We start from the raw sequence: 47,102 nt of genomic DNA, 5'->3' as shown, positions 1-47,102 counted from the left end.
ACTCGAACTGGTGTTCGATTCGGGGGTGGTCGTTGGTATCTGTGGATAGGCGTTTGAGGGGCCAGCGGGTGGCTCCGGCTGCTTGTCGGGTCGCCGGGTTTCGAGGCTCGGCGCTGGGGCGCCTCACACCTCAACCAGCGTGTGGGCCGCCGAGTGCCCCTCGCACCTCAACCAGCGTGTGGTCGCCGGGCGCCTCACGCTCAACCAGCGTCAGTGGGGCGCCTCGCGGCAGACCCCCCATGCCACACAGGGGGTGTCGCGTTGCCCGCGCGGCCTACCGACGAAGCGTCGCCTCCACGTCGACCCCGGTGAGTTTCGTCGGGTTGCGGACGGCGTAGATCCGGGTGATGCCGCGGTCACCCACGAGGAACGTGATCGCGGTGTCGTGGCCGTCCTCCAGGCCGACGATCATGGCGCCGGGGGCTCCGTTGAGGGTTGTCGGCACGATCGTGGCGCCGCCTCCGAACTTCGGGAAGGTGCGGAGCAGGTTCGCCACCTTCTTCGCGCCGACGATGGGGTGGATGACCGCCTGGGCGATGCCTCCCCCGTCGGCCACGAGTACGACGTCGGGCGCGAGGGCGTGCAGCAACCCTTGGAGGTCTCCCCCGCTCACCGCGGCGAGGAACCGCTCGACGACCTCCTGCTGCTCCGTGCGGCTCACCTCCTGGCGGGGGCGGCGGGCCGCGACGTGCTCGCGGGCACGGTGGGCGATCTGTCGTACGGCGGCCACGGACTTGTCGACGGCTTCCGCGATCTCGCCGTACGGCAGGTCGAACACCTCGCGCAGGATGAAGACCGCCCGCTCGGTCGGCGTGAGGGTCTCGAGAACCGTGAGCATCGCGAAGGACACGCTCTCCGCCAGCTCGATGTCCTCGGCGACGTCCGGAGCGGTCAGCAGCGGCTCGGGGAGCCACTCGCCGACGTACTCCTCGCGACGGCGCGAGTTCGCCCGCAGTCGGTCGAGCGCCTTGCGGGTGACCATCCGGACCAGGAACGCCCGTGGGTCGACGACCTCGGACCGGGCCGACGGGCCGATGGCGTCCCAGCGGATCCAGGTCTCCTGGACGACGTCCTCGGCGTCGACGGCCGAGCCGAGCATCTCGTAGGCGACGGTGAAGAGCAGCCCACGGTTCGTGACGAACGGGTCCTGGGTCACGGTCACGACCCTACGGCGGCGCGCGGGGCGAGCGGCTTCAGGCCGCACGCGGCGGCGAAGCCGTCGGACTCGATGCCGAGGGCGACGTTCGAGCGGGTGGTGAAGTTCGCGAACGCGACCACCGCGGTCAGCTCGATCACGCCGGCGTCGCCGAGCCGGGTCCGGAGCGAGGCGACCATCTCGTCGGTCACGGCCGGTTCGGTCTCGGTCATCGCCTCGGCGTACGCGAGCACCTCGCGCTCCAGCGGGGTGAACGTGTCGGAGTCGCGCCAGCGCGGGATCTCCCGCGCCTTGGTCATGTCGAGGTTCTTGTTGTGCGCCTCGAAGTAGTTGAAGTCCAGGCACCAGGTGCAGCCGACGCGCGAGGCGACGGCCATGTGTGCGAACGACTTCAGCTGCTCGTCGCAGGCGTCCCACTTCTTGACCTTGCCGCCGACGGCGGCCATGTCCATCAGCACCTTCGGGTGGTGCCAGTAGACGCCGATCGAGGTGGGCACCTGACCCAACGTCTTCCTGGCGAAGCGCTTGATCACCGAGCCCTTCACACCGGTGATCTCGGCGGCGGGGATGCGGGTCGCTCCGGTCATGTCGTCCTCCTGTGGTGGTCGGTACGACATCAAGACGCCGGCGAGAGCCGAAGTGTGACAAGGACGGCCATCCTCACCGAGACATCTCAATTGCAACCGATGGTTGCGTATCCGCACGTGACGACCTACGGTGATAGGCAACCAAACGTTGCACGAAGGGAAGCGGGCATGGAGTACGCAAGCATCGAGCGCGAGGTCCACATCCAGGCCTCCCCCGAGGTGGTGTTCGAGGTGGTCAGCCGACCGGAGCACCTGAAGGAGTGGTGGCCCGACGAGACCACCCTCTCCTCGTCGGCCCCCGGCGCGACCGGCGAGCTGATCTGGGGCGACGAGACCGACCCGCGCGCCCACGTCCAGCTCATGACGGTGGTGGAGTCGGACCCGCCTCGACGATTCGCCTTCCGCTGGACACACGCCGCCGGCGACGAGGCCGCGCCCGGCAACTCCCTGCTCGTGACCTTCGACCTGGCACCCTCCGCCACCGGCACGTCGCTGCGGATGACCGAGACCGGGTTCCGCGAGCGCGGCTGGGAGGCGGCGGTCCTCGAGGAGACCTACCGCGAGCACGTCGACGGCTGGAACTTCTACGTCCCGCGCCTCGGCGCGTATGCCGAACGTCTGGTGGGCACGCCGTGACCGTCGTAGTCGACGACGATCTCTGGTCCGCGGTCGGCGACCCGACCCGACGACGGATGCTCGACCTGCTGCTCAGCGGCGGAGCGGGCACCGCCACCAGCTTGAGCGAGCAGCTGCCGGTCACCCGCCAGGCGGTCTCGAAGCACCTCGGCGTACTCGACCGGGTCGGGCTGGTGCACGCGACACCGTCCGGGCGCGAGAAGAGGTACCACGTGGACGACGAGCAGTTCGCGCGGGCGATCGCCCAGCTCTCCGCGGTCGGGGCGGCCTGGGACGCCCGACTCCACCGGATCAAGCGGATCGCCGAGACGATCCAACGCACCCAGGACGACGAAGCCCAGGACAGAGAGAGGTAGTCAGATGGTCGACATCCTGCACCGCATCGGCGTCGAGAAGGCGTCACCCGAGAAGGTCTACCCAGCACTCACCGCCATCGACGGCCTCGCCGGCTGGTGGACCGAGCAGACGGCCGGCGACCCCGGCGTCGGCGGCACGCTCGAGTTCCGGTTCGCTGCCGGCGGGTTCGACATGGAGGTGATCGATCTGGAGCCCGCCCAGCGGGTCCACTGGCAGGTCACGGACGGCCCACCGGAGTGGCTCGGCACCCAGGTGACCTTCGACCTCTCCCAGGTCGACGGCTACACCATCGTGCTGTTCGCCCACGAGGGCTGGGCCGAGCCCGGGGAGTTCATGCACCACTGCAGCACCAAGTGGGCGTCGTACCTGCTGAGCCTCAAGGCGCTCATGGAGACCGGCACCGGCGCCCCGGCCCCGCACGACGTGCTGATCAGCGACTGGCACTAGGCCCCCGCGGCACCCGCCATCTCCGTCTACCGATGACTATCTGGATGTTCATATGACCGCTATTCTGATCATATGAACTTCGGGGAACCGTTCGGCGGGTTGATGCCGGGAGCGCGCGGGGCGGTTCTCGCGACACTGCTCCGAACCGGCACTCCTCTCACCGGGCGGGGAATTCATGCCTTGGTCGAGGGTCACAGCCTCGGCGCGGTGCAGCAGGCACTCCGGGACCTGGAGCAGATCGGCGTGATCGCGGCCGAGACCATCGGGCGGGCCAGGGCACACCGCATCAACGAGACCCACCAGACCATCGCCCCCCTGCGCTTGCTCGCCAGTCCGCTCGAGATGCTGACCCACGTCGTACGTGATGCAGCATCGGGCGCCGAGACCGTGATCGTCTTCGGATCCGTCGCTCGAGGCGAGGCACGGGCCGACAGTGACGTCGACCTCGCGGCGGTCGCCCCGGACGAGTGGGAAGGGCGCGCACACCTTCAACAGCAAGTACGCGAGCGACTCGGCAACGACTGCGACGTCCTGCACCTGACCCGCGACCACTTCGCTCGCTCCCCCGAGGATCGCGAGCCTGTCGTCGCGGAGATACTCCGCGACGGCATCGCCCTGGTCGGCGCCATGCCTCGTCCGAGCCGCCGGAAAGCATCATGACGGCAGCCGAGAGCCTGAACTACGCCAGGCGCTACCCCCAGAAGGCCGAGGAGTACCTGGCGTCCGCCGAGGACAACCTCGAGATGGAGCGCGCAACCCCCGCCGCCGGCGACGCGATCCATGCGGGCATCAGCGCCAAGGACGCGATCGTCACCATGCTGACCGGCTCGACCAGCAAGGCGAAGGACCACGCCAGGTCTTCCGGCGAGCTGCGGACCGCCCTCGGGTCACGTCCCGAGGCGGCATCTGCCGAGAAGGCCCTTCGCGAGCTGATCACCGCGAAGGGCGACGTCGAGTACGGCACGACACTCGTCACCCTCCGGAGGGCCGAACCCCTCGTCCGCCGCGCACAGGCGCTCGTCGACCTGGCGAGACGCATCGTGCGCCCCGGCCACTGACGGCGCGCTGGCCACTCCCCTTGCGCGCGTCGTGAGTCGCCCACTCGGCCCGCTCGGCCTCGCGCAGCGCGACCTCGATCGGGGGGCGATCTCCTGCTCCCGCCGATCGCGGACAGTGGGCGCGGACGACTCCGCGGGAGGCTGATCGTATTCAACTCACTGGTTGACAACGCACGCCAGCAGGCGTACGTTCTATTCAACCCAGAAGTTGAATAGGAACCCGATGACCGACCAGCTCTCCCGCGTCTTCGCCGCGCTCGCCGATCCGACCCGCCGCGACCTCGTCGCTCGCCTCGCTGTGGGCGACGCGACCGTCGGGGCGCTCGCCGAGCCGTACGACGTGAGCTTCCAGGCCATCTCCAAGCACGTGAAGGTGCTGGAGGATGCCGGCCTGGTCAGCCGCAGCAAGGACGCGCAGCGCCGGCCGGTCCACCTGGAGGCGGAGGTGTTCGACCTGATGACGAAGTGGATCGAGCGCTACCGGCTGCAGGCCGAGGAGCGGTTCAGCCGGCTCGACGCCGTGCTGGCCGACCTGGACGACGAGGGCAACGACCTCCCCACCACCCGAGAAGGGACCGCATCATGACCACCACGAGCGAGCAGAACCCCACCGCCACCGAGCGCTACGACGAGGCGGCGATCGAGGCCGACGCGTCGGTGCCGGCCATCCACATCCGGCGCGACTTCCGGGCTACGCCGAAGCAGCTCTTCCGTGCCCACACCGACCGCGACGTCTTCGCCCGCTGGATGGGGCCGAAGGAGCTCCGGAACGAGATCACCGAGTGGGACGCCCGCGACGGCGGCTCGTGGCGCTACACCGCCCGGCACGACGACTTCGAGGGCTCCTTCCGCGGCTGCTTCCACACCGTCCGCGAGGACCGCATCGTCCAGACCTTCACCTGGGAGGGCATGCCGGACTCGGTCTCCCTGGAGACGATGACGTTCGAGGACCTCGGCGACGGCCGCACCCGGCTGCACGCCGTCTCGCTGTGCGACTCCTTCGAGGCCCGCGACCAGTGGCTGGCCAGCGGCATGGAGGTCGGCGTCAACGAGGGGTACGCCGAGCTCGACCGGCTGCTCGCGGACGACGAGGTCTGACCGACCCGGCTACGACCCGCGCAGGGCGGTCGCGGGCGTCGGTCGGCGCGCCGCGGCGAGCTCGCGCGGGGTCTCCCCCGCGTAGCGCCTGACCTCCCGGATGAGGTGGCTCTGGTCGGCGTACCCGTGGCGCGCCGCGAGCTCGGCCTGGGGCACGACGCCCAGATCCGCCACGGCCCGCTCGAAGCGCACCACGCCGGCGATCTCCTTGGGCGTGAGGCCGACCTCCTCACGGAAGGTCCGCACCACGTGGCCGTGGCTCCAGCCCGTGGCCGCCACCAGGTCCGCGATCCTGGTCCGACCACCGCTCCGCTGGATCCGGTCCCACATCCAGCTCAGCCACGACGGCGGAGCAGCCTCCTCGGCCGCGCGCCGGAGCAGCAGGTCCTCGACGATCCCGAACCGCTCCGTCCAGGAGATCGCCTCGCCGAGCCGGTCGCTCAGCGCATCGCCCAGCTCCCCGACCACGTCGCCGGCGTGGACGACGGACCGGGCCACCTCCCGCCCCGGGACCCCCAGGACCCGCCGGACCCCGAGCGGGGTCAGGTAGACCTGCACGCAGTCCTGTCCGCGGCTGAACCGGGTGTCGGCGCGGCCCGTAGACAGCCCCGCGGCGAAGGAGCGGTACTCGCGACCGGCGCCCACGCCGTCACCGAGCGCGTCGACCGCGAGGGGCTCGCCGAAGGACAGCACCAGCGGCACCACCGTGCCCGCGGGCTGGCGACGGCGGACCGGAGCGGGCGCCCGCTCGGACATCCCGACCATGCCGGCGATCACCCCGTCGAGAGCCGGCGAGGCGCGGTGCCGCACGATCTCGATGCGGTGTGCCTCGTCCACCCCGCCAGTGTCGCGGATCAATTTCCTTCAAGCCATCGGATCGTCGCGTCCCCCACCATCTGAGGCATGCGCAGACTGGTCGTGATCGAGTTCCTCACCGTCGACGGTGTCATGCAGGGCCTGGGCTCGCCCGATGAGGACACCGACGGCGGCTTCGCCCACGGCGGCTGGGGTGCGCCGTACGCCGACGCGATCCACGAGGCGGTCGCCACCCACGGGCAGAACCGCACGACGGCGTACCTCTTCGGGCGTCGGACGTACGAGAAGATGGCCGCCTTCTGGCCGCACCAGCCCGACGACGACCCGATGGCGCGGTGGCTGAACACCACCCCCAAGTACGTCGCCAGCCGCACCCGGCGCGAGCTCGACTGGTCCGGCGCGCAGTTGATCGACGGAGAGCTGAGGTCGGCGGTCGTCGACCTGAAGGCGGGCGGAGACGGCGACATCGCGGTCCTGGGCAGCGGCGTGCTCGTGGAGGAGCTCCTCCGCAGCGACCTGGTCGACGAGCTGCGGCTCTTCGTGCACCCGCTGCTCCTCGGCACGGGCAAGCGGCTCTTCCGCGGGCTGCCGGCTCCGCGCCGGCTCGCCCTCACCGCGTCGGGTACGACGAGCCGCGGGACGGTCGTGCTGAGCTACGACGTGCTCCCGCCGGGCTGAGCGCCGGGCTCTGTTCAGCGCAGGGGCGGGAAGACCGGACCGCCGCCGAACATCACGCGCGGCGAGACCGGGGTGCCGCCGTCGGGCTCGGTGACGCCGTACTCGACGGCGGCCTCGGCCGTGATCAGCACGCTGCCGGTGCGCTCGTGGATCGCCGGATCCGCGGCGATCGCGGCCAGCACGCGCCCCTGCAGCTCCGGCGTCTCGGCGTCGGTGACCGGGACCCCGGCGATGTCCTCGACCCCGCTGGCCAGCAGTTGCTCGGTGCGCACCAGGCCGGGCCACAGCGACAGCACCGTGACGCCGTACCTCCGCAGCTCGAGAGCGGCGTCATGGGTGAGTTTGTCCAGGCCCGCCTTGGAGATCCCGTAGAGCGTGGAGTGCAGGTACGCGCGGGTGCCGACCGAGGAGATGTTGACCATCAGTCCCCCGCCCTGCTCGATCATCAGCGGCGCGGCGGCGTGGGTCGCCACGTAGTGCGCGCGCAGCCCGACCCCGATCAGCGAGTCCCAGTCGGACAGCGGGCGCTCCCAGAACCGCTCCGGGGTCACGTGGTTCATCCGCGGGCCCGCCCAGGCGTTGTTGACGAGCAGGTCGATGCGGCCCGCGTCGGCGTGCACCTCCGACACGAGGCGCCGTACGTCGGCGTCGTCGGTGTGCTCGCAGCGGTGCGCCCGACCGGTCCCGCCGGCGGCATGGATCCGGTCGACGGTGGTCTGCAGCCGGTCGCTGTCGCGGCCGGAGACATGGACCGTCCACCCGGCCTCGGCCAGCCCGACGGCGATGCCCTGGCCGACGCCCTTGCTGCCGCCCGTGACGAGGGCGACGCGGCCCGCGGTCACGAGAACGACTCCGTGATCGCGAACCCCTCGGGGAGCGGCTTCGCGAGCGTCCACAGCACGGTCACCACGCAGTTGGCGATGCGCCACGCACCGTCCTCGACGACGTACCGGTCGGCGTACTCGATGGCGCTGACCCGCTCGGTCCGGTCCACGAGGTTGACCTGGCGGAAGCGCAGCGTCCACGACCCCGTCGCCTCGGTCCCGCTCAGCAGCGAGATCTCGGGATGCACGGCGTGGTGCATGTCCAGGATGACGATGCGGTCGTCCACGCGCAGCAGGGCGATCCTCGCGAAGACCTCGGCGATCCCGTCGGCATCCTCGAACCTGCCCACCTGCGGGCCGTAGTCGATGGTCGCGCCCTCGGCGACGAAGCAGTCGCGGAACTCGTCGGGCCGCTTGGCGTCGCAGGCCCGCAGGTAGCGATGCTTGAGCGCCTTGATCTCCTCGATCGCCTCGAGACGCGCGATCCGTTCCTCCAGGGTCGGCACGGGCAGTCCTCTCGGTCGCGGGCGGTGCTGCCCGTAGACAAGCACCGGGTGGCCGGCGTCTCCGGTTATCTCCCGGTCAGCGGTACCGGTTCCAGCCTCACCCGATCCGGGGGGTCCCGCGGGGTAGGTCGTTCTCGACCATGAGCGAGGTGGTGACCGACGACCTGGGCAGGAGCGAGCGGCGCGAGGTCTACGAGACGCTCGACCTGGCGCTGCGGATCGGCGAGATCCTGCTGTCGTCCGGGGCCGGGGCGGCCGACGTCACCGCCACCATGCTGGCCGTGACCCGCGCCTGCGGGGTGACCCACGTGGTCGCGGACGTCACCTTCGTCGACCTGGCCGTACGCCACCAGCCCACCCTGGACGAGCCCGCCGCCATCCAGATCCGCCGCGTGACCCACCGGGCGGTCGACTACGCCGACCTGGTCGAGGTGGACGACACCGTGAACCGCCTCGTCGCCGGCGAGCTCAGCCGCACCGAGGCGCGGAACCAGGTCGCCCGCATCGTGTCGACCGGCCACCAGCGGCGCCGCTGGGCGGTCACCCTCGGCTGGGGCCTGATGGGCACCGGGGTGGCCCTGACCCTCGGTGGCACCCCGGTCGTGTGCGTGCTCGCGTTCGTGGCGGCCTGCGCGATCGACGCGACCCAGCTGCTCCTGCCGCGGTCCCGGATCCCGGCGTTCTACCAGCAGGCGGCGGGCGGCTTCGTCGCCACGATCATCGCGGTGACGGCCGCGGCGGCGCCGCTCGACGTGAACCCCTCGCGCGTCGTCACGACCGGCATCGTGATGCTCCTCGCGGGCGTGGGCATCATGGGCGCCACCCAGGACGCGCTGAACGGCTTCCCGGTCACGGCCAGCGCCCGGCTCATCGACGCGACCCTGGACACCACGGGGATCATCGTCGGGGTCGGGGCGGGACTCACCGTCGGCGACCTCGCGGGGATCGGGCTGACCACGTTCAAGCCCGGAGCGGCCGGCCTGTCCGAGGCAGGAGTCACCGTGGCCGGCGCCTCGCTCGCCGCGGCGTCGTTCGCGTTCGCGTCGTACGCCCCGCTGCGCTCGCTCGTCGCGGTCGGGCTGGTGGCGGCGCTCGGGCAGGGGGTGCTGCTCGCGGTGGACGCCTCGGACGCCGGACGCACCTGGGGCTCGGCCGCGGCCGCGGTCACGATCGGCGCGGTCTGCTACCTGGTGGCGGGCCGGTTCCGGGTGCCACCGCTCGTGGTCGTCGTCCCCGCGATCGTGCCGCTGCTGCCCGGGATCGAGATCTACCGCGGCCTGGCTCTGCTCGCGGAGGGGAAGGACGGCGTCCTGCAGCTCGCCTCGGCGCTGGCCACGGCGCTCGCGCTCGCGGCCGGCGTGATCCTGGGCCAGTACCTGGCCCGGCCGCTCAAGCGCGAGACGCACCGGCTGGAGTTCCGGCTCTCCGGGCCGCGCATGATCGGTCCCTTCCGGCGGCACGGCGCCGAGGACGCGTAGCGACCTCAGCCGCGCAGGTCGGCGTACCGCTCCAGGAAGAGGGCCTCGGTCAGCGCCATCGCCTCGATCTCGCCGGGATCGACGCTCTCATTGGGCGCGTGGATCAGGGCCTGCGGCTCCTCGACGCCCATCAGGATGATCTCCGCGCCGGGGTAGGTCTCCTCGAACACGTTGCAGAGCGGGATCGAGCCGCCCTGCCCGAGGGACGCCATGGGCCGTCCGTACGACTCCTCCATCGCCGCCGCCATCGCCTGGTACGCCGGCCCGTCGGTCGACGCCTCGAACGGAGACCCGGTCGCCTCGATCTCGATGTCGACGTGCACGCCCCACGGTGCCGCGGCGCGCAGGTGCGCGACCAGGGCGGCCTCCGCGTCCTGCGGCGACAGCCCGGGCGGGATGCGCAGGTTCAGCCGCGCCGCCGCCTTCGGGACGATGGCCGCGGCCGACCCGACCACGGGCGGGCAGTCGATGCCGAGGATGGTCAGGGCCGGCCGCGCCCAGAGCATGTCCGACACGCTGCCGTCCCCCAGCAGGGACACACCGTCGAGGACGCCGGCGTCCTGCGCGAACTGCTCGGGCGGGTACGGCGCCCCGGACCACTCGGCGGTGTTGTCGAGCCCCGTGATCGTGGTGTTCCCGGCCGCGTCGCGCAGCGAGGCGAGCATGGCCACCAGCGCGGCCAGGGCGTCGGGAGCGGCGCCGCCGAACATCCCCGAGTGGACCTCCGTGGCGCTCGATGCCACGGTCACCACGACGTTGACCATGCCGCGCAGGCTGACCGTGGCGGCCGGGTGGCCGACGGCCGCGTTCCCGGTGTCGCAGACGAGGATCGCGTCGGCGCGGAGCAGGTCGGCGTTCTCGGGGACGAAGGCCTCGAGGCCGCCGGTTCCCTGCTCCTCGGAGCCCTCGACCACCAGCTTCAGGTCCACGCCGATCCGGTCCCCGAGCGCCCGCAGCGCGGCGAGGTGCATGACGATGTTGCCCTTGCAGTCGGCGGTGCCCCGGCCGTACCAGCGTCCGCCGACCTCGGTCAGTTCGAACGGCGGGGTGCGCCAGGCCTGGTCGTCGAGGGGCGGCTGGACGTCGTAGTGGGCGTAGAGCAGCACGGTGGGCGCCCCGGCCCGGCCGCAGGGCCGCGACCCGACGACGGCCATGCTGCCGTCGGCCGTCTCCTCCAGCCGGGCGTCGGCGAAGCCGAGGTCGGCGAACTTCTCCAGCACCCACTGCGCGGCGCGCTCGCACTCCTCGGCGGGGTACTGGCGCGCGTCGGCCACCGAGCGCAGGGCGACGAGCTCGGTGAGCTCGTCCTTGACCACGGGCATCAGGTCGGCGACGCGGCGCCTCAGCTCGTCCATGGATCAGTCGCCCGCCACGTCGTCGGTCTTCAGGTCGTCGGCGAACTCCTGGAAGTCCTCGAGCTCGTCGGGGCAGTAGATCTGGATGATCAGCAGCTGCCCCCGGACGACCCGGCTGTCCACGATGACCGGCCGGGACCCGGGGCCGGTGGCCCCGTTCGCCAGCTGCGCCAGCAGCGTGGCCCGGCTCAGGGCGTCGTTCGGGTTCTCGCAGGTCGCACCGCCGTCGTCGCCGAGGACACGGATGATCTGGTCCCGGTCCGGGGTGCGGGCGGCGCCCGCGTCCTGCAGCGCGGCGATCAGCTCGTCGGCCTTCTCCCCCGCCCTCGCGGACTCCCGGGCGGAGCTGAACGCGATGACGGCGATCAGGGCCAGCACGCCGAGGATCACGCAGGACGTCACGTAGATCCACGTCCGCTCCCGCGAGGACTGGCTCTCGGCCGGCGTACTCATGACGCGGTCACCCCCTCCGTGTCGGACCCGGCGTCGGGCTGGCGCCAGGACGGCTTGCGGAACCGGTAGAAGAGGAAGGGCACCAGCAGGCCGAGGCCGAGGGCGCCGCCGCCGACGATCAGGAAGTAGACGCCCGAGCTGCCGGAGGCGAACTGCGACGGCGGGATGAACCCGACGAGCAGGGCCGCCAGCGACGCCGCGAAGCCGACGCCGCACATGCCCACCAGCATCGGTGCCCGGTAGCCCCGCTCGTGGTTCGGATGCTTGCGGCGCAGCTGGACCGCGGCCACGAACATGAGCAGGTACATGATCAGGTACACCTGCGTGGTGATCACCGAGAAGATCCAGTAGGCGCTGGACACGTCCGGGATCAGCGCGTACGCCAAGCCGATCACGGTGGTGAGGACGCCCTGCACGACCAGGATGTTCTGCTGGACGCCGTTCTTGTTGAGGCGCTGCAGGAACGGCGGCAGGTAGCCCTCCTGCCGGGAGATCAGCAGCAGGCCCTTGGAGGGGCCGGCGAGCCAGGTCAGCATCCCGCCGAGGGAGGCGGTGACCAGCATGATCCCGACGATCGGGGTCAGCCACTGCCAGCCGAAGTTGGCGAACACGGCGTCGAAGGCCTGCATCACGCCGGCGGTGAGGGAGAGCTTCTCGGCCGGCACGATCCAGCTGATCGCGAGCGCCGGCAGGATGAAGATCGCGAGCACCATCCCCATGGCCAGGAACATCGACTTCGGGAACTCCTTGCCGGGGTTCTTCAGCGACGACACGTGGACCGCGTTCATCTCCATGCCCGAGTAGGACAGGAAGTTGTTCACGATCAGCACCAGGCTGGAGAGCCCGGCCCAGGCGGGCAGCAGGTTGTCGGCGCTCATCGGGGCCGCGGACTCGTTGCCCTGCCCGAGGAAGACGATGCCGAGCAGGACGAGGACGACGCCGGGGACCAGGGTCCCGATGATCAGCCCGCCGCTGGCCAGTCCGGCCACGCCCTTGGTGCCGCGCGAGGACACCCAGACACCCGACCAGTAGACGACGATGATGACCGCGGCGGTCCACACCCCGCTGGTCGCGAGCTCGGGGTTGAACACGTAGGCCAGGGTGCTCGCCACGAATCCGAGGAGGCTCGGATAGTAGAAGATCGTCATGGCGAACTGGCACCACACGGCCAGGAAGCCCATCGGCTTCGAGATGCCCTCCGAGACCCACTTGTAGATGCCGCCCTCCCAGCCCGACGCCAGCTCGGCGGAGACCAGCGACGTCGGCAGCAGGAAGACCAGCGCCGGGAGCAGGTAGAGGAAGACGCAGGCCAGGCCGTAGACGGCCATCGTCGGCGCGGCCCGGAGGCTGGCGACCGAGCTCGTCGTCATCATCGCCAGGGCGATCCAGGAGATCCACTGGGTCGTCGAGGCGCGGGCCCGCGCCGAGGACACGGCGGAGGAACCCGACCCGGCGGCCGGCAGGTCCGCCGTACTCATGGCATTGCTCGCAAGGTCACGTCCCCGGGCATGTGCGCCTCCTGGCTGTCGCTGGTGCGGCGAGCGTAGGAATCTGCGCGACCCCGCGGGGTCACCCGTGTCGGGTGATTGGGGTACGGCGACCTACTCGACGACGCGTAGCTCGCGGCCGGTGTTGTTGAGCCGCCGGCCGCCGTCCTCGGTGACGGTCACGATGTCCTCGATCCGGACCCCGAACCGCCCGGCGAGGTAGATGCCCGGCTCGACGGAGAAGCACATCCCCGGCACGAGCGGCTGCTCCTCGCCCTCGATCATGTACGGCGGCTCGTGGGTGGTCGTCCCGATCCCGTGGCCGGTGCGGTGGATGAACTGCTCGCCGTACCCGGCCTCGGTGATCAGCCGTCGGGCCGCGCGGTCGACCTCCTGGCAGGCGATGCCCGGCCGGACAGCGTCGACACCGGCCTGCTGGGCCAGACGCACGATCTCGTGCACCTCGCGGATCTCGGCCGTGGGCTCGCCCACGCACACCGTCCGGCTGGTGTCCGAGCCGTAGCCGTGCATCAGGCCGCCGAAGTCGAGGACCACGGCGTCACCGACCTCGATGGTGCGTTCGCCCGCCTCGTGGTGCGGGTTCGCGCCGTTGGGGCCGGAGCCGACCACCGTGAAGTCGACCTGCTCGTGCCCGAACTCGCGCAGCAGTCGCGCCAGGTCGGCGGCGACCTCGGTCTCCCGCCGCCCGGCGAACCGCACGCCGAGAATCTGCTCGTACGTCGCGTCCGCGGCGGCGCCGGCGGCCGCGAGTCGGGCGAGCTCCTGGGCGTCCTTGACCGCGCGGAGCATCGGCAGGCTCGTGGTCAGGGAGCGGTAGGAGGTCTGGGGCAGCGCGTCCTGGAGGCCGAGCAGGTGCAGCGCCCAGGCGGAGTCGGCGATGCCCAGCGTCGCCGTACCGGGGATGAGGGTGGCGGCCCGCGCGAACGGGTCGGCCCCGTCCGGCCAGTCGACGATCGACAGGGCCGGCGCCCCCACGGCGCCCTCGGCGTCGGGCCGCTCCAGCGTCGGCACCAGCAGCGTGGGCTCCTGGTCGGGGACGAGCACCAGCATCGTCATCCGCTCGGTGATGGCCGTGGGCTGGTAGCCCGTGAGCCACACGAGGTCGGGTCCGGGCGTGATCAGCAGCCCGCCGAGACCCGCGGCGCTCGCGTCGGCCACGACCCGGCGCATCCGCGCCGCGTAGTCGTCGGTCGTGATGGGTGCGACGGGCTCGGTACTGGTCATCGGGCCACGTTAGGAAGACCAGGTCCGGCCGCCCTCACCCTGAACGGGCGAGTCACCCGCTTGGGGTGAGGCCGGGAGTACGGCGTACCCAGGATCCTCGTCGCCGTCGGTCGTGCCGGACGAGAGGTGAGCCCATGGGTCAGGTCGGTGTCGTCAGGGTCGCGGGTCGCGCCGTGGGCGTCCTGGGTCTCCTCCTCGTCGTGTCGTGCGGCGGCGAGGACGGCGAGGGCGTCCTGCCCACGCCCACGCGGACCCCCACCGCGACGCTGCCCACGCCGACACGATCGCTGGACCTGCCCACGCCGACGCTGCCGAGTCCCGACCTGCCGACGCCGACACGTTCTCCCGACCTGCCGACCCCGACGCTGCCGAGTCCCGACCTCCCGACCCCCACGCGCTCCCCGGACCCGACCTCGAGCCCGGCGGAACCGACGACCGAGCCGGCCGGGCCGACCTCGGAGCCGACGACCGCCGAGCCGACGACCCGGGAGCCGGAGCCCGCGACCACCGCACCGACACCCGAGGCCACCGAGGAGTCCGACGACCCGTCGGTCGATGCGGCCGACGGGGAGCTCGAGGACGACGGCGTACCGGTCTGGGTGTGGTGGCTCCTCGGCGTCCTGGTCGTCGGCGCCGTCGTGGCCGTCCTGTTGGTGCTGCGAGCAGGACGTCGGCGCGCGTGGCGGCAGGAGGTGGACGAGGCGGAGGGCGAGCTCGCGTGGCTCGCCCGGGAGCTGCTGCCCGGCCTGCGGCAGAGCGGTTCCCGCGAGCAGCTGGCCGGCGGCTGGTCGGTGAGCCGGGAGCGGGTCGCGGCCGCGGAGGACCGGCTGACGGTGCTCGAGTCGTCGGCCCCGACCGAGGCCGACGGTCAGCGGGCGCGGTCGCTGCGGGACGCCGTACGCGCGGCGAGTGCGCGGATGGAGCAGCTCACCGGACCGGAACCCGTCGACACCTGGACCCGGGACGTGGACGCCGTCATCGCCGACCTCGAGGCGGTCCTCCGCCCGCCCCCACCGCCGAGTAGGCAGTAGTTCACGTCAGAGCTGACGGCAAGTTCTGCCGACTCGGCGCGCAAGTTCTGCCGACTCGGCGGGGAACTACTGCCGACTCGGCGCGAGGGTGGGTGGGCGGGAGTCGATCTGGGGGGCGGCGGAGCGGAGGTGGCCGCTCTGCCAGGCGCGGTGCACGACCAGGCCGGCGACCACCGAGCCCAGGGCACCGAGGGTCAGGTCGCCGAGGGTGTCGGCGTACCGGTCGACGGCGCCGGAGGTGCTCAGGAAGGCGACGTACTCGGCGAGCTCCCAGGCGAGGGCGGCGGTGACGCCGAAGGCCAGGGAGCGCTCGACGACGGCGCCCAGGGTCGCGCCGTGGTGGAGGGTGAGCAGGAGGAAGGCGGCGGTCAGCAGTCCGGTGTTGATGAAGTGCATCCAGTCGTCGAACGAGCGGATGGTGTCGTACAGATCGAGCCGGTTGCCGAGCGTGTCCGAGAAGCAGGTGATGGTCACGAGCAGGTCGGCCAGCCACGGGAACGACGCCCGGTCCCGCCACCGGAAGAACCACACCGTCGGGACCGTGAACGCCAGCAGCGGGTAGCCGATGGCGCGGGCCGTCGCTCCCTTGTCCTCCAGGTTGGCGGCCTCGGGCGAGATCACGACCGTCAGCAGGAGCAGCAGCAGGATGGCCTTCGCGGCGACGTCGAGGGCGCACACGAGGCCGGGGACGGCGTACCGGACGGCGGGTGGTGCGGGGACGCTCACCGCCGCAGGCTACCGAGACCCGAGCACCAGGCCGCTCGTGGGTACGCCGGTGCCGGCGGTCACCACCACGTTGCCGACCTCGTGCGGCTGGTTGACCGAGGTGCCGCGCACCAGCCGGACCGCCTCGGCGATGCCGTTCATGCCGTGCAGGTACGCCTCGCCGAGCTGGCCGCCATGGGTGTTGAGCGGCATCGGACCGCCCGGGTCGAGGTGGCCGTCGGCGATGAAGTGACGCGCCTCGCCGCGGGCGCAGAAGCCGAGCTCCTCCAGCTGCGGCAGCACGAACGGCGTGAAGTGGTCGTAGAGCACCAGCGCCTGCACGTCCTGCGGCGACAGCCCGCTCTGCCCCCACAGCTGGCGGCCGACGACGCCCATCTCCGGGAGGCCCGAGATGGAGGGGCGGTAGTACGACGTCATCATGTGCTGGTCCCGGCCCGAGCCCTGCGCCGCGCCCACGACGTACGCCGGCTTCTGTGGCAGGTCGCGCGCCCGCTCGGCGGAGACCACCACGAGCGCCTGCCCGCCGTCGGTCTCCTGGCAGCAGTCCAGCAGGTGCAGCGGCTCCGCGATCCAGCGCGACTCCTGGTGCTCGGCCAGCGTGATCGGTCGGCCGTGGAACCAGGCCTGCGGGTTGGTCGCCGCGTGCGCCCGGTCGATCACCGCGACGCGGCCGAAGTCCTCGGAGGTGGCGCCGTACTCGTGCATGTAGCGGCGGGCGAACATCGCGACCCACTGCGCCGGCGTGGAGAGGCCGTACGGCGTCATCCAGGAGTACGCCGCCCGGTCGGCGCTGATGTCCATCGGCCGGTCGGCCTGCCCCAGGCCGTACCGCTCGCCGGAGCGCTCGTTGAACGCCCGCCAGCACACGACGACCTCGGCGAGGCCGGAGGCGATCGCCGCCGCCGCGTGCGCGACGGTGCCGCACGCGGCGCCGCCGCCGTGCGGGACCCGGGAGAAGAAGGAGAGGTCGCCGATGCCGACGTTGCGCGCGACGTGGTTCTCGCTGCTCGACTCGGCGGTGAAGGTGACCATCCCGTCGACGTCCGAGGGACGCAGACCGGCGTCGGCGATCGCGGCCGAGACCGCCTCGCAGGCGAGCTGCAGCTCGCTGCGGCCCGAGGCCTTGGAGAACTCGGTGGCGCCGATCCCGACGATCGCGCTCGCTCCGGAGAGGCTCATCGCGCCCCCACCTCGACCTCGACGCTGCCGCTGACGTGGGTGCCGAGGGCGTTGTCGCCGCGTACGTCGACCGACACCCGGTCGCCCTCGACCGCCGCGACCGTGCCGGTCAGCGTCATCGTGTCGCCCGGGTAGTTCGGCGCGCCGAGCCGGATCCGCACCCGCTTGACGACGGCGGCGGGACCGGCCCACGAGGTGACGTAGCGGTCGACGAGCCCGTTGGTGGTGAGGATGTTCATGAAGATGTCCTTCGAGCCCCGGTCGACGGCGAGGTCCGGGTCGTGGTGCACGTCCTGGTAGTCGCGCGAGGCGATCGCCGAGGCGACGATCATCGTGCGGGTCAGCGGGATCTCCAGCGGCGGCAGCTGGTCGCCCACCTTCACGAGACGACCTCCTCGACGGCGAGCCGGGCGCCGAGGTCGGCGAGCACGGACGCCGGGGAGCCCAGGGTGCCCGCGAGCTGGCGGCCCCAGAGGAAGTGCCGGTGCACGGGATAGTCGACGTCGACGCCGATGCCGCCGTGCACGTGCTGGACGCGGTGCACGACGTCGAGCCCGGCCTGGACCCGCCACCATGACGCGACCTGGACGGCGCGGTCGAGGCCGATGCCGCTCCCGTCGCCGTCGACCGCCTGGACGGCCTGCCACAGGGTCACCCGCATGGCGTCGATGTCGATCCAGCAGTCGGCGAGCTGGTGCTGCAGCGACTGGAAGGTCGCCAGCGGCCGCCCGAACTGCTCGCGCCCGGAGGTGTACGACGCCGCGAGGCGCAGCGCCCCCTCGGCGACGCCGACCTGCAGCGCGGCCAGCGCCACCGCCGCGGCGCGCAGGGTGTCGGCCAGCGCGTCCGTGCCGCCGACGAAGCGCGCGGCGGCGCCGTCCAGGACGAGCTCCCCCGCGATGTCGTGGCTGCTGGTGACGCTGGCCCGCCACGTCGTGCCGGCGCCCTCGCGGGGCAGCACGAACAGGGCGGGACCGTCGGGTCCGGTCGCGGAGACGAGCACGTGGTCGGCGCCGGCGTACGACGGCACGGCCGCCTTGACGCCGCTCAGCCGCCAGCCGTCCCCGTCGCGGTCGGCCCGGCACGTGGGCCGCGCGGGCGGGCGGGCGTCGTACTCCTCGAGGGCGAGGGTGAGCCGGGTGCTGCCGTCGGCGGCGCCCGGGAGGAGCTCGGCGCGCAGGGCGTCGTCGCCGTGGCCGGCGACGGCGCGCGCGGCGACGGCGTGCGACCACAGCGGGACCGGGGCGACGTGGCGGCCCTGCTCCTCGAGGACGACGGCGAGCGCGGCCAGGCCGAGCCCGGCACCGCCGTCGGCCTCCGGGAGCGCGAGGCCGAGCAGGCCGGCCTTGCCGAGCTCGTGCCAGAGGTCGTCGTCCACGCGGGAGGGGGTCGCCTCGACGGCGCGCACGCGGTCGGTGGTGGCCCGGTCGTCGAGGATGGTGCGGGCGAGCTCGGCGACGGCGAGCTGGTCCTCGTCCAGGTTGAAGTCCACGGGAGGCTCCTCAGGCGGGGTCGGTGACGGGGCGGAAGAGCGGCAGGGTCAGCTCGGCGTCGGCGTCGTGCCAGCTCACTTCGAGCGGCATGCCGATGACGACATCCTCGGGAGCGATCCCGGTCAGGTTGGTGATCAGCCGGGTGCCCTCCTCCAGCTCGACCAGGGCGATCAGCAGTGGGAAGTCGAAGGCGGGGTGCCGGGGGTGGTGCGCGACGACGTACGAGTAGAGGGTGCCGCGGCCGGAGGCCTCGACGGTGTCCCACTCGAAGGACTGGCACTCCGGGCAGCACGGGCCGGGCGGGTGGCGCAGCGTGCCGCACCCGGCGCAGCGCTGGACGACCAGCCGGTGCTCGCGGGCGGCCTCGAACCAGAAGGCGTTGTCGAGGTTGACCGCGGGGCGCGGCCGGAGCGCCTTCGGCTCCTCGGGAGCGGGCTTCGGCCGGAAGCGCAGCGTGCGCCAGCGCTGAGTGGCGACCACCTCGCCGTCGGCGTCGCGGTAGGTCTTCAGCGTGGTCACGAACCGGCCGACGCCGAGCCCGGTGGTCTTGTCGGGAGAGATCGACTCGACGACCTCCTCGACGCTGACCAGGTCGCCCGGCACCAGCTCGCGCACGAACTCCAGGTCGGAGTCGGTCGCGACGACCGAGCTGTAGCCGCCCTCGGCCAGCAGCGCGACCAGCTCGTCGAAGGCGCTCGGCTCCGCGGCCGGCGCGACGGAGGCGGCGTACCCGCGCATGGTCCAGGCCTGGACCATGGTCGCGGGCGCCACGACGCCGGGACGGCCGGTGGCGCGGGCGGCGTCGTCGGAGACGTAGACGGCGCGGTCGTCGCCCATCGCCTCGGCCCAGTGCCGGATCATCGGCTGGTTGACCGGGTCCGCCGCCGGTCGCCGCTCGACCAGCACCCGGCCGACGAAAGCGGCCAGCCGCTCCTCGAAGTCCGCGCTCATCGCTTGGCCCGCGGCAGGCCGAGGCCCTGGGTCGCGACCATGTCGCGCAGGACGTCGTTCACGCCGCCGCCGAAGGTGTTGACGATGCCCTGGCGCGAGAGCTGCTCCACCTGGCCGGCGAGGACGGCGCCGGCGGAGCCCGCGCGGATCCGGCCGGCGGCGCCGAGCACCTGGCTCAGGCTGCGCTGGACGTCGATGTGCGTCTCGGTGCCGTACGTCTTGGCCGCGCCGGCGGTGGCGCCGGTGAGGGTGCCGTCGGCGACCGCGGCGGTCATCTTCCAGTTCATCAGCCGCATCGCCTCGAGCTTCGCGTAGCTGCGGGCCAGCTCCTGCTGCACCCACGGCTGCTCGATGACGCCGGTCTCCTTGGCCCAGGCCAGGGTGTGCTCCCACAACTGGGTCATCCGGCCGCCGAGCGCCGCCAGGCCGACCCGCTCGTGGTTGAGCTGGGCGGTCAGCAGCCGCCAGCCGCCGTCGACCTCGCCGACGACGTTGCCGGCGGGCACCCGGATGTCCGAGTAGTACGTCGCCGTGACGGTCATGCCGCCGACGGCGTGGATCGGGCTCCAGGTGAAGCCCGGGTCGTCGCACGGCACGATCAGGATGGAGATGCCCTGGTGCTTCGGGGCGTCGGGGTCGGTGCGCGCGGCCAGCCAGACGTAGTCGGCCGTGTTGCCGCCGGTGGTGAAGATCTTGGCGCCGTCGACCACGAAGTCGTCGCCGTCGCGGACGGCCCGGGTGCGCAGCGAGGCCAGGTCGGTACCGGCCTCGGGCTCGGTGTAGCCGATGGCGAAGATGATGTCGCCGGCCAGGATCCCCGGCAGGTAGGCCTGCTTCTGCTCCTCGGTGCCGTACTCCATCAGCGTCGGGCCGACGGTGTTGACGGTGACGAACGGGAACGGCAGGCCGGCGCGCTGGACCTCGTCGAAGAAGACGTACTGCTCCTCGATGGAGCGGCCCTGGCCGCCGTACTCCGTGGGCCAGCCGACGCCGAGCCAGCCGTCGCGGCCGAGCATCTTGACGACCTCGCGGAAGCGGTCGCCGCCGGCGCCCGCCTCACCGACCTCGCGACGCTCGTCCTCGGGGAGCAGCCCGGCGAAGTAGGTCCGCAGCTCCTTGCGCAGCTGCTGCTGGGCCGGTGTCTCCCGCAGGTCCATGGGGCTCCTCTGGATGCTCGGTGGTCGGCGCCCGGTGCTCGCGGACCGGGCGTGCTGCGACCGTAGGAGCCGGGCTCCGAGCGGGGGCCTGCTGATCCCGCTGATTGGGAGCCCGGTCCCCCTCAGAACCCCGGGGCGACGAGCTCCCACGGGGCGGCCCGCTCGACCTGGGTCGCCAGGGACAGCAGCAGCCCCTCGCCACCGAGGTCGGCGGCGACCTGGACCCCGATCGGCAGGCCCCGCGCGTCGCTCCCGAGCGGCAGCGACATCGCCGGCTGGCCGGTCAGGTTGAAGACGCTCGTGAACGCCGAGTAGCGGCCGGCGTGCTCCCAGATCGTCTCCGGGCGCGTGGTGTCCAGGGTCCCGAGCGGCGGCACCGGGTCGGCCAGCGTCGGCGTCAGGAGTACGTCGAAGCCGCCGGACCGAGGATCGAGCTGCCGCCCGAGCCGCCAGCCCACCCGCTGCGCCGTCTCCTGCGCACGGCACACCTCGAGGCCGGTCAGCGAGTGCCGGTAGTGCTCGTAGAGCACCCGGCTGAACGGCTCCAGGTCGTCGTCGCGCAGGTCGCGCCCGAGCTCGGTGAGCCGGGCGTCCACGGCGGACGCGAACCCGGCGCCCATCAGCACCGCTCCCCCGCCCTGCGACTCCTCCAGGACATAGTCGAGGGTCGTCTCGACGATCTCGTGGCCCAGGTCGGCGAGCAGGTCGGCGGCCCGTCTGAGGACCGCGAGCACCTCCCCGGAAGCCTCCGCACCGTCGCCCGGGCGGGTGGCGAGGCCGATCCGCAGCCGGCCGGGCGCCCGAGCCGCCAGCTCGACGAACGGTGCCTCCGGCGTCGGTGCCGCGAACGCGTCGCCGGGCAGCGCGCCGTGGGCGACGTCGAGCAGCAGCGCGCTGTCACGCACGGTCGTGGTGAGCGCGTGGTGCACGCTCACCGGGCCCGACAGCAGGGAGGGGTACGGCGCGGGGCTGACCCGGCCCCGCCCGGGCTTGAGGCCGAACAGGCCGTTCATCGACGCCGGGATCCGGATCGACCCGCCACCGTCGCTGGCCGTGGCCACCGGCACCATTCGGGTCGCCACGGCGACCGCGCTGCCGCCGCTGGACCCGCCGGTCGACCGCTCCAGGTCACGCGGGTTGCGGCACGGGCCGAAGAGCTGCCCCTCGGTGCTGGCGTTCAGGCCGAACTCGGGCACGTTGGTGGTCCCGAGCACGACCGCGCCCGCGGCCCGGTAGCGCCGGACCAGCTCGCTGTCCTCGCTCGGCACCAGGTCGGCGAAGAGGCGGCTGCCCCGGGTCGAGGGCAGGCCGGCCACGTCGGCGTACAGGTCCTTGACGAGCACCGGTACGCCGCGCAGCGGCCCCTCGGGCAGACCGGCCTCCACCTCGGCACGCGCCTCGTCGAAGCGGGTGTGCGCGATCGCGTTCAGCGCCGGGTCGTGGCGTTCGATCCGCGCGATCGACTCCTCGACGACCTCGCGGGCCTCGATCTCCCCGTCCCGGACGGCGGCGGCGAGGCCGGTGGCGTCGAGGCGGTCGAGCGGGTGCTCGCCGGCCACCGCTACGCGCGCTCGCGCAGGGCGGCGTCGATCTGGTCGGTCTGGGCCTGGCCCTCGACCAGCTGGCGCAGCAGCCACAGCCGCAGCACCCGCGAGATCGCGGTCGCGACGTACATCGCCGCGCCGATGCCGATCAGGCCCAGGAACGCGACCGCCAGGATCAGGCTGGAGAGGATGTCGCGGGTGTCCGACTGCGAGCCGGAGGCGTTGTAGGCGACGAAGGCGCCGATCGCGCCGCCGATCATCAGCAGGATGCCGACGACCCGCACGGGGCCGTCGGACTTCGAGCCGTCGGCCTTCAGCTTGTGGTCGGCCACCTCGCGGTGGAACTCGGCGCGTCGTTCTTCGGTGAGCATGTCAGCCTCCCAGGTAGGTGGTGGAGAGTTCGTCTTCGATCTCGGCAGGGCGTCCGACCCTGACGACGCGGCCGCCGAGCATCAGGGCCGCGGTGTCGGCGATGGGCAGTACGACGCGGGCGAACTGCTCGGCGACGAGGATGGAGATCCCCTCGGCGGCGAGCTGGCCGACGATGTCGTACATCTGCGAGACGATCATCGGCGCGAGCCCCATCGAGAGCTCGTCGAGCAGCAGCACCACGGGGTCGGTGCCGAGCGCCCGGGACAGCGAGAGCATCTGCTGCTCGCCGCCGGACATCGACCCGGCCAGCTGGTTGCGCCGCTCGGCGAGCTTCGGGAAGCGGGCGTACGCCGCCTCCTCGATCTCGGCGCGTTTGCGACCGGTGCCGGTGGCGACCCAGAGGTTCTCGCGGACGGTGAGGTTGGCGAAGACGCCCCGGCCCTCCGGGATCGAGCAGATGCCGAGCCGGCTGGCCTCGGTGGCGGTGATGCCGGTGACGTTGCGTCCCGAGATCCGCAGCTCCCCCGAGGTGCTCGGCATCAGGCCGCTGACGACCTTCATCGTCGTCGTCTTGCCGCCGCCGTTCGGGCCGAGCAGCGCGACGACCGAGCCCGCGGGCACGGTGAGGTCGACGCCCTTGAGCACCTCGATGGCGCCGTACGCCGCCCGGACGCCGAGCAGCTCGACGACGGGCTCGTCGGGTTCGGTGAGGCTCACGCGACGACCTCCGTTCCGATGTAGGCCTCGATGACGGCCGGGGACGCCTGGACCTCGGCCGGGGTGCCCGAGGCGATCAGCACCCCGTGGTCGAGGACGTGGATGCGCGAGCACAGCCCCATCACCAGGGGCAGGTCGTGCTCGACGAGGCAGACGGCGAGCCCGTCGTCGGCCAGGCCGCGCAGCATCGCCGCGAACTCCTCGGTCTCCCGCTCGGTCTGGCCGGAGGCCGGCTCGTCGAGCAGCAGCAGCCGGGGCTGGGTCATCAGCGCCCGGGCCACCTCGACGACGCGCGCCCGGCCGGTGGGGATGTCGGAGACGTCCTGGTCGGCGATGTCGCCCAGCCCGGTCAGCTCGAGCACCCGCTGGGTCTCGGCCTCCAGGTCGAAGCGGCGCCGGGTGTTGGCCCGGACGATGTCGCCCGCGACCCGGATGTTGTCGCGCACGCTGAGGGACAGGAACAGCTCGAGGCGCTGGAAGGTCCGGGCCATCCCCATCCGGGCACGGGTCCCCGGCGCGACCTTGGTGATGTCCTTGCCGCCGAAGACGATCCGGCCGGCGTCGGGGCGCTGCATGCCGGTGATGCAGTTGTAGAGCGTCGTCTTCCCGGCGCCGTTCGGGCCGATCAGTCCGGTGACGGCGCCGGCACGGATGTCGATGCCGACGTCGGAGACGGCCGTGTTGCCGCCGAAGCGGACGACGACGCCGCTGGTCTCCAGCAGGTTCTCAGACGGGGACATGCTGGGCGTCCTCCTCGGTCGTGGGGTGGGTGCCGACGTGCGCCGCCCGCGTCGCCGGACGGGACGAGCGGTGCCGGGCCGGCAGGCCGAGCCGGCGGTCGAGGTGCTCGCCGAACGACTCGGGGTACGCCGCGTCGATGCCGACGAGCTCGAGCGGGGTCGTCCGCCGGGCGGCGAGCTCCTCCGGGTCGAGCATCTTCTCGGGCCGCAGCGCCGTGCCGATGGCGGGCAGGGCCGCCCAGAACACCAGCAGCACGATGCCGAAGGTCCAGGTGCCGATCACCTCGACGTAGGTCAGGACGTAGAGGACGACGGTGACCGCCACGGCGGCGTACCGGACCTCGGGGGCGCGGTCCAGGCGGCGCTGCGCGCGGAAGATCAGGAACAGGTTGCCGCTGGGGTTGTCCCCCACGCCGATCCCGATCAGGGCCGTCATGACGAGGAACAGGTGGGACAGGATGCTGAACGTCTCCGCGTGCACCGGGTGCTCGATCGAGAGGTCGTTGAAGGAGCCGACGATCAGCGCGAACCCGCCGCCGGCGAGCAGTCCGCCGAAGAGCGCGCCGCTCACGTAGCCGATGCCGCCGACGACGGTCAGCATCACCAGCGACAGGCCCAGCGTGTAGACGAAGTGGTCGGAGGTGACCGAGGTCAGCGCCATCGACATGAAGATGCCGCCGAGTCCGGCGATCGCGGTCGAGACCATGAACACCGACAGCTTCAGGCGCACCAGCCGCTGGCCGAGCATCACCGCGGCCGCCGGGCTGTCCTTCATCGCGGCCAGCCGTCGGCCGTAGCCGCTGTTGCGCAGCGCGACCACCCCGACGCCGAGCACCGCGAAGACCGCGGCCACGGTGTAGAGGAAGGTGTCCTGGTCGCCCAGGTCGAGTGGGCCGACCTGCAGCGGCGACATGATCAGGTTGCCGTTCGGGAAGAGCGCCAGCTCGTGGCCGAACCAGGAGCGCGGCTGGGTCTCGCGCAGCACCATCGAGGAGACGATGCCGCCGAAGGCCAGGGTCGCCAGCGCCAGGTAGAGCCCGCGCAGCCGCAGCGCCGGCAGCGCCACCAGGGCGCCGGTGACGGCGGCGGCGAGGACGCCGAGCAGCAGGCCGACGATGCTCATCCGGGCGTCGAGGCCCTCGCCGCTGATCCCGCTGTGGAAGGCCACGATGGTGGCGATCGCGCCGAAGGCGATGGGCGCCAGGTTGAGCTCGCCGGCGTACCCGGTCAGCAGGGTGAGCGAGAGCGCGATGATCGCGAAGGACAGGCCGAGGATCAGCGTGCCGACGCTCGAGTCGTCGATGAGCTGGCGGAACGCGACGGTGGCGACGACCATGACGACCGCCCAGATCGCGGCCCGTCGTACGGGCGGGACCTCGTAGCGCTCCCGGGTGCGGACGGCGGCGCCGCGCAGCCGGTCCTGCGGGAGCACGAGCAGGACGATGAACAGGATGATCATCGGCAGTGCGTCGCGCAGGTTGGTCACCCAGGTCCACTCGGTCGGGGCGTACGCGACCAGGTAGGTGCTGGCCAGGCCGAGCACGATGGCGCCGACGAACGTGCGCGGGATGCTGCGCAGCCGGCCGAACAGGGCGGCGGCGAAGGCGTCGATCACCAGCAGGGTGAGCGCGTTGGCCTCCAGCGCGCCCCCGGCGACCGGGGTGATCAGGATGCCCGCGAGCACCGCGAGGGTGGAGCCGAGCGCCCAGGCGAGGGCGGCGATCCGCTCGGGGTCGTGGCCGTTGAGGCGGAGCAGGTCGGGGTCGTCCACGGTGGCGCGCATCAGCACGCCCATCCGGGAGCGGGTGAAGAGCAGGCGCAGGCCGATCGCGATGGCGGCGGCGGCGAGCAGGCAGATGATCTCGTGGTAGCGGATCACGACGCCGGCCACCGTGATGTGGCTCTCGACGCCGAAGAACATCTTCGACATCCGGGCCTCCTGCGGGTCCCACACCCAGTGGGACAGCGACACGAAGCCGAGCAGGATCGCGACGGTGACCACGATCTTGGTCACCTCGGCGGTGTCGCGCAGGCCGCCCATGATGAAGCGGTGCAGCAGGAAGCCCATCAGCGGGCCGACGACCAGCAGCAGGATCAGCACGGAGAGCAGCGTGGGGACGCCCCACACCACCTGCAGCTGGTAGTAGAGGAAGGCGCCGATCATCGCCTGGGCGCCGTGGGCGAAGTTGAAGATGCCCGAGGTGTTGTAGGTCAGCACCAGGCCGGAGGCGGCGATCGCGTAGACCGAGCCGAGCACCAGGCCCAGGACGGTGAAGGTCAGGAAGAGGGTCATGCGGGGCTCACCTCGGAGGTCACCTCGGATGGATCGCGGAGGTCCCGCTCCGGCTGGCCGCGCGGTGCGGCCGGCCGGAGCGGGGGGACGGACTGGCTACTTCTTGGCGAACGCCGTGGAGATCCGGTCGGCGTCGAGCTTCACGCCGGCCGTGGCCGGGTCGACCTCGAGGATCTTCGACTCGTCGCACTGGAACTCGCCCTGCTCCTCGGGGAAGACCTGCGAGAACTTCTCACCCTCGAGCTGGACGACCAGCGCGCAGGACGGCGGCATGTTGCCGCCCGGGTCGGACGGCGCGTGCAGGCCGCCACCGGTCCACTCGTGGACGTTCGACAGGCCCTCGACCATGCAGTCGCGGGTCAGGTCGGAGCCGCAGTCCTTCGCGACGTCCGCCCACAGCAGGAAGGCGGAGACCGCCTGCATGCCGATCAGGCTCTTCTTCACTCCGGCGCCGTCGACGATGTCGACGTAGTCCTGGACGGCCGGCACGACGTCGGCGTTCTCCAGCGGCTGGAAGACCAGGCTGGCGATCAGGCCGTCGGCGGCACCGGACTGCGCGTTCCACTGCGAGGTGATGTCGCCGTACCAGGTCGACTCGAAGGCGTACTTCATGCCGGCGTCGACGCGCTGGAGCGCCTCGAGGAGGCCGAAGGCGATCGGGCTGGGGCTGTTGGACATCCACAGCGCCGAGGCGCCGCACTCCTTGAACTTCTCGGCGAACGGGACGTAGTTGGCCTCACCGTCCTGGCTCAGCGTCACCCCGCAGTCCTCGACGGTGGCCCCGAGCTCCCCGGCGATGTCCATCACCTTGGTCGCGCTCTGCTGGATCGGCGACGAGGTCGAGCCGAGGGCGGTGACGCCGTCCTTGATCTCCGGGTGGACCTGCATGTTCGCGTCCATGAGCGTGCCGTTGAAGAAGTCCACCGGACGCGGGACCGACTCGAACTTGTCCGGACCCATCGAGGCGTTCGGGCCGATCGTGAACGCGGCGACGGTCGGCAGGTCGCAGCCGACGCGGAACTGCTCGGCGGCCTCGTCGTACGCGAAGCCCTGGCCGACCAGCATGAAGTCGGCCTTGCAGGACTTCTGCACGACGGCGGCGGCGTTGGTCATCGCGGCGTCGTACTGGTTGCCGACGATCTGGCGGCCGTTGATCCCGCCCTGCTCGTTGCACCAGGCGATCATCGCCTTCACGCCGTCGCCGAGCTCCTGGTTGAGGCCGGGAGCGGCCGCGAAGCCGCGGTCGTCGCCGTACCCGATGGTGATGCTGTCGTCGGTGACGCCCTGGTCGGTGGCGCCGGAGGCGTCCCCCTCGCCGCACGGCGACTCGAGGTCGCCGAACGTCGTGGCCGACGACTGCGTCGAGCCGTTGTCGCCGGTACCGCCGGTGCTGCCGGCGTCCTCGCTGTCCCGGTCCGATCCGCAGGCACCGGCGGTGAGCGCCAGGGTCAGGGCAGCGATGCCCAGCCCGGCAGCGCGCGCGCTCCTGAGATTTCTCATTGGGTGGTTCTCCTTCTGGCTGACCGCCGACGGCGGCAGGTGGGGCATGACAGTCGGAGCCGTCGACACCTGACGGCGCGTGGACGGCTCCGGGGCGTGGTCGCACTCCCCGAGAGCGACGGCCGGTCGCCCCCTGGCTCACGCCGATCGGGCGATGCGGGGACTCGGACCTTGGTGGCCGAGCATGAGTGTGACCGGGAGCACCCCCTCGGCCGATGTCTCGGTGAGCGGGACGTGACGGACGGCCGGTGCGGCGGCGGACCGGACCAGTGCCGCCGGGAGGTCATCGGGCGTCCGCGAAGTCCCGCTCTCCGGTACCTGGCGTGTGGTCGCCATCACCCGCGGTCGCATGCTGATGTCGCCCCACCCCACGAGCCCCGCCCCACGAGCCCCGCAGGAGAGCGCATGACCGTCCAGACCGACCCCCGCCTCGCCGCACGCCAGGTCGTCGCCGGACTCGTCGCCCCCGGGGCTCCGTTCGAGCTGGTCACCGAGGAGGTGCTGGGCGCGCCGGTGAGCGTGTTCGCGAACCGCCGCCGGGCGCTGCACGAGCTGCTCGCCGAGTCGGTCGGGCACGGCGAGCGCACCTACATCGCCACGCTCCAGGAGCGGATCAGCTTCGCCGAGCACGCCGCGATGGTCTCGTCGCTGGCCCAGGCCCTCCGCGAGGAGTACGGCGTCCGCCCCGGCGACCGGGTCGCGATCGCCGCCGCCAACACCCCCGAGTGGATCGTCGCGTTCTGGGCGGCGGCCTCGATCGGCGCGGTCACCGTCGGGTTCAACGCCTGGTGGTCTCCGCGCGAGCTGGCCTACGGCCTCGAGCACGCCGAGCCCGTCCTGGTCATCGCCGACGAGAAGCGCCGTGAGCGACTCGCGGACGCCGAGGTCCCGGTCCTCGGGCTCGACGACGTCCGCCGGCTGGCCGCGGCGTACCCCGACGCTCCGCTGCCGTCCGCGGCGGTCGGCGAGGACGACCCCGCGGTGATCCTCTACACCTCCGGCACCTCGGGCCGGCCGAAGGGCGCCACCCACTCGCACCGCAACCTGCTCTCGGTGGTCGAGTACCACCGGATGAGCGACGCCCTCATCTCCGCCTTCGGCGACCCGACCGACCCGCGGGACCGCGCGTACCTGCTCGGCATGCCGCTGTTCCACATCGCGAGCCTGCACAACCTCGCGGTGCCGCGTCTGGCGACCGGGAGCAAGGTCGCGATGCACCTCGGCGCCTTCGACGTCGACCCGGTGATGCGGCTCGTCGAGCGCGAGCGGGTCACGAACTGGGGCGCCGTACCGACGATGGCGAGCCGGCTGCTCGAGGCCGACCTGTCCGGGTACGACACCTCCTCGCTGACCGCCTTCGCGCTGGCCTCGGCCCCGTCCTCACCGCAGCTGAAGGAGCGGCTGCGCACCCGGCTGCCGTTCGCGTCGTCGCTGGTCGACAGCTACGGGCTGACCGAGTCCTGCACCGGCGTCGCCGTCGCCACCCCGATGGACCTCGCCGACGCTCCCGGGACCCTGGGCAACCCGATCATCGGCGTGGAGCTCGAGGTCCGGGACGCGGACGGCAAGGCGCTCCCCGCGGGCGTCGAGGGCGAGATCTGCGTGCGCAGCGCCTACAACATGCTGGGCTACTGGAACGACGAGCAGGCGACGCAGAACAGCATCCGCGAGGGCCGCTGGCTGCACACCGGCGACCTCGGCATGCTCGACGAGCAGGGCCGGGTCAGCCTCAGCAGCCGGCGCTCGGACCTGATCATCCGCGGCGGCGAGAACGTCTACCCCGCCGAGATCGAGGGCGTCCTGGTCGACCACCCCGACGTCGCCGAGTGCATCGTCCTCGGCGTCAGCCACCCCGACCTCGGCCAGGAGGTCGGCGTGGTCGTCGTACCCGCGGCCGGTGCGGAGCTGGACGGCCTGGAGGAGCGGCTGCGCGAGTACGCCGCCGGCGAGCTCGCCTACTTCAAGGTCCCCACCCGCTGGCGGTTCGCGCCCACCCCGCTCCCCCGCAACGCCACCGGCAAGGTCATCCGCCGCGAGGTGGGGATCTGAACCGCGACGCGGGCGTGCGCCTGGGCGAGCGGTGGGTGCCGTTCCCGTCCTCGATCAGCGCGGAGGCCCGGCGCAACCTGGCGGCGATGGTCGGCCCCGAGGGCCGGCCGGCGCCGCAGCCGGTGATCGCGCCGGACGACCACGAGGGTTGGATGCGGTCGAAGGCCCTGGTCGGCGAGGCGTTGGTCCGGCGCTACGGGTCCCAGGTGACGGGCTCGGCGAGCGCGACCACGGTGGAGCTCGGAGGGGCGGTCGTGCACGTGGCGACTCCCGACGGTCCGCACCGCGACGACCGGGCCTACCTCGAGCTGCACGGCGGCGGCCTGGTGTACGGCGAGGGCGAGGCCTGCCGCCTCCGCGCGATCCTCGCCGCCGAGCAGCACGGGGTGACGGCGTACGCCGTGGACTACCGGATGCCGCCGGAGCACCCCTACCCCGCGGCACTCGACGACTGCCTGGCCGTCTATGCGGCCCTGCTGGAGACCTATGCCCCCGAGCAGATCGTGGTGGGCGGCGCGTCCGCGGGCGGGAACCTGGCCGCCGCGTTGGCCCTCCGGGCGCGCGACGAGGACCTGCCGCTCCCGGCGGCCGTCGTCCTGCTGACCCCCGAGCTCGACCTCACCGAGTCGGGCGACTCCTTCGAGACCAACCAGCTGCTCGACGTCGTCCTGCCGTACCGGCTGACCGACACCATCGCGCTCTACGCCGGGGACCACGACCTCGCCCATCCCTACCTGTCGCCGCTGTTCGGCGACTTCGAGGCGGGCTTCCCGCCGACCTTCGTCCAGGCCGGCACCCGCGACCTCTTCCTCTCGAACGCCGTCCGCATGCACCGCCACCTGCGCCGGGCCGGCGTACCGGTCGAGCTGCACGTCTCCGAGGGCATGCCGCACGGTGGCTTCATGGGCGCGCCCGAGGACGCCGAGCTCCACGACGAGGTACGGCGCTTCGTCCAGCAGTCCTGGGCCTAGCACCCCGCCGAGTCGGCAGAAGTTGCGCGTCGAGTCGGCAGAAGTTGCAGTCAGACCTGACGTGAACTTCTGCCGACTCGGCGTTTCAGGCGCCGGCGGACTCGCGGCCGCTCAGGAGCAGGCGGCAGACCAGCTCGGTGTCCGAGGCCAGCGCAGCCTCGTCCTGGCCCCGGTTGATCGCCGTCATCACGATGCCGTACCAGGCCTCCTCGAGGAGGCGCAGCACCCGCAGGTCGTACGACGTGGGCTCCTCGATGCCGCCCGCGGAGAGCAGCAGCTCCGAGAACGCGTCGGTCACGGCCGAGGTCGGAGACTGGGCGACGGTGGCGTTGTTGGACTGCATCATCGCGTGGGTGAGCAGCGGGCTCTCCAGGAGCTCACGGCCGGCGCGCACGAGGAGCCGGGCGATGGCCTCCTCCGGCGTCTCGCCGTCCTCGCGCCGGATCTCCAGCGTGGCCAGCCGGTCGACCTGCGAGCGCATCAGCGCGGTGAACAGGTGGGTCTTCGAGGGGAAGTAGCGGTAGAGCGTCGCGATCGCGACGCCCGCGTCCCGCGCGACGTCGTGCATCTGGACCCGCTCGAGGCCCTTCTCGGCGCCGTGGCGCGCGGCCGCGCGCAGGATCCGCCGGTAGCGCTCCCGCTGCTCGGCCGAGGTGGGCTCGGCCGGCGAGCGGACCTCGGATACACGCGGCACGTTGCTCCCCCTGGACTGGACTGACCCCAATCCTCCGACGTCCGGAAGGAGACGAGGCTCACGCGACCGGTGAGTGGGATGTCGCGCCGGGCCGCGCGCGGGGATCGGCTGAGGTGGATCCCGTACCCGCGACCGAGGAGATCCACCATGACGCAGCCGTCCGCCACCGACCACCGACCCGAGACGACCGAGTACGACGTGGTCGTCGTGGGCTCCGGCGCGGGAGCGCTGACGGCGGCCGTGCTCGCGGCCCGGGCGGGCCTGCGGGCGCTGGTGCTCGAGAAGACCGCCCTGCTCGGCGGGACCTCCGCCTACTCGGGCGCGGCGTGCTGGCTGCCGGGCACGGAGGTCCAGCGCCGGGCCGGCGTCCCCGACTCGACCGAGTCGGCGCGGACCTACCTGGGCGCGCTGCTCGGCGACAACGAGAAGGACCGCCGCGAGGCCTTCCTCGACACCGCACCCCGGGTGGTGGCGGCCCTGGAGGAGGACCCGGCGATCCGCTTCGAGTGGCGTCCCTTCCCCGACTACTTCGACCGTCCCGGCCGGGTGCCGGGCGGCCGGTCCTTCGTGCCGGTCGACCTGCCCCGCGAGGAGATCGGCGCGCTCGCCGACCTCGTCCGACCCGCCGTCGACCGGGACCGGGCCGGCCTCGGCCACCCGGACGGCCCGCTCACCGCCGGCCGCGCCCTGATCGGCCGGCTGCTGCTCGCGCTGCACCGCACCGGGCTCGGCACGGTGGTGACCGGTGCCGACGTGGACGAGCTGGTCCGCGAGGGCGACCGGGTCATCGGCGTGGAGGCGACCGTCGACGGCGTACGGCGCCGGTACGCCGCCCGCCGCGGCGTGGTCCTGGGCTCGGGCGGGTTCGAGCGCAGCGCGACGGCCCGCGCGAGCAACGGCGTACCCGGCGACGCCGCCTGGACGATGGCCCCCGAGGGCAGCAACACCGGCGACCCGGTCGCCGCGGCCGAGCGCCTGGGAGCGGCGACCGCCCTGCTCGACGAGGCGTGGTGGTGCCCCGGCATCGCGATGCCGGACGGCGGTGCGTCCTTCACGCTGGGCTTCCGCGGCGGCGTGGTCGTCGACGCCAACGGCCGGCGCTACGCCAACGAGTCGCTGCCGTACGACCAGTTCGGCCGTGCCATGGCGGCCGACCCCGCGCGGGTGCCGTCGTACGTCGTCTTCGACGCGCGCACCCAGGGCCGGTTGCCCGCGATCTCCCTACCCGGTGGTCGCCCCGCGGAGCACCTGGAGGCCGGCACCTGGGTGCAGAGCGACACGCTGGCCGGTCTCGCAGCCGCGATCGGCGTGCCGGAGGCCGAGCTCACCGCGACCATCGAGCGCTTCAACACCCTGGCGCTCGCCGGCGAGGACACCGACTTCGGCCGGGGCCGGGACGAGTACGACCGCTACTTCGCCGACCCCGTGCTGGTGCCGATCGCCGAGGCGCCGTACACCGCGGCGCGCCTGGTCCTCTCCGACCTGGGCACCAAGGGCGGACTCGTGACCGACACCGAGGCGCGCGTGCTGGACGCGGCGGGCCGCCCGCTGGCCGGGCTGTACGCCGTCGGCAACGCGAGCGCCTCGCTGACCGGTCGGGTCTACCCCGGTCCCGGAGCACCCATCGGCACCGCGATGGCCTTCGCGCTCCGGGCCGTGGCGGACCTGCAGGCCTGACCTGGACCGGCAGGCCCCGCGGCCCCGCTCAGCGGGGCCGCGGGAGGTGCTTGTTGATGAACAGGCCCTCCGTCGACACGCAGACTTCGCCCCCGGCGAGGATCTCGCCGGTGGTGCGGATCTTGCGGCCGTCGACGGAGACCTGCCGGGCCCGCACGGTGAGCTCCTCGAAGAGCGGCGTGGGCCGGTGGTAGCGCAGGGTGAGGGTGCCGGTCATGCCGGAGTCCCCCGCCCAGTGGTTCGCGACCCCGAGGGTGTGGTCGAGCAGGAGCGCCGAGACGCCGCCGTGGACGCAGCCGGGCGGCCCCTGGTACGGCAGGCCGAGGGTGACCCGGCCCTCGATGGAGCCGTCGTCGCGCCCGTGCAGGTGCAGCGGCGGGGCGACCGCGTTCTCCGGGCCGGTGACCGGGTCGTGCCGGGTGAAGCCCTCGCCGGCCCACATGTCGACCAGCCGCTCGTCGCGGCTGGGCGCGTGCTCCTCGAGGTACTCGGCGACCTCGTTCAGCCGGTCGGCGACGCCGTTCATCTCGGCCGCCGAGTTGCCGCCGGCGTGCAGCAGGGCGGCCACGACCCGGCGGGCGGCGGCCACCGCGGCGTCGACCCCCTCGTTCGAGGGCGTCGCGCTGAGGGTCGGCCGGTCGGCCGCGATCACCCGCGCACCTCCGCGCTCGCGTGCGAGAGCACCGGCGCGTCGTCGCGCTCCGGGCAGGTCGTGACGAAGGAGAGCCGGTCGCCCTCGCGCCAGACCGAGGTGCGCAGCGTCTCGCCCGGGACGAGTACGCCGGCGAACCGGACCGCGATGGACGCCAGCCGGGTCGCGTCGCCGTCGAGGACGCCGTCGACCAGCGCCCGCGCGACGATGCCGTACGACGCGAGTCCGTGCAGGATCGGCCGGTCGAAGCCGGCCGAGGCGGCGAACCCCGGGTCCGCGTGCAGCGGGTTGAGGTCGCCGTTGAGCCGGTAGAGCAGCGCCTGGCCGGGAGTCGTGGGGGTCTCGAGCACGTGGTCGGGGTCGCGCTCGGGCACCGACCACCGCTCCTCGGGACCGGGCTCGCCGCCGAAGCCGCCCTCGCCGCGCGCCCAGATCTGCATCCGGCTGGTCCACAGCGGCTCGTCGTCGGGCGTCATGGCGCTCGCCTCGAGCACGAGGACCGCCGCCTTGCCCTTGTCCCAGACCTCCGCGACCCGGGAGGCGATCGTGGCGGTGCCGGCCGCGGGCAGCGGACGGTGCACGGTGTGCGCCTGGCCAGCGTGCAGGATCCGGCGCAGGTCGATGTCGATGCCCGGCAGGTTCAGCCCGGGGCCGCCGCCGTCGCCGGCGGAGATCCCCTGGCCGGCGACGGCCGCGAAGGTCGGCAGCACCTGCAGGTCGCGCTCGAAGGTCCAGCGCAGCTCGGGATCGGCGTCGGCGTGCCGACCCGCCCCCAGGGAGAGGTGGTAGAGCAGCACGTCGCGGCTGGTCCAGGAGACCTCGCGCAGGGTCGGCTCGGCGGCGAGCGCCTCGTCGCGGTTGATCGGCATCGTGCTCCTTCAGTCCTTCGGGGCGGGCTCGGCGTCGCGGGGCAGTCCCAGGATCCGCTCGCCGATGATGTTGAGCTGGACGTCCGTCGTACCACCCGCGATGGACAGGTTGCGGCTGGAGAGGAACGACCAGGTCGGCGTACCGCGCTGCGCGGCGCCGTGGATCGCGGCGGCGCCCTGCCACTCCATCGCGGTCTCCCAGATCTCCTGGGTGTGCGCGACGCCGAGCAGCTTGGCGACGCTGGCCTCGGCTCCCGGCTGGGCGCCGGTGACCTGGCGCAGCGCGGTACGCAGCGCGAACAGGCCGCCCGACTGGGCGTCGGCGAGGATCTTGCCGAGCTGCGCGAGCCGCTGGGCGTCGGGCTCGGGACCCTCGGCGACCAGCTGGAGCAGCGACTCGCCCCCGCTGCCGAGCGAGGAGCCCCGCGAGAGCGAGACGCGCTCGTTGGCCAGCGTGGTCCGGGCGAGCTTCCAGCCGTCGCCCGGCTGAGCGACGAGCATGTCGTCGGGCACGAAGACGTCGTCGAGGAAGACCTCGTTGAACAGCGCCTCCCCGGTCAGCTCACGCAGCGGGCGGATGTCGAGGCCGGCGGCGGACATGTCGAGCAGGAAGTACGACAGCCCGCGGTGCTTGGCCGCGGTCGGGTCGGTGCGGGCGAGCAGGATGCCGTAGTCGGCGTCGCGTGCCATCGAGGTCCACACCTTCTGGCCGTTGACCCGCCAGCCGCCCTCGACCTTCTCGGCGCGGGTCGAGAGCCCGGCCAGGTCCGAGCCCGCGCCGGGCTCGCTGAACAGCTGGCACCAGACCAGGTCGCCGCGCAGGCTGGGCGGGACGAACCGCTCCTGCTGCCGTTCGTCGCCGTGCTCGATCAGGGTCGGCACCACCCAGTTGCCGATGACCATGTCGTGCGGGTGGAGGTCGGCGTCGCGGAGCTCCTCGGCGATGACGAGCTGGGCCACCGCGTCGGCGCCGCGGCCCCAGGGCCGCGGCAGGTGCGGCGAGGTGTAGCCGCGCTCGGCGAGGTAGCGCTGCTGCTCCGCGGCCTCCAGGTCGTGGGCCGCGGCCAGCTCCGCGCGCACCTCGGACCGGACCTGCTCCGCCTCCGGGGGCAGCTCCAGGCCCAGCTCACGCCGGGCGCCGGAGATCGTCAGCTCGGCGATCCGGCGCTGCCAGCGGCTCGTCGGGCCGAGCAGCAGCCGCAGGGTCTGGGCGCGGCGCAGGTAGAGGCTCGCGTCGTGCTCCCAGGTGAAGCCGATGCCGCCGAGGGTGTTGATGCAGTCCTTGGCCGCGCGGAACGCCGCCTCGACGCTGACCGCTCCGGCCGTGGCCGCCGCCAGCGACGCCTCGGCCGCGTCCGCCCCGGGGTGCTGCGCACGGGCCGCGTCCCAGGCGCAGACGCGGGCCTGCTCGGAGAGCGCGAGGCTCCAGGCCGTGCGGTGCTTCACGCCCTGGAACTGGCCGATCGGCCGGCCGAACTGCTGCCGGACCCGCGCGTACTCGGCAGCGGTCCACGTGGCCCAGTCGGCGAGCCCCGAGGCCTCCGCCGCGAACAGCGTCGCGGCCAGGTCGAGCGGCAGCTGCGGGTCGAGGTCGAGTACGTCGCCCGTGGGGACGCGCGCGCCCACGCGCACCGGCGAGAGCCGGCGGGTGAGGTCGTGGCTGGGCTCGTGGTCGGTCTCGACGACGTCGCGGCGGAGCAGGACCCACTGCACCCCGGCGTCGACGGCCACCGGCAGGACGAACAGGTCGGCGACCTGTGCACCCAGCGCCGGGACCGACTCCCCGGAGAGGTCGAGTCCCCCGTCGGAGGTCGGCGTACCCCGGAGGGTGCCGGGCTCGAGGGCGACGGCGGCGGTCGTCGTACCGTCCGCGAGGCCGGGGAGCTCAGCGGCATGGCCCGCGCGGTGGAGGATCGCGGAGCCCAGCACGGTCGGGAGGTACGGCCCGGGCGCCATCCCGCGCCCGAGCTCCTCCAGCACGACGGCGGTGTCGAGGAGCGTGCCGCCGATGCCGCCCGCCTCCTCGGGCAGGTGCAGGGCGAGCAGGCCCTGCTCGGCGAGCTCGCCCCAGAACGGCGGCAGCTCCTCCTGCTTGGCCTCGACCGCGTCGCGGACGACCGTCTCGGTGACGTGGCGGGCGAGGAGGGTGCGCACCGAGTCGCGCAGGTCGAGCTGGTCCTGGTCGAGGCCGAGGCTGCCGGTGCTGGTGGGTCGGGACATGCGTCAGATCCGTTCGATGATCGTGGCCGTGGCGTGCGCGCCGCCCGCGCACATGGTGACGAGCGCGGTGGAGGCGTCGCGGCGCTCCAGCTCGTGGACCGCCTGGGTGATCAGCCGGGCGCCGGTCGAGCCGACCGCGTGGCCGAGGGCGATGGCGCCGCCGTTGACGTTGACCCGGTCCAGGTCGGCGTCGTGGACCTGTGCCCAGGACAGCACGACGGAGGCGAAGGCCTCGTTGATCTCGACCAGGTCGATGTCGCCGAGCTTCATGCCCGCCTCGCGGAGCACGTGCGCGGTCGCGTCGACCGGCCCGTCGAGGTGGTAGTACGGCTCCGACCCGACCATGCCCGAGGCGACGATCCGCGCCCGCGGGCGCAGCCCCTCGGCCTCGGCGCGCTCCCGGCTCATCAGGAGTACGGCGGCCGCGCCGTCGCTGATCTGCGAGGAGTTGCCGGCGGTGTGCAGGCCGCCCGGGACGACCGCCTTCAGCCCGGCCAGCGCCTCGGCGCTGGTCTCACGCAGGCCCTGGTCCCGGGTGACGACGTGGGTCTCTCCGGTCGGGCCGTCGGCGCCGACGACCTGCGCGGTGACCGGCACGACCTGGGAGTCGAAGCGGCCGTCGGCCCAGGCCGCGGCCGCCCGGCGCTGGGAGGCCAGGCCGAAGGCGTCGAGCTGCTCGCGGGTCAGCCCGCGGCGCTCGGCGATCCGCTCGGCGGCCGTGAACTGGTCGGGCATGTCGAGGGTCCACGAGTCGGGCGTGGGCAGCCCGGTGTCCGGCGCGAGCGCGGCACCGAGGAAGACCCGGCTCATCGCCTCGACGCCGCAGCCGATCCCGGCGTCGATCGCGCCGGAGGCGATCAGCCCCGCGACCAGGTGGACGGCCTGCTGGGAGGAGCCGCAGGCGCAGTCGATGGTGGTGCAGGCGGTCGTGTACGGCAGGCCCGCGTGCAGCCAGGCGTTGCGGGTGACGTTGTTGGACTGCTCCCCCGCCTGGGTCACGCAGCCGCCGATCACCTGGCCGACGCTCGCCGGGTCGACGCCGGCCCGCTCGACCAGGGCGGTCTGGGCGGCGCCGAGCAGCTCGGCGGGGTGCAGGCCGGCGAGCGCGCCGTACCTGCGCCCCACCGGTGTGCGGACGGCCTCGACGATCACGGCCTCGGGCATGGTGGTTCTCCTGTCTGGATGGCGGCTCTCGCAGGCTAAGGACCCGCGAGGGTGCGCCCCGTCGGCCAGTCCCACCCAGTCGGATCTGCTCCGGGCGGCGTACTCGGGCCGACCTAGCGTGCGAGGCTCCATCCGCTGAGTTCGCAAGGAGCACAGATGAGCAGCACCCACCTGGCGGGACGCACCGCCGTGGTGACCGGCGCCGGCGCCGGCCTCGGCCGCGCGGAGGCGCTCGCCCTGGCCGCAGCAGGGGCCAACGTCGTCGTCAACGACATGGGTCCGGCCGCCGAGGACGTCGTCTCGGAGATCAAGGAGCTGGGCGTCGGGGCGGTCGCGGTGCTCGGCGACGTGTCCGACTGGTCGCTCGGCGAGCGCCTGGTCTCGACCGCGGTGGACAGTTTCGGCAGCCTCGACGTGGTGGTCAACAACGCGGGCATCACCCGCGACTCGATGCTGTTCAACCTCGACGAGAGCCAGTGGGACAGCGTCATCGCCGTCCACCTCAAGGGCCACGCTGCTCTCTCCCGGGCCGCTTCCGCGCACTGGCGCAACACCTCCAAGGCCGCCGGCGCCCCCGTCTTCGGCCGGATCGTGAACACCTCCTCCGAGGCCTTCCTCTTCGGCTCGGCCGGCCAGCCCAACTACGCCGCGGCCAAGGCGGGCATCACCGCTCTCACCCTCGCCACCGCCCAGGGCATGGCTCGGTACGGCGTCACCGCCAACGCGATCTGCCCCCGCGCCCGGACCGAGATGACGGCGAACGTCTTCGACGCCGACCCGAACGCCAACCAGCTCGACATCCTCGCCCCCGAGCGGGTCGCGACCTTCGTCTCGTGGCTGGCCTCCCCCGCGGCGGCCACCGTCAACGGCCAGGTCTTCGTCGTGTACGGCGACATGGTCGCGCTGATGGCGGCGCCGACGGTCGAGCGGAAGTTCACGTCCAGCACGGGCACGTTCACCGTCGAGGAGCTCGACGAGCAGCTGGTCCCCCACTTCGCCGAGCGCTCCCCGCAGCAGAACTACGCGGCGTACTCCGTCGCCGAGCTCGACACCACCGGGGTGCAGCAGCTCAATCGCTGATCGACCTACCCCGGGTCGGCCTGTCCCGGGTCGGCCTGTCCCGGGTCGGCCTGTCCGGAGGCTGCAATTGCGGCCGTTGGACAGGCCCGGACCCCGGAAACCCGTCCAACGGCCGCAATTGCGGCCGTTGGGCGGGTCGGGGGCGGGTCCGGGCCACGGGCCGAAATCAGCTCGGGTTGGGCAACACCCTCAGCCGAAGAACGCCTGGCCGCCGTCGAGCGGGAGCGTGGCGCCGGTGAGGTAGCGCAGGTCCGGGCCGACGAGGGCGACGACGGCGCGGCCGATGTCGTCCTCGCAGTCGCCGATCCGGCGCATGGGGATGCTGGCCACGAACTCCGCGGCCTCCTCCGGGTTGGTCTCGGTCCAGCGCTGCAGGCCCGGCGAGAGCGCGTGCGGGGCGATGGCGTTCACGCGGATGCCGTCGGGCGCCCACTCGACCGCCGCCGTACGCGTCAACGAGCGCACGGCCTGCTTCGCGGCCGCATAGGCGCCGTACGTCGTGGGGTCCCAGCGGACCATCGCGGAGGTGACGAGGTTGACGATCGACCCGTCGCCGCTGGCCTTCAGGTGCGGGTGGGCCGCCTTCATGAAGGCGAACGACGCGAACGGGCCGGTGCGGAAGCCCTTCTGGAAGGCGCGGTCGCTGAGGTCGAGCAGCGGGCCGTACGCCCCCGCCCAGGCGTTGTTGACCAGGATGTCGAGGCGGCCGAAGCGGGCGGCGACGGCCTCGACGACGCCTGGGACGGCGTCGGTCTCGGCGACGTCGCAGGCGAAGGGCTCGGCCTCGACCCCGCGCTCGCGGAGCAGGCGGCAGGTCTCCTCCAGCTTGGCCTCGGTCCGGCCGAGGACGGCGATCGAGACCCCCTCGCCGGCGAGGGCGAGGGCGATCCCCTGCCCCACGCCCTGACCGGCGCCGGTCACCAGGGCGACGCGTCCGGCCAGGTGTCGGTTCTCTGCGTTCATCGTTCCTCCTCAGAAGTGGGCCGGCGACCGGAGCGTGGCCTCGGCCCCGCCGTCGACGTAGAGCACCTGGCCGGTGACGTGCGTGATCTCGGGCGACGCCAGGACGCCGATGACGCGGGCGATGTCCTCGGGGGCGGCGTAGCCGTGCAGCGGCATCGGCACCGCGGTGTCCATGACCTTCTTCATCCGCGGGTCGGCGAACAGGTCCGTCGTCATCTGCGTAAGGACGACTCCCGGCGCGACGACGTTCACCGCGATCCCGGCGTCGGCCCAGCCGGGCGACACGGCGGTACGCCGCGCCCACTGGGTCACCGCCGACTTCGACGACGGGTAGAGCTGCTGGGGACGGCCGTCCGCGAGCGCGGCCTCGGTGAGCCGGGCCGACTCGTCGAGGTCGCCGGCCAGCAGCGCCTCGACGAGCGCCTGGTCGACGGGCTGGGTGCCGGAGATGGAGCCGACCAGGACGACCCGCGGCGCGGCGGAGGCGGCGAGCGCCGGACGCAGGCCCGCGACCACGTCGGTGGTCCCGAAGAAGTTCACCGCGGGCAGCGCCGGCGACGAGCCGGAGAGCCCGGCGCAGGTGACCACGCCGTCGACCACGCCGCCGGCCACCTCGAGGACGCCGGCCACCGCCGCCGCCCTGCCTTCCGCGGTGCTGAGGTCGGCGCAGACCTCGGTGTCCTTCAGGTCCACCCCCAGCACGCGGTCGCCGCGCTCCTCGAGAAGACGGCGGACGGCCGCGCCGATGCCGGAGGCGGCACCGGTGACGACGACGAGACGGGACATGGTTCCTCCAGGGAAGGTCGGGGTGAGTGGGCTCAGATGTGCGAGCCGCCGTCGACGCGCAGCTCGGCACCGGTGAGGTACGACGCGTCGTCGGAGGCGGCGAAGGCGATCGCGCCGGCGATCTGCTCGGGGGTGGCCTCCCCCATCAGGGAGCGGATCCGGCCGAAGTAGCCGAAGTCCAGGTCGCCGGGGACGACCGCGGCGGTGAGCGGCGTGGCCACCGTGCCCGGCGAGACCGGCACCACCCGGATGCCGCGGCCGACCAGCTCGGCGGCGAGGCTCAGGCTGAAGGCCAGCACCGCGCCCTTCGAGGCGGAGTACGCCGACATGTACGGGTTGCCGTGCGCGGCGGCGCTGGAGGCGACGTTGACGATGACGCTCCCCCGGCCGAGGTGCGGGACGGCCTCGCGGCAGGTGAGCGCGGTGCCGACCAGGTTCACCTCGAAGAGCAGGTGCAGGTCGTCGACCGTGAGCGACTCGATCGGGGTCGTGCGGTGGATGCCCGCGACGTTGGCGAGCACGTCGAGCCCGCCCAGGTCGCTGCCGGCGCGCGCCACGGTGGCGACCACCTCCGGCTCGGAGGTGACGTCGCAGACCGCGGTGGTGATCCGGCCCGGCCCCGCACACTCCGAGACGGTGCGGGCCAGGCCCTCCTCGTCCAGGTCGACGGCGAACACGGTCGCGCCCTCGGCGACGAACCGGACCGCGGCGGCCCGGCCGATCCCGGAGGCACCGCCCGTCATCAGCACGCGGCGGCCCTCGAAGCGCGCGGTCACCGCACCGCTCCCGCGGCAGACCGGCCCGCAGCCCGGCCGAAGAACGTCCCGTCACCCAGCGACGTACCGCTGATGTAGCCGTCGCCGTGGATGCCCGAGGTCGCGCGCCCGGCGGCGTACAGGCCGGGGATCGGCTCCCCCGCCCAGGTCAGCACGGCGCCGTCGGGCGTCGTGTGCAGCCCGCCGAGGGTGAAGCCCGCGACGCCGTTCCCGCTGGCCGCGCTGTCGCGGTCGCCGGGGTGGAAGCCGACCGCCACGTCGATCGCGGCGTACGGCGGCCTCAGCGGACGCAGCCAGTCCGGGTCCTTGCGGAACCAGGTGTCCTCGCCCCGCTCCGCGTCCCGGTTGTACGCCGCCACGGTGGCCGCGAGCGCGCCCGCGGGCATGCCCAGCTCGGCCCCGAGCTCGTCCAGGTCCTCGGCGGCGTACGCCGGCCGCACGCCCCAGCGCTCGCGCTCGGGGACGTCCTCGAAGCCGATCTCGTCGACGATCACCCAGTACGGCGCCGGGCGGTGCGTGACGGCCGCGTGGCTGACGATCCCGGGGTAGCTGTCCTCGTTGACGAAGCGCTGCCCGAGCCCGTCGACGACCAGCCCGCGCACGGCGAGCGCCGGCAGGTAGGTCAGCGCGATCTCGTGGGCGTGCATGCGCCGGGTCGCGGCGCCGACGTGCAGCGCCATGGCGATGCCGCTGCCGTCGTCGAGACCGTCGCTGACCTTGCCGTGCCCGAGCAGCGCCGGGGCGTGGTCGGCGAGCATCGGCTCGTTGTCGACGAAGCCGCCGGTGGTGAGCACGACCCCGCGGGCGGCGCGGTACTCGACGTCCTCGCCGAAGCGCCTGGCGCGGACGCCGACGACCCGCCCGTCCTCGACCACGAGCGAGACCGCCCGGGTGTCGGTGTGCGTCTCGACGCCGGCGGCCGCGGCCGCCTCGACGAGGGCGTCCATCAGCACCTTGCCGGCGTAGTACGGCGCGGGGCCGCGGTGTCCGCGGGGCGCCGGCTGCGCGAGCGAGTTGAACGGCGCGGCGTTCTCGCCGAGCCACATCAGTCCGTCGTCGGTGTCCGGCATCCAGGTCGGCCGGTCGTGCAGCGAGGGCTTGAAGACGACGCCGTGTCCGACCAGCCAGTCGTGGTGCTCGACCGAGCCCTCGCAGTAGCGACGCAGCTTCTCCTCGTCCGCGTGCGGACCGAGGGCGGCGACGAGGAAGTCGTACATCGCCTCGGCCGAGTCGGCGAAGCCGCATGCCTGCTGCGTGGCGGTGCCGCCGCCGAGGTAGAGCTCGCCGCCCGACAGCGCCGAGGAGCCCCCGGGAGCGCTCGCCCGCTCGAGGGCGACGACCGACGCGCCGGCCTCGGCCGCCTCGATCGCCGCCGTGGCGCCGGCGCAGCCGAGCCCCACGACGAGCACGTCGCAGGACACGGCTGCGGCCGCCTGGCCGCTCACGGGGTCAGCTCGGCGGGGGCGTGAACGCCGCGAGCGGCTCCGACCCGGACCAGTCGTGACCCCAGTAGGAGTCCGCGGTGATCTCCTCGGCGGTGTAGAACGACTCGTCGACGAGCATGCCCTCGGTGCCGTACTCCAGGTCCCAGCCGCCGGGCGCCCGGACGTAGAACGACACCATCTTGTCGTTGGTGTGCCGGCCCAGGGTCGAGGAGACCGAGAAGCCGAGCCGGTTGACGGCGTCCAGTGCCCGGCCGACGGCGTCGAGCGAGTCGACCTCCATCATCAGGTGCACCAGGCCGGGCGCCTCGCCGTGCGGGGCGGGGGCCAGCGCGAGGCTGTGGTGGCGCTGGTTGACGCCGAGGAAGCGCACCCGCCGGGCCGGCTGGCCGGCGACAGGCTTCTTGGGGCCGACCCGGATCGCGCCGCGGGGCAGGAAGCCGAGGACCTCGGTGTAGAAGGAGTAGGTCTCGTCGAAGGCGATGGTCGGCAGGACCACGTGGCCCATGCCCTGGTCGCCGGTGATGAAGTCCTGCGCCCAGGTGGTGCGCACCGGGCCGTGGTCGAGCACCGGGCCGAAGAAGACCTCGAGCGGCGTACCGGCCGGGTCGTCGAAGCGCAGGGCGGCCTCGACGCCGCGCTCGTCGCACTCCTCCTGGGTCAGCTGCTTGACGCCGAAGCCGGCGGCCTCGACGGCGCGGCCGACGCGGGCGAGCGCGAACTGGTCGCGCACCTCCCAGCCGACGGCGAGCACGTGGTCGGTGTCGCCCGGCAGCACGATCATGCGGTGGGCGCGCTCGTCCATGCGCAGGTACAGGCCGCCGTCGACCGGACCGGTCGTCTCGGCCATGCCGAGCGCGTCCACGGTGAGCTCGCGCCAGCGGGGCACGTCGGTGGTCTGGACCCGGAGGTAGCCGAGTCCACGGATGTCGGTCATGGGGATCTCCTCAGATCATCGAGAGCAGCGGTCCGGGCGGCGGGGTCACGCCGATGTCGGTCAGCGCCGACACGTGGAAGACCGCGCCCGGGACGTGGATCGCGTGCGCGAGGCCCATGTGGCCGTCGCGCCAGAACCGCTGGATGGGGTTGTCCATGCGCAGGCCGTTGCCGCCGGAGCGTGCGACGACCTCGTCCATGGCGCGGACCGCGCGCCACGCGGCCGCGACCTGGGTACGACGCGACTCGGCCCGGTCGGCGAAGCTGACCTCGCGCCCGGCCTCGGCGGCGTCGTAGAAGCGGCTCACGTTGTCGAGCATCGCCAGCCGGGAGATGCGGATCTCCTCGGCGGCGGCGCCGATCGTCGAGAGCACGTAGGGGTCGTCGGTGACCTTGGTGCCGGTCACCTGCACCCGGGTGCGCTGGTAGGCCAGGTGGGCGGCGAGCGCACCCTCGGCGATGCCGACGACGGCGCTGCTGATGCCCAGCGGGAAGGCCGTGGTGAACGGGATGTGGTACAGCGGGTTGGTCAGCCCGGCCTCACGCGGCTGGGTGCCGTCGAGGAAGTTCGAGAACGCCACCACGCGGTTCTCGGGGATGAAGGCGTCCTTGACGACGATGTCCTTCGACCCGGTGCCGCGCAGGCCGACGACGTCCCAGCTGTCCTCGACGATCTCGTAGTCCGAGCGCGGCAGGATCACGTGGTGGTTGCGCGGCGGCATCACCCGGTTGCCCTCGGCGTCGCCCATGAAGGCGCCCAGGAAGATCCAGTCGCAGTGGTCGGTGCCGGACGAGAACTGCCACCGGCCGTTGAAGATGTAGCCGCCGTCGACCGGCCGCAGCACGCCCATCGGGGCGTACGGCGAGGCGATCCAGGTGTCCTGGTCCTGGCCCCAGATCTCCTCCTGGACCTGCGGGTCGCACATCGCCATCTCCCACGGGTGCACGCCGACGATGCCGGCGACCCATCCGGTGGAGCCGTCGAGCGAGGCGATCCGCATGACGGTCTCGGCGAACTCGCGGGGGTGGGCCTCCGCGCCGCCGTGCTTGGCCGGCTGCAGCATCCGGATGACGCCGGTGTCGCGCAGCAGCTTGGCGGCCGCGTCGTCGAGCCGGCCGAGCTTCTCGTTCGACTCGGCCAGGGCGGCGATCTCGTCGGCGCGTTCCTCGACGGCCGCAAGAGCGAGGTTGGTCATGATGCCTCCTGATCAGATGGCCTCACGGTGCCACCGGCGCCGCCCCGGTCGGGGCGGGGTTCCCGGTCACCGGGAGGGGTGAGGAACGCGTTCTCTCAGGCGTCGAACGACACCTTGACCACCGGCGAGGTGGCCCGGGCCTGGCAGGACAGGATCAGGCCCTCGGCGAGGTCGGTCGCGTCGAGGACCTCGTTGTGGTCGAGCTCGACGGTGCCCTCCAGCAGCCGGCAGGCGCACGCGCTGCACGCCCCCTCCCGGCAGGAGTACGGCGCCTCGACGCCGGCCGCCAGGAGCACGTCGAGCAGCCTCGACCCGGCCGGCCAGCCCAGCGAGGTGACGTCCCCGTCCAGCTCGACGACCACCTCGGTGCGCTCCCCCTCGTCGTCGAGGGGCACGACCACCTCGGCGAAGGGGTCGCCCTCCAGGGAGGTGAAGACCTCCTGGTGCAGCCGCTCGCGCGGGACGCCGAGGTCCTGGAGCACCTTCGCGGCAAGATCCATGAACGCACCCGGTCCGCACACGAACGCCTCGCGGGCGGCGTACGGCGCGGCGAGCGCACGCAGGCCCACCTCCGTGGGCAGCCCCTGCACCGACTCCAGCCAGTGCACGACGGTGAGCCGGTCTGGGTGCTCGGCGGCCAGCGCGACCAGCTCGTCGCGGAAGATCACCGACGCCTCGTCCCGGTTCGCGTACACCAGGGTGACGTGACCCGAGCCGGCGTGCAGCGCGGTCTTGAGGATCGAGAGCACCGGGGTGACGCCGCTCCCGCCGGCGAGCAGCAGGAAGTCGGCGTCCAGGTCGGCGGGGACGAAGGTGCCCGCCGGTGGCAGCACCTCCAGCTCGTCGCCCGCCCGGACGTGGTCGCACAGCCAGTTGGAGGCGTAGCCCTCGCGGGTCCGCTTCACCGTGACCTTGAGCCGCGGATCGCGCACCGGGGAGGAGCACAGCGAGTAGCAGCGCGCCGCTCCCCCGGGTCGCTCCGACGGCACCCGCAGGGTCAGGAACTGGCCCGGGCGGTAGTCCCAGCGCTCGCCCCCGGCCGGCTCCAGCACCAGGGTGTGGGCGTCGGCGGTCTCGCGGACCACCTCGACCACACGCACCGTGGCCATGCTCAGCCGTTCCGACCCGCCGCGGCGTGGCGCGCGGCGATGTAGCCGAAGACCATCGAGGGCCCGATGGTGGCGCCCGGGCCGGCGTACTCGTTGGCCATCACGGACGCGCTGGCGTTGCCGGTGGCGTACAACCCGTCGATGACCGAGCCGTCCTCGCGCAGCACCCGGCCGTGCTCGTCGCAGACCAGGCCGCCCTTGGTGCCGAGGTCGCCGATCTGGATCCGGATGGCGTAGTAGGGCGCCTTGTCGATGACGTCGAGGTTGGGGTTCGTCAGGTTCGGGTCGCCGTAGTACTGGTCGTACGCCGACTCGCCGCGGCCGAAGTCCTCGTCGACGCCGCTGCGGGCGAAGCCGTTGAACCGCTCGACGGTCGCGACCAGGTTCTCCTCGTGCACGCCGATCGAGCGGGCCAGCTCGGCCAGGGTGTCGGCGCGGTGCACCATCCCTGCCTCGTAGAACGACTTCGGGAACGGGGCGCCGGGCAGGATCTGCGCGAACGGGTAGCGCGAGCGCGCCCGGGCGTCCATCACGCACCAGGCCTCGAGGTGCTTGCCCTCGAGCTGGTCGTGGACGAAGTTGACGTACGGCGAGGACTCGTTGGTGAAGCGCCGCCCGTCGGTCGAGACGATGA

48 protein-coding genes (1 of these 48 running past the window's edge) are annotated in these 47,102 nt (G+C 72.9%); 14 read left to right on the top strand and 34 right to left on the bottom strand.

Annotated elements, in window-relative coordinates; all coding sequences use genetic code 11:
- Positions 1 to 274: 274 nt before the first annotated feature.
- Both VMF51_RS25290 and VMF51_RS25285 read right to left on the bottom strand, forming a co-directional pair.
- The gene (locus VMF51_RS25290) at positions 275 to 1,156 is read right to left on the bottom strand and encodes an RNA polymerase sigma-70 factor (protein WP_325477264.1); all 882 of its coding nucleotides are present in this window, start codon (positions 1,154 to 1,156) and stop codon (positions 275 to 277) included.
- A 2-nt stretch (positions 1,157 to 1,158) separates the two neighbouring features.
- On the bottom strand, positions 1,159 to 1,743 hold the full coding sequence (locus VMF51_RS25285) for a carboxymuconolactone decarboxylase family protein (RefSeq protein WP_325477263.1): 585 nt from the start codon (positions 1,741 to 1,743) through the stop codon (positions 1,159 to 1,161).
- A gap of 168 nt (positions 1,744 to 1,911) precedes the next feature.
- Here VMF51_RS25285 and VMF51_RS25280 point away from each other — a divergent pair, with 168 nt between their 5' ends.
- The 7 genes from VMF51_RS25280 (at position 1,912) to VMF51_RS25250 (ending at position 5,339) form a co-directional block, all read left to right on the top strand.
- Entirely contained in the window at positions 1,912 to 2,379 is a 468-nt protein-coding gene (locus tag VMF51_RS25280; RefSeq protein ID WP_325477262.1) for an SRPBCC domain-containing protein, read from the top strand.
- The gene (locus VMF51_RS25275; protein WP_325477261.1) at positions 2,376 to 2,735 is read left to right on the top strand and encodes a metalloregulator ArsR/SmtB family transcription factor; all 360 of its coding nucleotides are present in this window, start codon (positions 2,376 to 2,378) and stop codon (positions 2,733 to 2,735) included. The genes VMF51_RS25280 and VMF51_RS25275 overlap by 4 nt, the downstream gene beginning before the upstream one ends.
- A 4-nt stretch (positions 2,736 to 2,739) precedes the next feature.
- Positions 2,740 to 3,183 carry an SRPBCC domain-containing protein gene (locus VMF51_RS25270; protein ID WP_325477260.1) on the top strand — a complete coding sequence of 148 codons (444 nt, stop codon included), beginning with the start codon at positions 2,740 to 2,742 and terminating at the stop codon, positions 3,181 to 3,183.
- A 72-nt stretch (positions 3,184 to 3,255) separates the two neighbouring features.
- A complete protein-coding gene (locus VMF51_RS25265) occupies positions 3,256 to 3,843 on the top strand; it encodes a nucleotidyltransferase domain-containing protein (protein ID WP_325477259.1) in 588 nt (195 codons plus the stop codon).
- Positions 3,840 to 4,241 carry a hypothetical protein gene (locus VMF51_RS25260; RefSeq protein WP_325477258.1) on the top strand — a complete coding sequence of 134 codons (402 nt, stop codon included), beginning with the start codon at positions 3,840 to 3,842 and terminating at the stop codon, positions 4,239 to 4,241. Before VMF51_RS25265 ends, VMF51_RS25260 begins: the two co-directional genes overlap by 4 nt.
- Before the next feature lie 223 nt (positions 4,242 to 4,464).
- On the top strand, positions 4,465 to 4,827 hold the full coding sequence (locus VMF51_RS25255; RefSeq protein WP_325477257.1) for a metalloregulator ArsR/SmtB family transcription factor: 363 nt from the start codon (positions 4,465 to 4,467) through the stop codon (positions 4,825 to 4,827).
- A complete protein-coding gene (locus VMF51_RS25250) occupies positions 4,824 to 5,339 on the top strand; it encodes an SRPBCC domain-containing protein (protein WP_325477256.1) in 516 nt (171 codons plus the stop codon). Before VMF51_RS25255 ends, VMF51_RS25250 begins: the two co-directional genes overlap by 4 nt.
- Positions 5,340 to 5,348: 9 nt before the next feature.
- On the opposite strand, the gene VMF51_RS25245 is transcribed toward VMF51_RS25250, so the two are convergent.
- Positions 5,349 to 6,176 (bottom strand): helix-turn-helix transcriptional regulator, encoded by an 828-nt coding sequence (locus VMF51_RS25245; RefSeq protein ID WP_325477255.1) that lies wholly within the window; start codon positions 6,174 to 6,176, stop codon positions 5,349 to 5,351.
- A gap of 66 nt (positions 6,177 to 6,242) precedes the next feature.
- On the opposite strand from VMF51_RS25245, the gene VMF51_RS25240 reads away from it, so the two are divergent.
- Positions 6,243 to 6,833, top strand: a complete 591-nt coding sequence (locus tag VMF51_RS25240) for a dihydrofolate reductase family protein (protein WP_325477254.1) — start codon at positions 6,243 to 6,245, stop codon at positions 6,831 to 6,833.
- A gap of 14 nt (positions 6,834 to 6,847) precedes the next feature.
- Here VMF51_RS25240 and VMF51_RS25235 read toward each other — a convergent pair whose 3' ends face one another.
- Together VMF51_RS25235 and VMF51_RS25230 are read right to left on the bottom strand one after the other, a co-directional pair.
- Entirely contained in the window at positions 6,848 to 7,675 is an 828-nt protein-coding gene (locus VMF51_RS25235; protein ID WP_325477253.1) for an SDR family NAD(P)-dependent oxidoreductase, read from the bottom strand.
- On the bottom strand, positions 7,672 to 8,163 hold the full coding sequence (locus VMF51_RS25230) for a nuclear transport factor 2 family protein (protein WP_325477252.1): 492 nt from the start codon (positions 8,161 to 8,163) through the stop codon (positions 7,672 to 7,674). Before VMF51_RS25230 ends, VMF51_RS25235 begins: the two co-directional genes overlap by 4 nt.
- A gap of 140 nt (positions 8,164 to 8,303) precedes the next feature.
- On the opposite strand from VMF51_RS25230, the gene VMF51_RS25225 reads away from it, so the two are divergent.
- The gene (locus tag VMF51_RS25225) at positions 8,304 to 9,641 is read left to right on the top strand and encodes a threonine/serine ThrE exporter family protein (protein WP_325477251.1); all 1,338 of its coding nucleotides are present in this window, start codon (positions 8,304 to 8,306) and stop codon (positions 9,639 to 9,641) included.
- Between the two features lie 5 nt (positions 9,642 to 9,646).
- On the opposite strand, the gene VMF51_RS25220 is transcribed toward VMF51_RS25225, so the two are convergent.
- The 4 genes from VMF51_RS25220 to VMF51_RS25205 all read right to left on the bottom strand — a co-directional run bounded on the left by VMF51_RS25220 (position 9,647) and on the right by VMF51_RS25205 (position 14,181).
- Complete coding sequence (locus VMF51_RS25220) at positions 9,647 to 10,996, bottom strand: dipeptidase (protein ID WP_325477250.1); 1,350 nt, start codon at positions 10,994 to 10,996, stop codon at positions 9,647 to 9,649.
- Between the two features lie 3 nt (positions 10,997 to 10,999).
- Positions 11,000 to 11,449, bottom strand: coding sequence for a hypothetical protein (locus VMF51_RS25215; RefSeq protein WP_325477249.1), 450 nt, complete (start codon positions 11,447 to 11,449; stop codon positions 11,000 to 11,002).
- Positions 11,446 to 12,927: an APC family permease gene (locus VMF51_RS25210; protein ID WP_325477248.1), complete on the bottom strand. Its 1,482-nt coding sequence runs from the start codon at positions 12,925 to 12,927 to the stop codon at positions 11,446 to 11,448. The genes VMF51_RS25215 and VMF51_RS25210 overlap by 4 nt, the downstream gene beginning before the upstream one ends.
- Before the next feature lie 123 nt (positions 12,928 to 13,050).
- Positions 13,051 to 14,181, bottom strand: a complete 1,131-nt coding sequence (locus VMF51_RS25205) for an aminopeptidase P family protein (RefSeq protein WP_325477247.1) — start codon at positions 14,179 to 14,181, stop codon at positions 13,051 to 13,053.
- Positions 14,182 to 14,315: 134 nt separating this feature from the next.
- Between VMF51_RS25205 and VMF51_RS25200 the strand changes: the two genes are divergently transcribed.
- Positions 14,316 to 15,212, top strand: a complete 897-nt coding sequence (locus VMF51_RS25200) for a hypothetical protein (RefSeq protein ID WP_325477246.1) — start codon at positions 14,316 to 14,318, stop codon at positions 15,210 to 15,212.
- A gap of 66 nt (positions 15,213 to 15,278) precedes the next feature.
- Here VMF51_RS25200 and VMF51_RS25195 read toward each other — a convergent pair whose 3' ends face one another.
- The 12 genes from VMF51_RS25195 to VMF51_RS25140 all read right to left on the bottom strand — a co-directional run bounded on the left by VMF51_RS25195 (position 15,279) and on the right by VMF51_RS25140 (position 27,884).
- Positions 15,279 to 15,938, bottom strand: coding sequence for a hypothetical protein (locus VMF51_RS25195; protein WP_325477245.1), 660 nt, complete (start codon positions 15,936 to 15,938; stop codon positions 15,279 to 15,281).
- Between the two features lie 9 nt (positions 15,939 to 15,947).
- Entirely contained in the window at positions 15,948 to 17,117 is a 1,170-nt protein-coding gene (locus VMF51_RS25190) for a lipid-transfer protein (protein ID WP_325477244.1), read from the bottom strand.
- Positions 17,114 to 17,500 carry a MaoC family dehydratase gene (locus tag VMF51_RS25185; RefSeq protein ID WP_325477243.1) on the bottom strand — a complete coding sequence of 129 codons (387 nt, stop codon included), beginning with the start codon at positions 17,498 to 17,500 and terminating at the stop codon, positions 17,114 to 17,116. The genes VMF51_RS25190 and VMF51_RS25185 overlap by 4 nt, the downstream gene beginning before the upstream one ends.
- Positions 17,497 to 18,609 carry an acyl-CoA dehydrogenase family protein gene (locus tag VMF51_RS25180; protein WP_325477242.1) on the bottom strand — a complete coding sequence of 371 codons (1,113 nt, stop codon included), beginning with the start codon at positions 18,607 to 18,609 and terminating at the stop codon, positions 17,497 to 17,499. The genes VMF51_RS25185 and VMF51_RS25180 overlap by 4 nt, the downstream gene beginning before the upstream one ends.
- Positions 18,610 to 18,619: 10 nt before the next feature.
- The gene (locus VMF51_RS25175; RefSeq protein WP_325477241.1) at positions 18,620 to 19,561 is read right to left on the bottom strand and encodes a bifunctional MaoC family dehydratase N-terminal/OB-fold nucleic acid binding domain-containing protein; all 942 of its coding nucleotides are present in this window, start codon (positions 19,559 to 19,561) and stop codon (positions 18,620 to 18,622) included.
- Positions 19,558 to 20,718 carry an acyl-CoA dehydrogenase family protein gene (locus tag VMF51_RS25170; protein ID WP_325477240.1) on the bottom strand — a complete coding sequence of 387 codons (1,161 nt, stop codon included), beginning with the start codon at positions 20,716 to 20,718 and terminating at the stop codon, positions 19,558 to 19,560. The genes VMF51_RS25175 and VMF51_RS25170 overlap by 4 nt, the downstream gene beginning before the upstream one ends.
- 122 nt (positions 20,719 to 20,840) lie before the next feature.
- A complete protein-coding gene (locus VMF51_RS25165) occupies positions 20,841 to 22,277 on the bottom strand; it encodes an amidase (RefSeq protein ID WP_325477239.1) in 1,437 nt (478 codons plus the stop codon).
- Positions 22,278 to 22,279: 2 nt separating this feature from the next.
- Positions 22,280 to 22,633 carry a hypothetical protein gene (locus VMF51_RS25160; RefSeq protein ID WP_325477238.1) on the bottom strand — a complete coding sequence of 118 codons (354 nt, stop codon included), beginning with the start codon at positions 22,631 to 22,633 and terminating at the stop codon, positions 22,280 to 22,282.
- Between the two features lies 1 nt (position 22,634).
- Complete coding sequence (locus tag VMF51_RS25155) at positions 22,635 to 23,351, bottom strand: ABC transporter ATP-binding protein (protein WP_325477237.1); 717 nt, start codon at positions 23,349 to 23,351, stop codon at positions 22,635 to 22,637.
- Positions 23,348 to 24,091 carry an ABC transporter ATP-binding protein gene (locus VMF51_RS25150; RefSeq protein WP_325477236.1) on the bottom strand — a complete coding sequence of 248 codons (744 nt, stop codon included), beginning with the start codon at positions 24,089 to 24,091 and terminating at the stop codon, positions 23,348 to 23,350. Before VMF51_RS25150 ends, VMF51_RS25155 begins: the two co-directional genes overlap by 4 nt.
- Positions 24,078 to 26,384 (bottom strand): ABC transporter permease, encoded by a 2,307-nt coding sequence (locus VMF51_RS25145; protein ID WP_325477235.1) that lies wholly within the window; start codon positions 26,382 to 26,384, stop codon positions 24,078 to 24,080. Before VMF51_RS25145 ends, VMF51_RS25150 begins: the two co-directional genes overlap by 14 nt.
- Positions 26,385 to 26,480: 96 nt before the next feature.
- Entirely contained in the window at positions 26,481 to 27,884 is a 1,404-nt protein-coding gene (locus VMF51_RS25140; RefSeq protein ID WP_325477234.1) for an ABC transporter substrate-binding protein, read from the bottom strand.
- A gap of 405 nt (positions 27,885 to 28,289) precedes the next feature.
- On the opposite strand from VMF51_RS25140, the gene VMF51_RS25135 reads away from it, so the two are divergent.
- The gene (locus VMF51_RS25135) at positions 28,290 to 29,933 is read left to right on the top strand and encodes a class I adenylate-forming enzyme family protein (RefSeq protein ID WP_325477233.1); all 1,644 of its coding nucleotides are present in this window, start codon (positions 28,290 to 28,292) and stop codon (positions 29,931 to 29,933) included.
- A gap of 35 nt (positions 29,934 to 29,968) precedes the next feature.
- The gene (locus tag VMF51_RS25130; RefSeq protein ID WP_325477232.1) at positions 29,969 to 30,904 is read left to right on the top strand and encodes an alpha/beta hydrolase; all 936 of its coding nucleotides are present in this window, start codon (positions 29,969 to 29,971) and stop codon (positions 30,902 to 30,904) included.
- Positions 30,905 to 30,989: 85 nt separating this feature from the next.
- Here VMF51_RS25130 and VMF51_RS25125 read toward each other — a convergent pair whose 3' ends face one another.
- Positions 30,990 to 31,598, bottom strand: coding sequence for a TetR family transcriptional regulator (locus VMF51_RS25125; protein WP_325477231.1), 609 nt, complete (start codon positions 31,596 to 31,598; stop codon positions 30,990 to 30,992).
- 147 nt (positions 31,599 to 31,745) lie between these two features.
- Between VMF51_RS25125 and VMF51_RS25120 the strand changes: the two genes are divergently transcribed.
- Entirely contained in the window at positions 31,746 to 33,275 is a 1,530-nt protein-coding gene (locus VMF51_RS25120; protein WP_325477230.1) for an FAD-dependent oxidoreductase, read from the top strand.
- A 28-nt stretch (positions 33,276 to 33,303) separates the two neighbouring features.
- On the opposite strand, the gene VMF51_RS25115 is transcribed toward VMF51_RS25120, so the two are convergent.
- Genes VMF51_RS25115 through VMF51_RS25100 form a run of 4 tightly spaced genes read right to left on the bottom strand, consistent with a single transcriptional unit; the run spans position 33,304 to position 38,180 of the window.
- Positions 33,304 to 33,927, bottom strand: coding sequence for a PaaI family thioesterase (locus VMF51_RS25115; RefSeq protein WP_325477229.1), 624 nt, complete (start codon positions 33,925 to 33,927; stop codon positions 33,304 to 33,306).
- On the bottom strand, positions 33,924 to 34,796 hold the full coding sequence (locus VMF51_RS25110; RefSeq protein WP_325477228.1) for a MaoC/PaaZ C-terminal domain-containing protein: 873 nt from the start codon (positions 34,794 to 34,796) through the stop codon (positions 33,924 to 33,926). The genes VMF51_RS25115 and VMF51_RS25110 overlap by 4 nt, the downstream gene beginning before the upstream one ends.
- A gap of 9 nt (positions 34,797 to 34,805) precedes the next feature.
- A complete protein-coding gene (locus tag VMF51_RS25105; protein ID WP_325477227.1) occupies positions 34,806 to 37,016 on the bottom strand; it encodes an acyl-CoA dehydrogenase in 2,211 nt (736 codons plus the stop codon).
- Between the two features lie 3 nt (positions 37,017 to 37,019).
- Positions 37,020 to 38,180 (bottom strand): steroid 3-ketoacyl-CoA thiolase, encoded by a 1,161-nt coding sequence (locus VMF51_RS25100; protein ID WP_325477226.1) that lies wholly within the window; start codon positions 38,178 to 38,180, stop codon positions 37,020 to 37,022.
- Positions 38,181 to 38,336: 156 nt separating this feature from the next.
- Between VMF51_RS25100 and VMF51_RS25095 the strand changes: the two genes are divergently transcribed.
- Positions 38,337 to 39,260, top strand: coding sequence for a 3-oxoacyl-ACP reductase (locus VMF51_RS25095; RefSeq protein ID WP_325477225.1), 924 nt, complete (start codon positions 38,337 to 38,339; stop codon positions 39,258 to 39,260).
- Positions 39,261 to 39,449: 189 nt separating this feature from the next.
- Here VMF51_RS25095 and VMF51_RS25090 read toward each other — a convergent pair whose 3' ends face one another.
- The 8 genes from VMF51_RS25090 to VMF51_RS25055 all read right to left on the bottom strand — a co-directional run.
- Positions 39,450 to 40,223, bottom strand: a complete 774-nt coding sequence (locus VMF51_RS25090) for an SDR family oxidoreductase (protein WP_325477224.1) — start codon at positions 40,221 to 40,223, stop codon at positions 39,450 to 39,452.
- A gap of 9 nt (positions 40,224 to 40,232) precedes the next feature.
- Positions 40,233 to 41,009, bottom strand: coding sequence for an SDR family oxidoreductase (locus VMF51_RS25085; RefSeq protein WP_325477223.1), 777 nt, complete (start codon positions 41,007 to 41,009; stop codon positions 40,233 to 40,235).
- Positions 41,010 to 41,041: 32 nt separating this feature from the next.
- Positions 41,042 to 41,785 carry an SDR family oxidoreductase gene (locus VMF51_RS25080; RefSeq protein ID WP_325477222.1) on the bottom strand — a complete coding sequence of 248 codons (744 nt, stop codon included), beginning with the start codon at positions 41,783 to 41,785 and terminating at the stop codon, positions 41,042 to 41,044.
- A complete protein-coding gene (locus tag VMF51_RS25075) occupies positions 41,782 to 43,230 on the bottom strand; it encodes an FAD-dependent oxidoreductase (RefSeq protein WP_325477221.1) in 1,449 nt (482 codons plus the stop codon). Before VMF51_RS25075 ends, VMF51_RS25080 begins: the two co-directional genes overlap by 4 nt.
- Before the next feature lie 4 nt (positions 43,231 to 43,234).
- Positions 43,235 to 44,164, bottom strand: coding sequence for a VOC family protein (locus tag VMF51_RS25070; RefSeq protein WP_325477220.1), 930 nt, complete (start codon positions 44,162 to 44,164; stop codon positions 43,235 to 43,237).
- Positions 44,165 to 44,174: 10 nt separating this feature from the next.
- Positions 44,175 to 45,359: an acyl-CoA dehydrogenase family protein gene (locus tag VMF51_RS25065; RefSeq protein ID WP_325477219.1), complete on the bottom strand. Its 1,185-nt coding sequence runs from the start codon at positions 45,357 to 45,359 to the stop codon at positions 44,175 to 44,177.
- A gap of 95 nt (positions 45,360 to 45,454) precedes the next feature.
- Complete coding sequence (locus tag VMF51_RS25060) at positions 45,455 to 46,468, bottom strand: 2Fe-2S iron-sulfur cluster-binding protein (protein ID WP_325477218.1); 1,014 nt, start codon at positions 46,466 to 46,468, stop codon at positions 45,455 to 45,457.
- 2 nt (positions 46,469 to 46,470) lie between these two features.
- A protein-coding gene (locus VMF51_RS25055; RefSeq protein ID WP_325477217.1) for an FAD-binding protein crosses the window boundary here: on the bottom strand, positions 46,471 to 47,102 show its 3' portion. The gene runs 1,054 nt beyond the window's last position; 632 of the gene's 1,686 nt are visible here — the last part of the coding sequence; the start codon falls outside the window, past its right edge — the gene reads right to left on this strand; it ends in the stop codon at positions 46,471 to 46,473.

The organism is Nocardioides sp., assembly GCF_035503875.1.
In the GTDB taxonomy this organism is placed as follows: Bacteria; Actinomycetota; Actinomycetes; order Propionibacteriales; family Nocardioidaceae; genus Nocardioides.
This window is presented reverse-complemented; position numbering and strand designations above follow the sequence as displayed.

What these genes read in the sequence shown, in the direction of transcription:
- VMF51_RS25285 (WP_325477263.1), bottom strand. Translation starts at nt 1,743, where the DNA reads ATGACCGGAGCGACCCGCATCCCCGCCGCCGAGATCACCGGTGTGAAG.
- VMF51_RS25280 (WP_325477262.1), top strand. Translation starts at nt 1,912, where the DNA reads ATGGAGTACGCAAGCATCGAGCGCGAGGTCCACATCCAGGCCTCCCCC.
- VMF51_RS25270 (WP_325477260.1), top strand. Translation starts at nt 2,740, where the DNA reads ATGGTCGACATCCTGCACCGCATCGGCGTCGAGAAGGCGTCACCCGAG.
- VMF51_RS25265 (WP_325477259.1), top strand. Translation starts at nt 3,256, where the DNA reads ATGAACTTCGGGGAACCGTTCGGCGGGTTGATGCCGGGAGCGCGCGGG.
- VMF51_RS25260 (WP_325477258.1), top strand. Translation starts at nt 3,840, where the DNA reads ATGACGGCAGCCGAGAGCCTGAACTACGCCAGGCGCTACCCCCAGAAG.
- VMF51_RS25255 (WP_325477257.1), top strand. Translation starts at nt 4,465, where the DNA reads ATGACCGACCAGCTCTCCCGCGTCTTCGCCGCGCTCGCCGATCCGACC.
- VMF51_RS25250 (WP_325477256.1), top strand. Translation starts at nt 4,824, where the DNA reads ATGACCACCACGAGCGAGCAGAACCCCACCGCCACCGAGCGCTACGAC.
- VMF51_RS25240 (WP_325477254.1), top strand. Translation starts at nt 6,243, where the DNA reads ATGCGCAGACTGGTCGTGATCGAGTTCCTCACCGTCGACGGTGTCATG.
- VMF51_RS25225 (WP_325477251.1), top strand. Translation starts at nt 8,304, where the DNA reads ATGAGCGAGGTGGTGACCGACGACCTGGGCAGGAGCGAGCGGCGCGAG.
- VMF51_RS25220 (WP_325477250.1), bottom strand. Translation starts at nt 10,996, where the DNA reads ATGGACGAGCTGAGGCGCCGCGTCGCCGACCTGATGCCCGTGGTCAAG.
- VMF51_RS25215 (WP_325477249.1), bottom strand. Translation starts at nt 11,449, where the DNA reads ATGAGTACGCCGGCCGAGAGCCAGTCCTCGCGGGAGCGGACGTGGATC.
- VMF51_RS25210 (WP_325477248.1), bottom strand. Translation starts at nt 12,927, where the DNA reads ATGAGTACGGCGGACCTGCCGGCCGCCGGGTCGGGTTCCTCCGCCGTG.
- VMF51_RS25205 (WP_325477247.1), bottom strand. Translation starts at nt 14,181, where the DNA reads ATGACCAGTACCGAGCCCGTCGCACCCATCACGACCGACGACTACGCG.
- VMF51_RS25200 (WP_325477246.1), top strand. Translation starts at nt 14,316, where the DNA reads ATGGGTCAGGTCGGTGTCGTCAGGGTCGCGGGTCGCGCCGTGGGCGTC.
- VMF51_RS25190 (WP_325477244.1), bottom strand. Translation starts at nt 17,117, where the DNA reads ATGAGCCTCTCCGGAGCGAGCGCGATCGTCGGGATCGGCGCCACCGAG.
- VMF51_RS25175 (WP_325477241.1), bottom strand. Translation starts at nt 19,561, where the DNA reads ATGAGCGCGGACTTCGAGGAGCGGCTGGCCGCTTTCGTCGGCCGGGTG.
- VMF51_RS25170 (WP_325477240.1), bottom strand. Translation starts at nt 20,718, where the DNA reads ATGGACCTGCGGGAGACACCGGCCCAGCAGCAGCTGCGCAAGGAGCTG.
- VMF51_RS25160 (WP_325477238.1), bottom strand. Translation starts at nt 22,633, where the DNA reads ATGCTCACCGAAGAACGACGCGCCGAGTTCCACCGCGAGGTGGCCGAC.
- VMF51_RS25150 (WP_325477236.1), bottom strand. Translation starts at nt 24,091, where the DNA reads ATGTCCCCGTCTGAGAACCTGCTGGAGACCAGCGGCGTCGTCGTCCGC.
- VMF51_RS25145 (WP_325477235.1), bottom strand. Translation starts at nt 26,384, where the DNA reads ATGACCCTCTTCCTGACCTTCACCGTCCTGGGCCTGGTGCTCGGCTCG.
- VMF51_RS25140 (WP_325477234.1), bottom strand. Translation starts at nt 27,884, where the DNA reads ATGAGAAATCTCAGGAGCGCGCGCGCTGCCGGGCTGGGCATCGCTGCC.
- VMF51_RS25135 (WP_325477233.1), top strand. Translation starts at nt 28,290, where the DNA reads ATGACCGTCCAGACCGACCCCCGCCTCGCCGCACGCCAGGTCGTCGCC.
- VMF51_RS25120 (WP_325477230.1), top strand. Translation starts at nt 31,746, where the DNA reads ATGACGCAGCCGTCCGCCACCGACCACCGACCCGAGACGACCGAGTAC.
- VMF51_RS25110 (WP_325477228.1), bottom strand. Translation starts at nt 34,796, where the DNA reads ATGCCGATCAACCGCGACGAGGCGCTCGCCGCCGAGCCGACCCTGCGC.
- VMF51_RS25105 (WP_325477227.1), bottom strand. Translation starts at nt 37,016, where the DNA reads ATGTCCCGACCCACCAGCACCGGCAGCCTCGGCCTCGACCAGGACCAG.
- VMF51_RS25100 (WP_325477226.1), bottom strand. Translation starts at nt 38,180, where the DNA reads ATGCCCGAGGCCGTGATCGTCGAGGCCGTCCGCACACCGGTGGGGCGC.
- VMF51_RS25095 (WP_325477225.1), top strand. Translation starts at nt 38,337, where the DNA reads ATGAGCAGCACCCACCTGGCGGGACGCACCGCCGTGGTGACCGGCGCC.
- VMF51_RS25090 (WP_325477224.1), bottom strand. Translation starts at nt 40,223, where the DNA reads ATGAACGCAGAGAACCGACACCTGGCCGGACGCGTCGCCCTGGTGACC.
- VMF51_RS25085 (WP_325477223.1), bottom strand. Translation starts at nt 41,009, where the DNA reads ATGTCCCGTCTCGTCGTCGTCACCGGTGCCGCCTCCGGCATCGGCGCG.
- VMF51_RS25070 (WP_325477220.1), bottom strand. Translation starts at nt 44,164, where the DNA reads ATGACCGACATCCGTGGACTCGGCTACCTCCGGGTCCAGACCACCGAC.
- VMF51_RS25065 (WP_325477219.1), bottom strand. Translation starts at nt 45,359, where the DNA reads ATGACCAACCTCGCTCTTGCGGCCGTCGAGGAACGCGCCGACGAGATC.
- VMF51_RS25060 (WP_325477218.1), bottom strand. Translation starts at nt 46,468, where the DNA reads ATGGCCACGGTGCGTGTGGTCGAGGTGGTCCGCGAGACCGCCGACGCC.